The sequence below is a fragment of the Halopseudomonas sp. 4NH20-0008 genome (assembly GCF_057548395.1).
In genome coordinates, this window is the sequence record NZ_BAAJMD010000018.1 from 1 (window position 1) to 53451 (window position 53451).

A 53451-nucleotide genomic window follows, 5' to 3' on the forward strand; every position below is an offset into this window, starting at 1 on the left:
TGTAGTGGCCAAGATTATCGCCTGATAATCTGAAGCCATAGGCAAAAGCCCCCTTTTCAAGGGGGCTTTTGTATTTTGGTTGACACTGGGTTGGGGCATCAGTAGAATTGCGCCTCCCTTGGATGGGCCTACCCGATGTTCGGGTGTGCTCTGAAGAATTGAAGCTTGGAGTTTCTGGTCAAATGCAGAACCAACAGATTCGTATTCGGTTGAAGGCTTTTGATCACCGCCTGATAGATCAATCAACCCAGGAAATCGTGGATACCGCGAAACGTACTGGGGCTCAGGTCCGTGGTCCGATCCCTTTGCCGACACGCAAAGAGCGTTTTACTGTGCTGGTTTCCCCGCACGTCAATAAAGATGCCCGTGATCAGTATGAGATCCGTACCCATAAAAGGGTTCTGGATATCGTTCAGCCCACCGACAAGACTGTCGATGCGTTGATGAAGCTGGATCTGGCAGCAGGCGTTGAGGTTCAGATCAGCCTCGGCTGATAGCCCACACGACGGGGGCTATAAGTCGTGTAACGCCCTGAAATGGGCGGCCATAGCGGGTAATAGCCCCGTGCACTCATGAGGTTTACAAGATGACTATTGGTTTAGTCGGCCGGAAATGCGGTATGACCCGCGTTTTCACTGAAGATGGTGTTTCCATACCGGTTACGGTTGTAGAAGTTGAACCTAACCGCGTCACACAGGTTAAATCCCTGGATACCGATGGCTACCAAGCCGTGCAGGTAACTGTTGGTGAGCGTCGCGTTTCCCGCGTCAGCAAGCCGATGGCTGGGCATTTCGCCAAGGCCAATACCGCGGCTGGCCGTCGCGTCTGTGAATTCCGCTTTGAAGAAGGCGAGTTTGCTGCTGGCTCCGAAATTACCGTTAGCATTTTTGAAGCGGGTCAGATGGTTGATGTTACTGGTCAGTCCAAAGGTAAGGGCTTTGCCGGTACGATCAAGCGTTGGAACTTCCGCGGTCAGGATGCTACTCACGGTAACTCTGTTTCCCACCGCGTCCCTGGCTCTATTGGCCAGTGTCAGACTCCAGGTCGGGTTTTCAAGGGCAAGAAAATGGCTGGTCACATGGGTTCCGAGCAAGTGACTGTGCAGACTCTTGAAATCGTCCGCGTTGACGCTGAGCGCAATCTGCTGCTGATCAGGGGTCCTGTCCCTGGTGCACCGGGTAGCGACGTCATTGTCCGCCCGGCTGTCAAGGCCAAGGGTTAAGGGGGAGTAAGCATGAATCTGAATGTAGCAGGCGCAAGCGCGATCGAAGTTTCCGATCTGACCTTCGCCACCGAGTTTAATGAAACTCTGGTTCACCAGGCTGTTGTTGCCTACATGGCCGGTGGCCGTCAGGGCACCAAACAGCAGAAGACCCGTTCCGACGTATCCGGTGGCGGCAAGAAGCCATGGCGTCAGAAAGGTACTGGCCGTGCGCGTGCCGGTACCATCCGCAGCCCAATCTGGCGCGGGGGCGGAACCACTTTTGCAGCACGCCCACAGAACCATGAGCAGAAGCTGAACAGGAAGATGTACCGTGGCGCTCTGCGCTCGATCCTGTCCGAGCTGATTCGCCTGGATCGTCTGGTTGTTGTCGAGAGCTTCTCTGTCGACGCACCCAAGACCAAGGCGCTGATTGGCAAGCTGAATGAACTGAATCTGGATAACGTGTTGATCGTTACCGACAGCCTGGATAGCAATCTGTATCTGGCTGCACGCAACCTGCCGCACGTCGATGTACGTGACGTTCAGGGTTCGGACCCGGTCAGCCTGATCGCTTACGACAAGGTACTGATCACCGTACCTGCTGTTAAGAAGTTCGAGGAGATGCTGGGATGAACCAAGAGCGCATTTTCAAAGTACTGCTTGGCCCGCATGTGTCCGAGAAGGCTACCGTGTTGGCTGACAGCAAGAACCAGTTCGTGTTCAAGGTGGATACCACTGCGACCAAACTGGAAATCAAAAAGGCTGTCGAGCAACTGTTCAGCGTCAAGGTCAAGACTGTTGCGACCTTGAACGTTAAAGGCAAGACCAAGCGAACCGTTCGCGGCCTGGGCAAGCGTAATGACTGGAAGAAGGCGTACGTCAGCCTGCAGCCTGGTCAGGACATCGATTTTGCCAGCGCTGACAAGTAAGGGGTAAATCATGGCAATTGTTAAATGTAAACCTACTTCCCCTGGCCGCCGCTTCGTTGTCAAGGTCGTAAACTCTGACCTGCACAAGGGTGCTCCTTATGCGCCCCTGGTCGAGAAGCAAGGCAAAACTGGTGGACGTAACAATAATGGCCGCATCACCACACGTCATCGTGGGGGCGGACATAAGCAACACTACCGTCTGGTCGATTTTCGTCGCAACAAGGATGGCATTCCAGCCACCGTTGAGCGTATCGAATACGATCCGAACCGTACCGCGCACATCGCACTGCTGATGTATGCCGACGGTGAGCGCCGCTACATTATCGCTCCCAAGGGCGTATCAGCGGGTGACCAGGTTATTTCTGGTGCCGAGGCGCCGATCAAGCCAGGTAACTCACTGCCGCTGCGCAATATTCCGGTCGGTAGCACCATTCACGCGATTGAGCTGAAGCCCGGTAAAGGCGCTCAGGTTGCTCGCAGTGCCGGTGCAGCGGTTCAGCTGGTAGCGCGTGAAGGTGCCTATGTCACCGTCCGTCTGCGCTCCGGTGAAATGCGTAAAGTGCTCGGCGAGTGCCGTGCCACCCTGGGCGAAGTGTCCAACGGTGAGCACAGTCTGCGTTCCCTGGGTAAGGCTGGTGCCAAGCGCTGGCGCGGTGTGCGTCCGACTGTTCGTGGTGTTGCCATGAACCCGGTAGATCACCCGCACGGTGGTGGTGAAGGTCGTACCTCCGGTGGTCGTCACCCGGTATCGCCATGGGGCTTCCCGACCAAGGGTGCCAAGACTCGGTCCAACAAGCGCACAGACAAGATGATTGTCCGTCGCCGCAGCAAGTAAGGGGATACGACAGTGCCGCGTTCTCTCAAGAAAGGTCCTTTTATCGATCTTCACCTGTTGAAGAAGGTCGAAGTTGCAGCAGAAAAGAACGATCGCAAGCCAATCAAGACTTGGTCGCGCCGTTCCATGGTTCTGCCGCAGATGGTTGGTTTGACCATCGCAGTACACAACGGTCGTCAGCATGTACCGGTCATCATTTCCGAAGACATGGTCGGCCACAAGTTAGGCGAATTCTCTGCAACGCGTACCTACAAAGGTCACGCTGCAGACAAGAAAGCCAAGCGCTAAGGGGTTAGGAAGATGGAAGTTGCCGCTACACATAAAGGCGCCCGCCTCTCTGCCCAGAAAGCGCGTTTGGTTGCCGACCAGATCCGCGGGAAGAAAGTGGATGAGGCCCTGAACCTGCTGAAATTCAGCAACAAGAAGGCCGCTGAAGTCATCAAGAAAGTGCTCGAGTCGGCTATTGCCAACGCCGAACACAATGATGGCGCAGACGTGGATGACCTGAAGGTGTCCACCGTGTTTGTCAACGAGGGTCGCTCTCTGAAGCGCATCATGCCGCGTGCCAAAGGCCGCGCTGATCGCATCGTTAAGCGGTCTTGTCATATCACGGTCAAGGTTGCTGACAAGTAGGAGTCGATCACATGGGTCAGAAAGTACATCCGACAGGCATTCGCCTCGGTATTGTTAAACAACACACTTCGGTGTGGTACGCAGAAGGCCGCACCTATGCGGACTATCTGAATACAGATCTGAAAGTACGTGCGTACGTTCAGGACAAGTTGAAAGCTGCTTCGGTCAGCCGCGTTGATATTCAGCGCCCGGCACAAACCGCCAAGATCACCATTCACACTGCCCGTCCGGGTATCGTGATTGGCAAGAAGGGCGAGGATGTCGAGAAGCTGCGTCAGGAATTGACCAAGCAGATGGGCGTGCCTGTGCACATCAACATCGAAGAAATCCGCAAGCCGGAACTCGACGGTGCCCTGGTAGCACAAAGCGTTGCTCAGCAGCTCGAGCGTCGTGTGATGTTCCGTCGTGCCATGAAGCGCGCCGTACAGAACGCCATGCGGATTGGTGCCAAGGGTATCAAGATTCAGGTTAGCGGCCGTCTCGGCGGCGCCGAAATCGCCCGTACCGAATGGTACCGCGAAGGTCGTGTGCCACTGCACACCCTGCGCGCCGACATCGATTACGCAACGGCTGAAGCCCACACCACATACGGTGTGATTGGCGTCAAGGTTTGGATCTTCAAGGGCGAGATTATTGGTGGTATGCCCGAAGAAACCAAAACTGCCGCTCCCAAGAAAAAAGCTGCTAAGTAAGGGGTACGCACATGTTACAACCCAAGCGTACGAAGTTCCGCAAGCAGATGACCGGCCACAACCGTGGCCTGGCATTGCGCGGTAGTAAGGTGAGCTTTGGCGAATACGCACTGAAAGCTGTGGGTCGTGGTCGTCTGACCGCGCGTCAGATCGAGGCAGCACGTCGTGCCTTGACCCGTCACGTTAAACGTGGCGGTAAGATCTGGATCCGTGTTTTCCCTGACAAGCCAATCTCCAAGAAACCGTTGGAAGTTCGGATGGGTAAAGGTAAGGGTAATGTCGAGTACTGGGTTGCCCAGATCAAGCCTGGCAAAGTCCTGTATGAGATTGAAGGTGTTTCCGAAGAGCTGGCGCGCGAGGCATTTGCCCTGGCCGCTGCCAAGCTGCCTCTCGCTACCACCTTTGTTAAGCGGACGGTGATGTGATGAAAGCGACAGAACTTCGTGAAAAATCTGCCGAGCAGCTGAACGAGCAGCTGCTCACCCTGCTGCGCGACCAGTTCAATCTGCGCATGCAGAAGGCAACCGGTCAACTCGGTCAGAGCCACCTGCTGAAGCAGGCCAAGCGTGATATTGCTCGAGTCAAGACCGTGCTCAACCAGAAAGGTGGTAAGTGATCATGGCCGAGACCAAAACAGTTAGTAGCGTTACTGGCCGCGTGGTCAGTGACAAGATGGATAAAACCATCACCGTGCTCATCGAGCGTCAGGTTAAGCACCCACTGTACGGCAAGTACGTGAAGCGCTCGACCAAGTTGCACGCGCACGATGAGAACAACGAATGCCGCATCGGCGATACCGTCACCATTAAGGAAACCCGTCCCTTGGCCAAAACCAAGAGCTGGACCCTGGTGCAGATCGACGAGCGCGCGGCGCAAGTATAAGCCCCGCGCGTTTAGCGGAATTTTCAAGGGTCGGAGAAAGTTATGATTCAGACTCAATCCATGCTGGAAGTGGCTGATAACAGTGGTGCACGTCGCGTTATGTGTATCAAGGTTCTGGGCGGTTCTCACCGTCGCTACGCCGGCATTGGCGATATCATCAAAGTTACCGTCAAGGAAGCGATTCCACGCGGTAAGGTAAAGAAAGGCCAGGTGCTCAACGCGGTCATCGTGCGTACTCGTCACGGCGTACGCCGTACCGACGGTTCGCTGATCCGTTTCGATGGCAACGCCGCCGTTCTGCTCAATAACAAGAATGAGCCGATCGGTACCCGCATCTTTGGGCCAGTGACACGTGAACTGCGTAATGAGCAGTTCATGAAGATCGTATCCCTCGCGCCCGAAGTGCTGTAAGGAGCCCGGTCATGCAAAAGATTAAACGTGAAGACGACGTTATCGTCATCGCCGGCAAGGATAAAGGCAAGCGCGGCAAGGTCCTCAAGGTCCTGGCTGATCAGCGTCTGCTGATTTCCGGCGTCAACATTATCAAGCGGCACACCAAGCCAAATCCCATGGCTGGTTCGCAAGGCGGTATTGTTGAAAAGGAGGCGCCAATCCACGTCTCCAACGTGGCAATCTTCAACCCTGAGACCAGCAAGGCCGACCGCGTCGGCTTCAAGGTCGAAGACGGTAAGAAGGTTCGTATTTTCAAGTCGACCCAAAAAGCCGTCGACGCTTGAGAATCTAGGTGCTTACCATGGCAAGATTGAAAGAACACTACCGGACTACTCTCGTTCCACAGCTCAAGGAAGAATTGGGCCTGAAGAACGTGATGGAAGTACCGAAAATCACCAAAATCACCCTTAACATGGGTCTTGGTGAAGCTGTTGGCGACAAAAAGATCATCGAAAACGCACTGGCTGACCTGGAGAAGATTTCCGGTCGCAAGGGCATCGTCACTTACGCTCGCAAGTCGATTGCCGGCTTCAAGATTCGTGACGGTTGGCCGATTGGTGTCAAGGTGACTCTGCGTCGTGAGCAGATGTATGAATTCCTGGACCGTCTGCTGGCGATTTCCCTGCCACGCGTTCGTGACTTCCGTGGCCTGAATGCCAAGTCCTTTGATGGTCGTGGCAACTACAGCATGGGCGTCAAGGAACAGATCATTTTCCCGGAAATCGATTACGACAAGATCGATGCCCTGCGTGGTCTGGACATTACCTTGACCACAACTGCACGGACGGACGATGAAGGCCGCGCTCTGCTGCGTGCATTCAAATTCCCGTTCCGTAACTAGGAGTAGGTCATGGCTAAAGTCAGTATGAAGAATCGTGAAGCCAAGCGTAGCCGCCTGGTTGCCAAGTTCGCCGCCAAGCGCGCCGAGCTCAAGGCCACCATCGGTAACGTAAATGCTTCAGTCGAAGAGCGCTGGTCCGCCCAGGTCGCCCTTCAGAAACTGCCGCGCGATGCCAGCCCGGTTCGTCAGCGTAACCGCTGCCGCATCACTGGTCGTCCGCACGGTGTATATCGCAAGTTTGGCCTGAGCCGTATCAAGTTGCGTGAAGCAGCTATGCGCGGTGACGTCCCCGGTCTGGTTAAAGCCAGCTGGTAAACCAGACCTTAATTACTCAGTTTCAGGAGCACAAAGCCCATGAGTATGCAGGACCCGTTAGCAGATATGCTGACCCGCATCCGTAATGCCCAGATGGCTGAAAAGTCCAGTGTCAGCATGCCCTCGGCAAAGCTGAAGGTGGCTGTCGCCAAAGTATTGAAAGAAGAAGGTTACGTAGCCGGTTATGACGTACAGGGCGATGCAAAGCCTGTTCTGTCTATCGAGCTGAAGTACTTCGAGGGCAGGCCGGTAATTGAAGATATCAAGCGCTTAAGCCGTCCCGGTCTGCGCCAGTACAAGTCCGTTGACCAGATTCCTAAGGTCAAGGGTGGATTGGGCGTGTCGATTGTCTCCACCAACAAGGGTGTGATGACTGATCGTGCTGCTCGCGCTGCCGGTATCGGCGGTGAAGTGCTCTGTACCGTATTCTGATAGGGGGTTACGATGTCTCGCGTCGCTAAGAACCCTGTCAAATTACCACAGGGTGTAGAAGTTAAACTGAACGGTCAGGAACTCTCGATCAAAGGCGCCAAAGGCAGCCTGGATCTGAACCTGCACCCTCAGGTTGAGGTTGTCCAGGAAGATGGCGAGCTGCGCTTTGCCGCCCGTGCTGGCAGCGTCAACATGGCCATGGCCGGTACAACCCGCGCCCTGGTCAACAACATGGTTGTTGGTGTGTCTCAAGGTTTCGAGCGCAAGCTGCAACTCGTTGGTGTGGGTTACAAGGCACAAGCCAAAGGGCAGACTCTGTCCCTGGCGCTGGGCTACTCCCATCCCATCGAATACCAGCTGCCGGATGGCGTTACTGCCGAAACTCCGAGTCAGACTGACATCATCATCAAAGGTATCGACAAACAGCTGGTCGGCCAGGTAGCCGCGGAAATTCGTGATTTCCGTCGTCCCGAACCCTATAAGGGCAAGGGTGTTCGCTACGCCGATGAGATCGTGCGTCGTAAAGAAGCCAAGAAGAAGTAGGGCATAGCAAAATGAGCGATAAAAAAGTTATTCGTCTCCGTCGCGCTCGCCGTTCGCGTCTCAAGCAGCGCGAGCTGGAAGCCGTACGTCTGTGCGTGTACCGTTCTTCGCAGCACATGTACGCACAAGTGATCTCGGCTGATGGCGCCAAGGTTCTGGCCAGCGCTTCCACGCTGGACGCCAGTCTGCGCAGTGGTGGCAGCACGGGCAATATCGAAGCTGCCAAGAAAGTCGGTCTGCTGGTTGCAGAGCGCGCCAAGGCCGCCGGTGTAACTCAGGTCTCCTTCGACCGTTCCGGCTTCAAGTATCATGGCCGCGTGAAAGCGCTTGCCGACGCCGCTCGTGAAGGCGGGCTGGAATTCTAAGGGTAGAGCTATGGCTAATTTCGAGCAAAAGCGCGACGAAGGTTACATTGAGAAACTGGTTCAGGTAAACCGCGTTGCCAAGGTAGTAAAAGGCGGTCGTATCTTCGCTTTCACCGCACTGACTGTAGTCGGCGATGGCAAAGGTCGCGTGGGTTTTGGTCGTGGCAAGGCGCGTGAAGTGCCTGCTGCAATCCAGAAGGCCATGGAAGCTGCACGTCGTAACATGATCCAGGTGGACCTTAACGGGACCACTTTGCAGTACCCGGTCAAGGCTGCTCATGGTGCCTCCAAGGTATACATGCAGCCTGCTTCCGAGGGTACCGGTGTTATCGCCGGTGGTGCCATGCGTGCCGTCCTCGAAGCAGCTGGCGTACATAACGTACTGGCCAAATGTTACGGTTCCACTAATCCGGTCAACGTCGTTCAGGCCACATACAAGGGCCTGAAATCCATGCAGTCGCCCGAGTCTGTTGCGGCCAAGCGTGGCAAGACCGTCGAAGACATCGTGGGGTAAGCTGACATGGCTAACGCAACAATTAAAGTGACCCTGTTCAAGAGCGTCGTCGGACGTCTGCCGAACCACAAACTCTGTGTCAAGGGTCTGGGTCTGCGTCGCATCGGCCACACTGTCGAGGTCGAAGATACGCCAGCCGTTCGTGGGATGATCAACAAGGTCTCCTACATGGTTCGGGTAGAGGGTTAAGACATGAAACTGAATGATCTGCGTTCCGCACCGGGCGCCCGTCGCGAGAAGCATCGCGTCGGTCGCGGTATCGGTAGCGGCCTGGGTAAGACCGCTGGTCGCGGCCACAAGGGTTTGACTTCTCGTTCCGGTGGCACAGTAGCCCCTGGTTTCGAGGGTGGTCAGCAGCCTTTGCACCGCCGTCTGCCAAAGTTTGGTTTTACCTCCAAGATTGCCATGGTAACTGCCGAAATTCGTACCAGTGAGCTGAACAAGCTGGACGTTGACGTCATTGACCTGCAGGCGCTCAAGGATGCCAATATCATTGGCAACAAGTTTGTACGTGCCAAGATCGTCCTCTCTGGCGACGTGACCAAAGCGGTCAATGTCAAAGGGCTGATGGCCACCAAAGGTGCGCGTGCAGCAATTGAAGCAGCTGGCGGCAAGTACGAGGAATAAATGGCTAAGCAAGGCGCTCTCTCAGGAATCAAGCAAGGCGGCCTAACGGAATTGTGGGGGCGCTTGCGCTTTCTGTTCCTGGCGATCATCGTGTACCGGATCGGGGCGCATATCCCGGTCCCTGGTATCAACCCTGATCGTCTGGCTGATCTGTTCAGACAGAATGAGGGCACCATACTTAGCCTGTTCAACATGTTTTCGGGTGGTGCCCTGGAGCGGATGAGTATCTTCGCTCTGGGCATCATGCCGTACATTTCTGCATCGATTATCATGCAGCTGATGACGGCAGTGAATCCCACCCTGGAACAGCTGAAGAAGGAAGGTGAGTCTGGTCGACGCAAGATCAGCCAGTACACGCGTTACCTGACATTGGTTCTTGCCTTCATTCAGGCCATCGGCATGTCTGTGGGCCTGGCCAGTCAGGGCGTGGCTTTCAATACCGGGTTTGGTTTCTACTTTATTGCGGTTACCACCTTCGTATCGGGCGCCATGTTCATGATGTGGCTGGGTGAGCAGATTACCGAGCGCGGTATTGGTAACGGTATTTCGATGCTGATTTTTGCCGGTATTGTTGCAGGTCTGCCGAGTGCTGTTGGTCAGTCTTTCGAAGCGGCCCGTCAGGGTGATATCAACATCTTTGCCTTGATTACAATCGCCTTCCTGGCAGTCGCGTTGATTGCCTTTGTGGTCTTTGTCGAGCGTGGCCAGAGACGTATTACCGTCAACTATGCCAAGCGCCAACAGGGTCGCAAGGTGTTTGCCGCTCAAACCAGTCATTTGCCCCTCAAGGTCAATATGGCCGGTGTTATTCCGGCAATTTTCGCCAGCAGCATATTGCTGTTCCCAGCATCATTGGGTACCTGGTTTGGTCAAGGCGAGGGTTTGGGTTGGCTGCAAAGCATCTCCCAGTCTCTGGCTCCTGGTCAGCCTCTGAATATCATTCTGTTTAGTGCGGGGATCATTTTCTTCTGCTTCTTCTATACAGCCTTGATGTTCAACCCGAAGGATGTGGCCGAAAATCTCAAGAAGTCAGGTGCTTTCATTCCGGGTATTCGTCCGGGTGAGCAGTCAGCCCGATACATTGATGGTGTGTTGACACGCCTGACCATGTTCGGAGCCCTGTACATGACCGCGGTGTGTTTGTTGCCGCAGTTCCTGGTGGTATCGGCCAATGTGCCCTTCTATCTGGGTGGAACTTCACTGTTGATCGTTGTTGTGGTTGTGATGGACTTCATGTCACAAGTACAATCGCACCTCGTTTCTCAGCAGTACGAGTCTCTTTTGAAAAAGTCCAACCTCAAAGGCTATGGCGGCAGCAATATGCTGCGCTGAGCTGACAGGTTCTAGGAGTCAGTTATGAAAGTTGGAGCATCGGTCAAGAAGCTTTGCCGTAACTGCAAGATCATCCGTCGCAATGGTAGCGTTCGTGTGATTTGTGCAGCTGAGCCCCGTCACAAGCAGCGCCAGGGTTAATTCCCTAACCGCTCTGATTGTCGACTACGTCTCAGGATAACCGCCACCCGGCCAATTAATGGTCGGGTGGTTGATTTTTATATTTGTTAGCGCTACCCTACTGCACCCTTTTTCACACAACCTGTGAACTTTTGGTTGAGTCAGGTAGCTGTCAGACGGAGTAAATTTGGATGGCCCGTATTGCAGGCGTCAACATCCCGGATAACAAACATACTGTTATCTCTTTGACCTATATCTTTGGTATCGGTCAAACCAAGGCACAGCAAATCTGTGCCGCGACTGGCATTGCGCCAGAAGCAAAAATCAAGGATCTCAGCGAGGAGCAGGTTGATCTGCTGCGCACCGAAGTGGGCAAGTCGAACACTGAAGGTGACCTGCGTCGTGCGATCAACATGAACGTCAAGCGTCTCATGGATCTCGGTTGCTACCGTGGTCTGCGTCACCGTAAGGGCCTGCCGGTCCGCGGTCAGCGCACCAAGACCAATGCTCGTACCCGTAAGGGTCCGCGCAAGCCGATCCGTAAGTAATCGCGAAGGAATATACAGATATGGCTAAGCCTGCTGCTCGTGTACGTAAGAAAGTAAAAAAGACGGTGGTTGATGGGATCGCCCACATCCATGCATCTTTCAACAACACCATCATTACCATTACCGACCGTCAGGGCAACGCTCTGAGCTGGGCGACTTCTGGTGGTTCCGGTTTCCGTGGTTCGCGTAAAAGCACCCCCTTTGCTGCTCAGGTTGCAGCGGAGCGTGCTGGTCAGGCTGCTTTGGAATACGGCTTGAAAAACCTCGACGTTAATGTGAAGGGCCCAGGCCCGGGTCGTGAATCGGCTGTGCGTGCGCTGAACTCTTGTGGTTACAAGATCAGCGGCATCACCGATGTCACCCCCATCCCACATAACGGCTGTCGCCCGCCTAAAAAGCGCCGCGTGTAACCAGGAGACGGAAATGGCTAGATATATTGGTCCCAAGTGTAAACTGTCTCGTCGCGAAGGCACTGACCTGTTCCTCAAGAGCGGCGCCCGCGCCCTCGAGTCAAAGTGCAACCTGGAAACCCCTCCTGGTGTGCATGGTCAGCGTCGTGGTCGTCTCTCAGAGTACGGCACCCAGCTGCGCGAGAAACAAAAAGTACGTCGCATCTATGGCGTTCTTGAGCGTCAGTTCAGCAACTATTACAAGGAAGCTGCCCGTCTGAAGGGCGCAACCGGCGAGAACCTGCTGCAACTGCTCGAGCGTCGTCTTGATAACGTTGTATACCGTATGGGCTTTGGTGCAACCCGTTCCGAGTCGCGCCAGTTGGTGTCCCACAAGGCAATCAGCGTTAACGGCAAGACTGTGAACATTGCTTCTTACCTGGTTTCTCCCGGTGATGTTGTTGCCGTGCGTGAAAAGGCCAAGAACCAGTTGCGAATCAACAGCTCTCTGGAACTTGCTGCCCAGCGCGGTCAAGCCGAGTGGTTGGAAGTTGATTCAGCCAAGAAGGAAGGTGTCTTTAAAAGCCTGCCCTCACGGAGTGATCTGTATGCCGACATCAACGAAAACCTGATCGTCGAGCTCTACTCCAAGTAAGTGACAGACAGCAAAAGGTGCCCCCATGCAAAGTTCGGTTACCGAGTTTCTAACACCGCGTCATATTGACGTACAGGAAACCTCACCCACACGTGCCAAGATCACTCTTGAGCCTTTGGAGCGTGGTTTTGGTCATACCCTGGGCAATGCGTTGCGTCGCATCCTGCTCTCCTCCATGCCCGGTTGTGCTGTGGTAGAGGCGGAAATCGACGGCGTTTTGCATGAATACAGCGCCATTGAAGGTGTTCAGGAAGATGTCATCGAGATCCTGCTCAACCTGAAAGGGTTGGCGATCAAGATGCATGGCCGCGATCATGTGACCCTGACCCTGACCAAAAAAGGTCCGGGCCAGGTGACTGCAGCTGATATTCAGCTGGATCACGATGTCGAGATCATCAACCCTGATCACCTGATTGCAACCTTGTCTGACAACGGTTCGCTGAGCATGAAACTGACCGTGGCCCGTGGCCGTGGTTATGAGCCTGCTGATGCGCGTCAGTCCGATGACGATGAAAGTCGTTCGATTGGCCGTCTGCAGCTTGATGCGACTTATACCCCGGTTCGCCGCGTGGCCTATGTTGTTGAAAGCGCGCGTGTTGAGCAGCGTACCAACCTGGACAAGCTGGTTATCGATCTGGAAACCAACGGTACGCTGGATGCTGAAGAAGCTATCCGTCGTGCAGCGACCATTCTGCAACAGCAGCTGGCCGCCTTCGTTGACCTGAAAGGTGACAACGAGCCTGTTGTTGAGCAGCAGGAAGACGAAATTGATCCGATCCTGTTGCGTCCGGTAGATGACCTTGAGCTGACAGTACGTTCAGCCAACTGTCTGAAGGCCGAAAATATTTACTATATTGGCGATCTGATCCAGCGTACCGAAGTGGAGTTGCTGAAGACCCCGAACCTGGGCAAGAAGTCCCTGACAGAGATCAAGGATGTTCTGGCCTCACGTGGTCTGTCACTGGGTATGCGTCTGGACAACTGGCCGCCTGCAAGCTTGAAGAAGGACGACAAGGTTTCGGCCTAATCGTCTCGACACCGAGGAATTGAGAGATGCGTCATCGTAAAAGTGGTCGTCACCTGAGTCGGACCAGCTCACACCGTAAGGCCATGTTCCAGAACATGGCGGTGTCGCTGTTCGCGAACGAACTGATCAAAACCACTCTGCCCAAGGCCAAGGAATTGCGCCGTGTAGCCGAGCCTCTGATCACCCTGGCGAAGGAAGATACAGTCGCCAATCGCCGTCTGGCATTTGACCGCACCCGCAGCAAAGAAGCTGTTGGCAAGCTGTTCAATGACCTGGGCAAGCGTTATGCAGACCGTCCCGGCGGGTATGTGCGTATCCTCAAGTGCGGTTTCCGCGCTGGTGATGCTGCGCCCATGGCCTACGTCGAGCTGGTTGATCGCCCTGACCTGGCTGCTGCCAGCGAAGAGTGATAGCAACGCGTTAGAAAAAACCGGACCTTGTGTCCGGTTTTTTTGTGCCTTCAGCAGCGCTAGCGCTGAGCCTCAAGCTTCAAGCCTCAAGCTTAAATCCAAAGCCCAAAGCCCAAAGCCCAAAGCCCAAAGCCCAAAGCCCAGCCTATAATTGTGCTTGCAGCTTGCAGCTTGCAGCTTGCAGCTTATGGATTTAGTCGCGATCTCGCTCAAGCAAAGGCCCTAGGAACTTGCCGGTGTAGGATGCCTCGATAGTACAGACATGCTCCGGCGTTCCGGTCGCAATAATGTAGCCGCCCTTCGAGCCACCCTCGGGTCCGAGGTCAACCAGCCAGTCAGCAGTCTTGATCACATCGAGGTTGTGCTCGATAACCACCAGCGTATTACCGTGGTCGCGCAAGCGGTGCAGTACGTCGAGCAACTGTTGAATATCGGCAAAGTGCAGCCCGGTAGTGGGCTCATCGAGGATGTATAGCGTCTTGCCGGTATCGCGCTTGGACAACTCGCGGGCCAGCTTGACGCGTTGTGCTTCACCACCGGACAGGGTCGTGGCTGACTGGCCAAGGCGAATGTAGGACAGGCCCACATCAATCAGGGTCTGCAGCTTGCGCGCCAGCGCTGGGACAGCATCGAAGAACTCGCGGGCTTCCTCGATGGTGAACTCCAGAACCTCATGGATATTCTTGCCCTTGTATTTGATTTCCAGGGTTTCGCGATTGTAGCGCTTGCTTTTGCAGACATCGCAGGGCACATAGATGTCCGGCAGGAAGTGCATTTCGACCTTGATCAGGCCATCGCCCTGACAGGCTTCACAGCGTCCGCCCTTGACATTGAAAGAGAAGCGGCCCGCCTTGTAGCCACGCGAGCGGGCTTCCTGGGTGCCGGCAAAGAGCTCACGAATCGGGGTGAAGAGTCCGGTATAGGTAGCCGGGTTGGAGCGCGGTGTGCGGCCGATCGGGCTCTGGTCAATATCCACTACCTTGTCAATGTGCTGCATGCCGTCGAAGCTCTCATAGGGCGCGGCTTCGAGGGTCGTCGCACCATTCAGGGCTGTGGCGGTAATCGGGTACAGAGTGTTGTTGATCAGGGTTGATTTGCCCGAACCGGAGACCCCGGTGACGCAGGTCATCAGGCCAACCGGAATATCCAGATTGACCTTGTGCAGGTTGTTGCCACAGGCACCGTGCAGCTTCAGCCACTTGTCTTTTTTCGGCGCGTTGCGCTTGGCCGGGACGGGAATCTTGACCTTGCCGGACAGGTACTTGCCGGTCAGCGAGGCCGGGTTGTTCATGACCTCTTCAGCCGTGCCATGGGCGACAATCTGGCCGCCATGTACGCCAGCTCCGGGACCAATATCCACCACATAGTCGGCCAGGCGAATGGCATCTTCGTCATGCTCAACGACGATAACTGTATTGCCTAGGTCGCGCAGGTGAATCAGGGTCGATAACAGACGCTCGTTATCCCGTTGATGTAGACCAATCGAGGGCTCATCTAGGATGTACATGACGCCGACCAGACCCGCACCAATCTGGCTGGCCAGACGGATACGTTGGGCTTCACCGCCTGAAAGGGTATCTGCACTGCGATCCAGCGACAGGTAATCCAGCCCGACATTGACCAGGAACATCAGGCGCGCGCGGATTTCCTTGAGAATCTTTTCAGCAATATCACCGCGGCTGCCGTCCAGGTGCAGTTGACTGAAATACTCGGCGGCCTCACCGACCGGCAGCGTGGTGACGCCAGGCAGGTTACGACCATCGATAAACACGTGACGGGCTTCGCGGCGCAGGCGGCTGCCACTGCAAGATGGGCAGGGCTGCGTACTCAGATACTTGGCCAGCTCTTCACGCACGCTTTGTGACTCTGTCTCGCGATAACGGCGCTCAAGATTGGGCACAATGCCTTCGAAGGGGTGCTCACGCTTGACGATATCGCCGCGGTCATTCAGGTAACGAAAGCTGACCAGCTCGGTGCCGGTGCCGTGCAGTACCTTCTGCTGATGCTTGGGGTCAAGATCGGCAAAGGGAATGTCCAGTGACATACCATAGTGGTCGGCCAGTGAGCTGAGCATCTGGAAGTAGTAGACATTGCGTCGGTCCCAGCCGCGTATCGCACCCTCCGCCAGGGTCAGCTCGCTGTTGACCAGCCGTCGGGTATCAAAGAACTGTTTGACGCCCAGGCCGTCGCAGGTAGGGCAAGCGCCGGCGGGGTTGTTGAAGGAGAACAGCTTGGGTTCCAGCTCACTGATCGAATGGCCGCACTGCGGGCAGGCAAAGCGCGCGCTGAAGGTCAGTTCCTCGCCTTCTTGGCCATCCATGGGGGCAATGATGGCGATGCCGTCAGCCAGGTTCAGTGCGGTTTCAAAGGATTCCGCCAGCCGCTGTTGCAGGTCTTCACGTACCTTGAAGCGGTCAACCACCACTTCGATGGTGTGCTTGCGGTTTTTTTCCAGTGCCGGGGCTTCGTCCAGATCATGGATGCGGCCGTTGATGCGGGCACGCACGAAACCCTGAGCACGCAGCTCGTCAAACAGCGCCAGATGCTCACCCTTGCGTTCGCGCATCACAGGTGCCAGCAGCATCAGCTTGCTGCCCTCGGGCAAGGCCAGTGCCTGATCCACCATCTGGCTGACGGTTTGTGCCGCCAGCGGCAGGTCATGGTCCGGGCAGCGTGGAATACCGACCCGGGCAAATAGCAGGCGCAGGTAGTCGTAGATCTCGGTGATGGTGCCGACCGTGGAGCGTGGGTTGTGCGAAGTGGACTTCTGTTCGATGGAAATCGCTGGAGACAGGCCTTCGATATGATCGACATCGGGCTTTTCCATCATCGACAGGAACTGCCTGGCGTAAGCCGAGAGCGATTCCACATAGCGGCGCTGGCCTTCAGCGTAAAGCGTGTCAAAGGCCAGTGAGGACTTGCCGGACCCGGACAGCCCGGTAATCACAATCAGCTTGTCGCGCGGCAGATCGAGGTCAATGTTCTTCAGGTTGTGGGTGCGAGCCCCACGAATCAGGATGGTATCCACAGTACATTTACCCGGCAGCCAGCAAAGCCGCATAGTATACGTTGTCGACGCCAACACCGGCAAAAGCCACATGACCTCAATCCGGTTATTCGCGCGCCGCTTTGCAACCAGACGTGTCGGTAACCGCGGGTGGACAGCCACTGTCCGAGCGAATGAAGCGTGCTAGAATTCGCGCTTTTCCAGAATCAGGACCCATCATGCCTCAGGCCGACAGAATGACATCAGCCGAGCAGCGCGCCGCCAGCTCGCTGGCGGCCGTATTTGCCTTTCGCATGCTTGGGCTGTTCATGGTCCTGCCGGTACTGGCCACCTACAGTGATAGCTTGAGCGGCGCAACACCGCTGCTGATCGGTATCGCTATTGGTGCGTATGGCCTGACCCAGGCGTTTCTGCAAATTCCCTTTGGCATGCTGTCGGATCGCATTGGCCGCAAGCCGGTGATTATCGGCGGACTGGTTCTGTTTGCCCTGGGTGGTTTGCTGGCGGCGCAAGCCGACAGCATGGCCGGAGTAATTGCAGGTCGTATTCTGCAGGGTGCCGGTGCTATTGCGGCGGCGGTCATGGCCCTGGTCGCCGACCTGACCCGTGAGCAGCATCGGACCAAGGCCATGGCTTTGATCGGTATGAGTATCGGTCTGTCCTTTGCCGTGGCCATGGTGGCCGGACCGGTTATTGCTGGCATGGCCGGGCTGCAGGGGGTGTTTCTGGTCACAAGCCTGTTGGCTCTGATAGGTATCGTACTGGTGCTCTGGGTGGTGCCCAATCCGACCATGGCTTTTCCGCACCGTGAGGCTGGCGTGGCCAAGGGTGCCTTTATGGCTAGTCTGCATAATGCAGATCTGCTGCGACTCAATTACGGTATAGCGGTACTGCACGCCATTCTGATGGCCAGTTTTGTTGCCATCCCCCTGGCCTTGCAGGAACAGGCCGGGTTACCCCGCGAGGAACATTGGTGGGTATATCTGGCCGCCTTGTTATTGTCATTTTTTGCCATGGTGCCGTTCATTATTTACGCCGAACGCCAGCGTCAGGTGAAGCGTGTGGTCCTGGGTGCCATTCTGCTGTTGGCCCTGGTGCAACCGGTTCTGTGGCTTAGCACGTCGTCCTTGCCCTGGCTGGTGGCGGCGATTGTGCTGTTCTTTGTTGGCTTTAACCTGCTTGAGGCGACCATGCCCTCGCTGTTGAGCAAGATTGCACCGGCTGGCGCCAAGGGGACGGCCATGGGGATTTATTCCACCAGTCAGTTTGCAGGTGCCGCTCTGGGCGGCGTGCTCGGTGGTGCGGTGTTCGGGGTCTGGGGCGTGGGCGGGGTTTTCCTCTGCTGCATGCTGCTGGCGCTTTCATGGTGGGTGATTGGTGTTACCATGGGCGAACCGCCCTATGTGACAAGTTATCGTATGCCTTTGGCTGCCCATTTGCTTGGGGATCAGGCCTTGCCTCAGCGGATTCTGGCGGTGCCGGGGGTAGTGGAAGCGGTGGTGGTGGCCGAAGAGGTCGCCGTCTATTTAAAAGTCGATTCACAGGTGCTGGATGCTCAGGCCCTGGACCGGGTTGTCAATCCGGTCTGAGCCCGTCCCGCATATCAGGAGAAGAATAATGGCCAGAGGCGTCAACAAAGTAATTCTGATTGGTAACGTTGGGGGTGACCCCGAAGTCCGCTACCTGCCCAATGGTAATGCCGTTGCCAACGTCACCCTCGCCACCAGCGACAGCTGGAAGGACAAGCAGACCGGGCAGCAGCAGGAACGCACGGAATGGCATCGGATAGTGTTCTTTGGCCGCATTGCCGAGGTGGTTGGCGAGTACGTGCGCAAGGGCTCGAAAATGTATATTGAAGGTCGCCTGCAAACCCGCGAATGGGAAAAGGATGGCGTCAAGCGCTACACCACTGAGGTGGTGGTAGATATGGGCGGTCAGATGCAGCTGCTGGATGGCCGTCCTGGTGGCGGCGAACAGGCGGCAGGTCAAAGCCGTCCGCAGCAGCAGCGCCCGGCCCCGCAGTCGGCGCCGCAACCGGCTCAGCAGGCACCGCAACAGGCTGCTCCGGATTACGACAGCTTTGATGACGATATTCCGTTCTGAGATAACGCTGTTCGCTAAACCCGGTTTGGTCGAGGATGGTTCTTCATCCCGCCCGCCGGGTTTTATTTTGTCTACAGCAAGGACGATTATCTGATGTCCGAGATCTACTTTGTGCGCCATGGCCAAGCTTCCTTTGGCTCAAGCAATTATGACCAGCTTTCACCCCTCGGCCATCAGCAGGCGCGTCTGCTGGGGGAGTATTTCCAGCAGCGCAACATGCAGTTTGACCACATACTGACTGGCGACATGGTGCGCCACCGGGAAACCGCCGAAGGCATCTGTGCTGGCCTGGGCCTGGATGCTGTGCGCTTTGAGGTGTTTCGGGAACTCAACGAATTCGATTTTCACGCCATACTGCATGCCTATCTGGCGCAGTTCCCGGCTGAAGCCTTACCCGACAAGCCGGCCGTGGCAGACTTTTTCAAGCGCTTAAAGCGCGCCATCGTGCTGTGGTCGCGCGGCGAGCTGCAGGGTGACCTGCCGGAAACCTGGGAGCACTTTGAGCATCGGCTTGACTCGGTCCGCGCACATATACAACAGCAGTACAAAGGCAAGCGTCTGCTTGCGGTCAGTTCCGGCGGTGCGATTGCCATGCTGGTTCGGCAGCTGCTGCAGGCGCCCAGCGAAACCATGGTTGAGCTGAATCTGCAGACCCGTAACACGGCGCTGATTCACTGTGTCTTCAATAGCCACAACATGCGTCTGAGCAGCTTCAATACGGTGCCGCATCTGGATAGCAATGAGCGCCAGTCGATGATCAGTTACACCTGAGCATTCAGGGGGCGTGACGTCGGCGCGCAGTCACTGCACAATGTGTGTCTATCAACTAACACGTAATCAGGAAAACGGCATGCGGATGCGCATCATGCTGCTGGGTGCAGACAGCCTTCTGGGGCAGGCTGTCGTGCAACTGGCCGCCCAGGACGGGATAGCTGTTGCTGCACCGGAAACCCCGGTCGGCGGCTGGCAGTCGTCTGAGCTGGCCGCGCTCTTTGCTGCGCACAGGCCGGATTGCGTGGTTAATCTGACTTACTGCCATGAGCAGTTTCAGCTGGGCAGTTGCGACGATGCCACGCTGGCGTGCATCCGCGATTTCAATCTTGTGCTGATCAAGCAATGTGCCGAGCGACACACACTGCTATTGCAGCTGTCCAGTGCCCGTGTGTTTGACGGTCTGAAGCAAAGTCCCTATGTGGAAAAGGACGAGTTGGCACCGGGAGATGCCCTTGGCAAACTGCAAGGTGAGTTGGAGGGCCGGTTGCAGGCCAGCTGTGAGCGCCACCTGCTGTTGCGCCTGAGTTGGCTGCTGGACAGTTCTGCTGACGGGCAACTGGGCAAGTTGATCGGCCAATTGTGCAGCAAACAGCCGGTCTTGCTCGCGGAAGAATGGCGCGGCAACCCAACGCCCGTGGCCGATGCGGCGCGGGTTATCATGGCGCTGCTGAAGCAGCTGGATTGTGCCGCACCCTTGTATGGTGTCTATCACTACGGCAGCAGTGAAGTATCCAGCTGGATCAGCTTTGCCAAAAGTCTGGCCCAGGAGTTGATGGCCAGTAAGCGACTGGACCATGACCCGTTGATCCGATCAGTTCCCTTTGATCAGCAAACCGATACGGCCTGGGAGCCGCAAAACGCGGCATTGGCGTCCCGCCGAGTGCTGATGAGTTTCGGCATCAAGCCGCGGGCCTGGCGCAGCCAACTGTCCGAGCTACTCAGGCAGTTCGACTAATAATGTGTTGAAAGCGAAAACGGCCGCATAAGCGGCCGTTTCGGTTTGTGTGACAGACGCTCAGAACATGTAGCCAAGGCTGACCATGTAAACCATCGGATCAATCTCGACGTCGACCTTGCTCTTCACGCCGTTGAGCCTGAAGGTGGCCTCTGTCTCGATATCAACATACCAGACCGAGGCGTTAAGCAGCATTTTCTCGGACAACTTGTAATCCACGCCCGCTTCCAGCGCCAGCCCCCAGGAGTCGCTGAGTGACAAGCCACTGAAGCCACCGGCCTCGCTGGACGAGGTAAAGTCTTCGCTGAAGAAGGTGGTGTAGTTCAGACCAGCGCCAACATAGGGCTGCAGGACTGAGCCGGCAGCCATAGGGAAATATTGCAGGGTCACAGTCGGTGGCAGGTGCTTGATATCGGCCAGCTTGCCCACGCCATTCAGATTGATGCTGTGACTGAACGGGGTGGCGCCCAGGATGCCAATGCCCAGATTATCGCTCAGCATGTAAGTGCCGGTGATGCCCAGCTGTACATTGCTGTCGACGCCCACTTCCAGCCCGGTATTGGCGCCGCCGACAATGACGTTGCCACTGTTTTCCTGCGGGTCAACGGCAACCACGCCAACACGGACGATAGCGTCGCCAGTCTGGTGGGCCTGGACTACGGAGGCAGCCAGCAGGGCAGGGGCAAGCAGAAGGCCGGCGGCCAGTTGAGTAGTAAAGCGTGACATGGATGATGTCTCCTTGCGGTAGGTTGATGGGGCTATGGTAGTGACGGCAACGAAGTGGGTTATTGATCTGGAGCAAGGGAAGCGCTGGCGGACTGCGACAGGCTGTCACAGCTGCAGTCTTGGCTTGACCGCTGATAGCGCTACAAATGATAATGCTTCTCTTTTATTGTTTTTGAAGGCAAGCTTTTTGGAGACCCTATGAAAGCGGTCAGTGTGTTACTGCTGCTCTGTTTGCCGGCTATGGTGTTGGCACAGGAACCGATCAACCGCCCACTGACGGAGAGTCAGGCGTTGCAGCGCGAGGCGGAGGCCTCGCAGCGTCGTGTAGAAGCACTGGATGATGCTACGCGGGAAGCGGTGCAGCGTTACCGGCAGGCGCTGCTGCAGCGCGAGTTACTGGTTGATTACAACGCCAGGCTGGCCGAGATGGTCAGCAGTCAACAGACTGAGCTGCAGCGTCTGCAGAGCCAGCTGGACAGTATTGAAGGCACCCAGCAATCACTGTTGCCCTTGATGCAGCGCATGCTCGATACCCTGGAGCAGTTTATCGCTCTGGATTTGCCCTTTCAGATGCAGGAGCGGACGGCGCGGGTCGAGCAGTTGCGTGTTCTGATGCAGCGTGCCGATGCCAGTGTGGCGGAAAAGTTTCGGCGGTTGATTGAGGCCTATCAGATTGAAAGTGATTACGGCCGCACCGTGGAAGCCTGGCGCGGCACGCTGGATGAAGATCAACAGTCGCGCTTGGTGGATTTTCTTCGCGTCGGCCGCTTGATGCTGTTTTACCAGACGCTGGATGGCCGCGAGCAGGGGGTATGGGATCCGCAGTCTGGTGCCTGGATCGGCTTGCCGAGCAGCTACCGGCGCACCCTTGAACAGGGCTTGAACATTGCCCGTCAGCAACAGACCCCGGTCATGCTGCGTTTGCCCTTGCCGCCTGTCACTGAACTGCGAGGTGCAGAATGAAAACCTGGCTTGCTTTTATCGGTCTGGCAATGATGCCCCTGCTGGTCAGCGCACAGCCGCAGAGCATCGATCAGTTGCTGCGCGAGGTACGTGAGCTGCGCAGTAGCGAGCAGGCACTGATGCGCGAACGGGAGGCGCAATTTGTCGCTGAGCGCGATCAGCAGCAACAACGTCTGCGCGAAGCGGAACAGGCAATGGCCGGCGTCAAGGCTGAATCGGAGCGTTTGACCGCCGCTTTTGAGCAACAGGAGCAGGCTATTGCCGAGGCCCGCGCACAATTACAGCAGCGCAGTGGCAATCTGGGAGAATTGTTCGGCGTGGTGCGTCAGAGCGCCGGCGACACGCGCAGTCAGTGGCTGGACTCGCAGCTTAATGTGGCCTTCCCGCATCGACTGGAGCAGCTCGATGCGCTCAGTGAAAGCCGTGACATCCCGACCACCAGCAGCCTCGAGCAGTTCTGGCTGCACCTGCTGGAAGACATGAATGCCAGTGGTCGGGTCAGTCGACTGGAAACCACGGTAGTCGGTCGTGATGGTCAGCAGCAACAGTTGCCGGTCATACTGGTTGGCCCTTTTGTAGCATTGCAGGGTGAGGATTACTTGCTCTATCAGCCGGATCAGGGGCACTTGCAAGTGGCCGCCAGACAGCCAGCCGAACGTGGCTTGATCGACGATTTCAGTGCGCAGCGCAGCGGGCTGGCTGATCTGAATCTGGACCCGACCCGTGGCACCGTGCTGGCGCAAATGCAGCAGACTCCGAGTCTGCTCGAGCGCATTCACCAGGGTGGCGTGGTCGGTTATGTGATTCTGTTGTTGGGAGTCTTGGGCCTGTTGTTGGCGCTGGGGCGCCTGGCCTGGCTGCATCGGGTGCAGCGCCGGGTTGATCAGCAGATTGATGATCTGGACCAACTGCGTACGGATAACCCCCTGGGGCGGGTGTTGGGTGTCATTGGCAGCCGTCCGCGACTGGAGCAACTGGATACCCTCGAACTCAAACTGGACGAGGCCATTCTCAAGGAAACACCGGCACTGGAGCGCTGGCAGGGGTTGATCAAGCTGCTCGCCGCCGTGGCGCCGCTGTTGGGACTTCTGGGCACGGTAACCGGCATGATTGCGACCTTCCAGTCCATCACGCTGTTTGGTACCGGTGACCCTAAACTGATGGCCGGCGGGATATCCCAGGCCCTGGTAACCACGGTTCTGGGCTTGATAGTGGCGATTCCGTTGCTGTTCATGCACAGCCTGGTGGCGGCGCGTAGCAAGGCTCTGATCCAGCTGCTGGAGCAGCAAAGTGCCGGCCTGATTGCCTTGCACCTGGGTGGCGAGGACAAGCAGGATGCCTGAAGCGTTCTGGCAGCTCAGGGACTTTCTTGACAGTGGCGGTTGGGTGCTGTGGAGCATCCTGTTTGCCAGTGTGCTGCTGTGGACCCTTATGCTTGAGCGGCTGTGGTACCAGGCCCGGGTCTTCCCCCGTGAAGCCAAGGCCCTGCAGCAGCGCTGGCTGGCCCGGCAGGATCGAGACAGCCTGGTGGCGAAGCATATTCGTGCGGCCTGGTTGTCACGCGCGCAACTGCGCTTGCAGCAGGCCATGCCGATGGTACGGGTGCTGATTGCGCTATGTCCTTTGCTGGGGCTGTTGGGTACGGTCAGCGGCATGATTCAGGTCTTCGATGTCATGGCCTTGAGTGGCAATGGCAATCCGCGCGCCATGGCTGCAGGGGTCTCGCGGGCAACCGTCCCGACCATGGCCGGGATGGTGGTTGCCATCAGTGGCCTGTTCGTCCTGGCCCGGCTGGATCAGCAAGGCCGCCGGGTACTCCAGCGCCTGAACGACAAACTCAGATTTGAATAGGATGTAATCGATGCGCATGCGCAGGCACCACGCAGGCAGTGATGATGAGGCCGGTATCGACATGACACCGATGCTCGATATCGTGTTTATCATGTTGATCTTCTTTATTGTCACCAGCTCCTTTATCAAGGAGTCCGGCATCACCGTACAGAGCCCCTCGGCGGCCAGCAGCAGCGAACAGCCGAAGGGTAATATCCTGATTGCCGTGAGCGCCGAGGGTGAGGTCTGGATTGATCGTCAGCGGGTTGATGTGCGCCTAGTGCGGGCAGCCGTTGAACGTATGCGTGTGGATCTGCCGGAGAGCAGTGTGGTGGTGCAGGCTGATCGTGATTCGCGCAGTGGCTTGGTCGTGCAGGTGATGGATCAGGTACGGCTGGCGGGCGTGCAGGATGTGGCCCTGGCCGCCACCATCGAGTCGCGCTGATGCGTTTGTTGCTCAGTTTTTGCTCGGCTCTGCTGATCGCCTTGTTGCTGTTCGCCTTGATGCGTCTGCTGGTCATGCCGCCTGAGCAGAACAACCTGGATGACCAGGAACTGGTCAAGATCAGCTTTGTTCGCAGTGTCAGTGATACGCCCAGCCCCAGCAATGATCCGAGCCGTGAACTGCCGCCCCCACCCGAGCCGCCGACTATGCCGACGGTGCCGCAACCACCCAGCCCGGTGATGCCGGCCTTGACGGCGCAGCCGCTGTCCATCGCCGTGCCGGCCATCCCCACGTCAATCGCAATAAGTCCGGCAGCAATGCCTCTGCAGGCGTTGACCGCCTCGGCCGAGCAGGCGTCGCTGGGGCAGCCAGGCGATAGTAGCCAAGGTTTGGATAAGGAAGTCACACCGCTGGTAGACATTCCACCAACTTATCCGTCGAATGCCCGGCGTGCCGGTCAGGAGGGGCAGGTGACCCTGGCTTTTACCATTAGTGCTGAGGGCCGGGTTGAAAATCTGCGGGTAATAGCCGCTGACCCGCCTGGGGTATTCGATCGTGAAGCCCGCCGAGCCGCCACCCGATGGCGCTTTACGCCGCGCCAAGAGAATGGTCAGGCGGTGCCTCGTGAAGCAACGCGGACCTTGCGTTTCACACTGGAGAATAGTCGCTGATGCGCATGCTGGTGCTGGTGTTGATGTTAATGGCGTCCAGTCTGCCCGTGCTGGCGCAGCAGGTTGCCCCGGCTGTTTACCAGGCCCTCACCCAGGCCGATCAGGCACAGCAACGGGGGGATCTGAGCACGGCAGAACAGCTGTTGCGCGCGCAACTGGGGCAGGCTCAGGAGGGTAGTCTGGAACTGGCGCTCTTGCAGCAACGACTGGGCTATCTGGCCATCGCCCGGGAGCGTAATGCCGAGGCGATCGACTGGTTGCAACAGGCGCTGGCACAGGCGCAGCTGTCAGCGGAAGCGCAACGTCAGGATCGGCTTAATCTGGCTCAACTGCTGGTACTCACTGATCAGCCCCGGAGCGCCGCACAACTGCTCTCGGGCCTGCATGCCGAGCAGCCGCTGGCTGACGCGCATTTGCGCTTGCTGGTTCAGCTCTACAACCAGCTCGGTGATTACGGGCGTGCCATTCCCTTGGCAGAACAGGTCGTGCGCAGTTCAGCCAGCGTCGATCCGGTCTGGTATCAGTTGCTGGCCGGCATGAACCTGGAACTGGAACGCTATGCCAGCGCCGAGCAATGGCTGCGCCTGATGCTCAACAATGACCCGGGCAGCATCGAACTCTGGCGTCAGTTGGCCAGCGTGCAAAGCCTTGATCGGCGTCAGGTTGATGCGGCGGCTACCCTGAGGCTGGCCTATGAAGCCGGCTTGCGTTTCAGCGATAGCGAACTCGGCTCACTGGTCGGACTGCAGCTGGCAGCCGGAGCCCCCTGGCAGGCCGCACGTTTGCAGGAAGCTCTGTTGCAGCAAGGTTTGCTGGCGAGCAACCGGCAACATCAGCAGCGTCTGGCGCAAATGTGGCAGATGGCCCGTGATCATGAGCGCGCCGAGCAGGCCTGGCGTGCCCTGGCACAACAGTCCGGACGCAGTGACGACTGGATGCGTCTGGCTGCGTTGCAACTACAGCAGGGTCGCTGGGATGCCTTGGCTGAATCCATTGCGCAAGCGCGCAAAGGGGCTGATGCGGGTCAGCGCCAACAACTCGACCGTTGGCAGGATTACGCCCGGCAGGTGCAAGGCAACTGAGGTAGCCCGGGCTCAGTAGGTATAGGGCTCGATCTGCGCTTGCGCAATCCGATAGCCGGCATTGGCCAGTTCACTTTCGATCGGCTCGACCTGCATGGCGCCGGTAATCCAGAAGGGCTGGTAGAGGTCCTGCAAACGAATGCCGGCCTCACTTTGTACGTAGACGATCTGGTTCGAGGGCGGTGGCGGGACATGGATGCAGGCGCCGAAGTAGGGTACCAGCAGAAACTCGTTGACCATGCCTTGCTCGCTGATGCCCAAGGGTACGATATAGCCGGGAAGCTTGATCTGGCGGCCGTTCAGCGCGGTTACCACCGGTGCATCCGGGACCAGTTGCACGGCTGGGTCGCCAAACTCCTCATCGCTCAGGGCATCGGCCAGGCCGGACAGGTCGTGCACAGGCTGTGGCATGCCCATCAGATCACGCGCCTCGGGCGGCACCAGGTCACCCCAGGTCAGCTCCTCAACGGCGCCGACATTCAGGCTGCACAACAGCAAAGCGGCTGCGCCAAGTGTGTTGATCAAATGCATGGACGTCCTCATCAGAGTCAGGTGCGGATCGACAGGCCGTCGACCAGAGACTGGCGATAGGCGCGCCAGGCCGGAACGCTGCCGATCAGTATGCTGGTAATCAGGATAGCGCCAAGCAGCGTCCATTCATACAACCCCGGTGGGCTCAGGGGGATAAACAGACCGTACTGGGTCAGAATCCAGGGCTGCCCCAGCCACAAAACAAGGTACATCAGTGCCAGGCCCAATAAGATGCCGGCCAAAGCCAGGCTGCCGGCTTCGAACAGCAACAGCGTGAAAATATGTCGTGGTTTGGCACCCACCGACCGCAGGATGGCCATTTCCCGGCGGCGTTCATTCAGGCTGCTGAGAATGGCTGTCAGCATGCCGACCAGGCCGGTCAAGACGACAAAAACCGATACGATAAATAACGCCTTTTCGGCGATCCCCAGCAGACTCCATAGCTCCTGCAGGGCAACGCCGGGCAAAATGGCCTGGAGCGGCTCGTCGGGGAACTGATTGATGTCACGCTGCACGTTAAATGTGCTGATCCGGCTTTGCAGTCCCAGCAGCATGGCGGTAATGGCCTTGGGTGTCAGATCCATCTCGCGGGCCTGTTCGGCACCAACACGGGCCGCACCCCGCGCCGGCATGCCTTGCTGCCAATCGATATGCAGTGCCTCCATGCCTTCCAGGCTGATATGCACGGTACGGTCCACGGGTGTGCCGGTTTTGCCAAGGATACCGCTGACCCGGAAAGGTTTGTCGCTGTGCTCGACAAAACTCACGGCGCCAGCGCCATGCGCCAGTACCAGATCAGTGTCTAGCTGATAGCCGAGTTCACGGGCCACGTCAGCCCCAATGACCGCGTCATACAGGTCGTCAAAGGGCTGGCCTGCGGTAAAGCTCAGCGCCTGGTTGCGACCGTAACGAAAGTGTTCAAAGTAGGCCTGACTGGTGCCCATGACCTTGAAACCACGGTGCGAATCGCCGAGGGAGATGGGTATCGCCCAGGCCACGCGTGGATGGTTGCTGATGCGCTGGAAGCTGTCCCAGCGCATATTGTTGGTGGCGTTGCCGATGCGGAACACCGAATACAGCAGCAACTGTACCGAGCCCGAGCGGGCGCCCACAATCAGATCGGTGCCCGCAATGGTATTGGCAAAGCTGGCGCGACTCTCGATACGGACTCTTTCCACCGCCAGTAACAGCGTCACACTCAGGCCAATGGCCAGAACCGTGAGCAAGGCGGAGAAACGGCGGTTGGCCAGGCTCTTGACGGCTAGTTGCAAGAGGTACATCAGAGCGCCTCCGTGATGGTCGGCACCCGGTTCAGGTCGGCCAGCGACAGGCTGCGATCGAACAAGGGTTCGAGTGAGGCATCATGGCTGACGAACAACAGGCTGCTGCTGGAGCCGGCACACTCACTGAACAGCAGGCGCAGAAAGGCTTCGCGGCTGTCGGCATCCAGTGCCGAGGTGGGTTCGTCGGCAATCACCAATTCAGGGCTGCCGATCAAGGCCCTGGCGGCGGCTACCCGTTGCTGCTGGCCGATTGACAGGGTGTTGACCGGGCGCTGGAACAGCGCAGGGTCGCGCAGACCAAGACTGTGCAGCAAGTCCAATGCCGCAGCCTGCAGGCTGGAGTGTCGGGCCAGGGCACGGTCGCGTCGCAGTCTGGAAAAGCGGCACGGCAGGATCACGTTATCGACCAGCGACAGATAAGGCAGCAAATTGAACATCTGGAATATGTAGCCGATATGATCGGCGCGAAAGCGGTCACGGCGGGTCGCTGACATGCTGGCCATGTTCTGCCCTAACAGGGTTATCTGACCGGAAGCCGGCAGATATACGCCGCCGAGCAGGCCGAGCAGGGTGGTCTTGCCACTGCCGGAGGGCCCCCTGAGAAACACTCGCTCGCTCGGCTGCAAAGCGAAGTCGGCAATATCCAGCAGCGGCGGCTGGCTGGGCCAGGCGTAGGTGACATGGTCGAGCTGGATAATGGCTGGGGTCATGATGATCGACACGCTGGTAATGGACAATGAGCCTATCAGGGACTGGCGTCTGCGCCTACCCGGGTGCACCCGGGCAGGACAGGAAGGAGGCGGTCAGACTCAGAAGCGGATGATGTTCTGTGCGGCGCTCAGTTCGCCACCCTGCTGGCCACTTGGGGTTATGGCTTGCAAAAGCAGTTTTTGCGTACCCGGGAAAGCCTCGAACAAAGTCACTTCGATCTGATTGAGGGCCGCTGGCTGGGCACACAGGAAGTGGAACTGTGCTGAGATATCGGCATGGGCGTCGGCCTGCTTATGCTCGTGGTGCTCATGCTCATGCTCATGCTCATGGCTGGCCTGGTGATGGGCATCATCTGCGTTATTGGTTTGCTTGGCGACATCGAACTGCGCACTCTCGAGCTCGACCTTGTCCAATTGGCAACCGGCTGCGGTCGGGAACGCAAACAGGCCGTCAGCCTGCTCGAGGCGGGTCATGACCTCGCGGGTCTTGGCCAGGTCGGCATCAGAGGTCGGTATGTACTCGAAACCCAGAAGATTATCCGCCGGGCTATCCAGTTCAATGGCCAACACATGGCCATCAATGACCAGATTCAGGCTGCCTACGCCGTGTTCGTGAGCGCCAAGGCTGGCACTGTGCTCATGTCCGTGATCATGGGCGTCATGCTCGTCATGTGCTGATGCATGACCATGAGTATGCTCCTCGGCCTGAAGATTAAGCGTCAGGGCGGTCAGCAATCCGGTGAGTAATAGGGGTGTTGTGCGCATGCTAAAAAGCCTCGTGCAAGGGCGAATGGGGTGACGTGTTCGTTATCTTATAACGTAATGCCATCAATGGCCATCGCCCGCCGTCTATCAGTACAGAGCCTGGTATAGCTTGCGCCGGTAGGTAATCGTCAGTGGATGCTCGCTACCAAGTAGCTCAAATACCTGTAGCAGTGTGCGATGCGCCGCGCCCTCGGCATGCTGTCGATCCGTTATGAACAACTGCAGCAGCAACTGCAGGGCGGCTTCATGGTTGTTATCAGCCAGATCGTGCAGGGCCAGTTGATAGCGCGCGTCGCTGTCGTTGGCGTCAGTGTGCAGTCGTGGCAGAAGGTCTGCGCGAGGCGTCAGGTCCAGTGCTTGGCGCAGAAAGGTCAGCTGTGCCTTGGCCGCACCCAGCGCGGCCTTGTGCTGATCCTGGTTGCTGACTGCACTGAGAACCTGCTCGGCGGCCTCAAACTGGTGATCCTGTGCCAGTGCACGGCCAAGCAGGATCAGCATAGCCGGATCGGGTTGTTCGCCAATCAGGGGTTGCAGCAGGGCAATCACGCCCTTGGCATCGCCGGCGTCCAGCAGAGCCGTGGCCTCGTCCAATGGATTACTGGTCGCCTCCGGGGCTGCCTGAGGAACACTGGCGTGGGGCTCGATCATGGCAAGAATGGCGCTTTCCGGTTGAATGCCGGCAAAGCCGTCCACCGGTTGGCCATCCTTGAACAACACCACGGTAGGCAGGCTACGAATACCAAAGCGGGTGGTCAGCTCGGCCTGCGCATCACAATCCACTTTGGCCATCAGCAACTCGCCGGCGTAACGCTCGGTAATGCTGGCCAGTACCGGCATCAGTGCCTTGCAGGGCGCGCACCACTCGGCCCAGAAATCCACCAGGACTGGCTTGTGAAAGGAGTTTTCTAGCACATAGCGGTCAAAAGTCTCGGTAGTGACGTCGAAGATATAGGCTGACTGGCTCATGAAGTGTCCATCGAAGAAAGGATCAGGCGATAGTGGGGCGGGGTAAGACTGAAATCAAGAGGGACCAGGCCAGAGCGCTGAAGACAGTTCAAGGTCAGTTGGCATTGCCATATAAGGCTACCTCACGGAATGCCAGGGGCTCGCCCAGGTCCGGCCAGGTCTGGCCCTGTAATGTATCCAGTCGCCGATAGCCGGGATGTTGCAGATCGCGGACCCGTGAGTCGGCCAGAATGACGGCGGTTGCGCGCTGACGAAAATGCTCAAGGAACACGCGGTTACTGCTGTCATACAGCACGTCGGCAGCCATGATCAGGTCGACTTCGCCGGTTACGGCAAAATAATCCTCGGCCATAATCAGCTCTACGCCGTTCAGTTGCGCATTCAGGCTGCTGGCCAATTGCGCCGGCGCATCAATGTCGCAGGCAATGCTCTGCTGCGCACCGGCCATGGCGCAGGCAATCGCGACAACCCCCGACCCGCTGCCAAAGTCCAGTACCCGTTTGCCGCGGACCCGCTCTGGGTGCGCGAGTACCCAGCGCGCCAGCGCCAATCCGCTGCCCCAGCAAAAGCTCCAGTAGGGCGGCTGATCCAGCAGGCGCCGGGTTTCCTCGCTGCTGAAGGCGCGATCCAGGTTGGCCGGATCGAGCAGCCAGAGTTGCAGTGCTTCCAGACCGGGCAGGCGGGTAGCGATTAACTGTGCATCGGCCAGAACCTGATGCAGTTCGGTGTTCAGGGCAGCTAAGCTCATGCGAAGATCCGTGGTGGTAGTCTGGCTATTCTAGCCTTGCAGCCGGCGTGCGCGCAGCCGGGTCAGGCCGGCAGTATCGCCTGCAGGCGGCTGTGCAGAAACTCGATCAGCGTGCGCGTAGCCAAGGTGGGGTAGAGATTGGGTGCGGTCAGCAGATACAGCTGATCACCCCAGGCACTGACGCGTATACGCTGCTCGGGCAGCAGACGGAGCAACGCACCACTGTCCAGCTCCTGCTGCACGCTATACAGCGGCAGCAACGCGCAGCCAATCCCGGCCAGCGCTGCACGCTTGAGAAACAGCATATCTTCAGTCTGCAGGCGTGGCCGCAGTATCAAGGTGCGGCTTTCGCGGCCATCGAACAATTCCAGCGGCAAGCGCTGATCTGGCAAGCTGACGCTGACCATGTCGAGCTGCAGCAGATCATCCGCCTGCTGCGGTGTGCCATGTGCTTGCAGATAAGCCGGGCTGGCGCACAGTGCCCAGTCAACCGGGCCCAGATCGCGTGCCACCAGGGTGTCAGGCGGGGTGGAGGTAACGCGGATGGCGACGTCGATTTCGGCCGCGACCAGATCAAAAATGCGATTGCTGAAGGTTAATTGCAGGCTAACCTCAGGGTAGAGGTTGGCAAACTCCAGCAGAAGCGGGCCGACCACCTGCTGTCCCAGTGCGACCGGTACGCTGAGGCGGATATGCCCGCGCAGGTTCTTGCCCAGGTCGTCAACCGTAGCCTGCAGGGCGTTCAGCTCCTGGCTTATGCGCGCCGCATGCTCGTAAAGGGCCCAGCCTATCTGTGTCGGTTCCACTCGGCGCGTGGTGCGCCGGAATAGCTGAACCTGGATGCTCTGCTCAAGCGCCTTGAGTCTGCGGCTGACGTGCGAGCGAGAGGTGCCAAGTCGCCGTGCCGCGCCGCTCATGCTGCCCGCTTCGACCACGGCACTGAGAAATTGCAGGGTTTTGATATCCATCCATTGTTGCCTATTTGTAAACAGTTTGGGCTGGTTGGCGGATATTGTAGATCAAACGGTCAGCTTCTATAGTCTTGGCAACTGACAATTCTGATGTCTTACCGATTAATGTGCCCCCAGGAGAACAACAATGAGTCTTCCCGCCGTTCTGCAGAACTCGCTGACACTACCGGTAATCTGCTCGCCGCTGTTTATCATTTCCAACCCGGATCTGGTCATTGCCCAGTGCAAAGCCGGCGTGGTCGGTTCCTTCCCGGCGCTGAATGCGCGCCCTGCCGAAGAGCTGGAAGTCTGGCTCAAACGCATTACCAGCGAGCTGGCCGAGTACCAGGCGGCCAACCCGGATGCGATCGTTGCGCCCTTTGCCGTCAACCAGATTGTGCATAGCAGCAACGACCGCTTGCAGCATGATGTCGAGATGTGTGTGAAGTACAAGGTGCCGATTATCATCACCAGTCTGCGTGCGCCCAACGAGGTGGTCGGTCCGATCCACAGCTACGGCGGCCTGGTGTTCCACGATGTGATCAACGTCAAGCATGCGAAGAAAGCCATCGAGGCTGGCGTTGACGGCCTGATTCTGGTTTGTGCTGGCGCCGGTGGCCATGCGGGTCAGCTCAGTCCCTTTGCGCTGGTATCCGAAATTCGTGCCTTCTACGACGGCCCGATTATCCTGTCAGGTTCTATTTCCAAGGGCGAACAGATCCTTGCAGCGCAGGCCATGGGTGCTGACCTGGCTTACATGGGGACGCGTTTTATTGCGACCCATGAAGCCAATGCTGATGCCGCCTACAAGCAGATGCTGGTGGATACCAGTGCGGACGATATCGTCTACAGCAACCTCTTTACCGGGGTCCACGGCAACTACCTCAAACCCAGTATCCAGAACGCTGGCATGGATCCGGACAATCTGCCCGAAGGTGACAAGAGCACAATGAAGTTCGGTTCGGGTGGCAGCAGCAAAAGCAAGGCTTGGCGTGATATCTGGGGCGCTGGCCAGGGCGTGGGTAGCATTGGCGCCATTACCTCCACGGCCGAGGCCGTCAGTCAATTGGAGCGGGAGTACGCCGATGCCCGTGCGCGGCTGCAGCAGATCACCCGTCCCTATGGTGACAAGGCATGACCGCACGGCTGATCTGCGCTGAACTGGATCGCCCCGGTGAGCAGGTCGCCCAGCGCGCCCTGCAACTGGCCGGCGGCCTGGCCCGGCTGGGTGTTGAAGACGGTGATGTGATTGCCGTGATGCTGCGCAATGGCCCGGTGTTTATCGATGCGATCCAGAGCTGCCAGACCGCGGGCTGTTTTTATTGCCCGATCAATTGGCACTTCAAGGCCGATGAAGTGGCTTTTTTGTTGCAGGACTCGGCGGCCAAGGTGTTTCTGGTTGAAGCTGACCTGCTGGCCGAGGTGGCGAGTGTTATTCCACAGGGCGTGGTGGTGCTGGTCGTTGGCGGCAATGGCGATTTGACCGCAGGGCAGCTGGCCTATGAACGATGGCTGGCCGACCAGGTACCCTACGTCGGCGAACCGCGGACGCCGCGGGCGCATATGGCTTACACCTCCGGCACCACCGGGCGGCCCAAGGGGGTAAAGCGCCTGGCGCCGCCAGCCGAGGAGCGTGAAGCGATGGCCGCCGCCATGCGAGAGCTGTCGCGTGCCGCCTGGGGTATCGAGCCTGGGGTGCGCACCCTGGTGTCGGCACCGCTGTATCACAGCGCCCCCAGCTCCTTTGCCCAGCAGTCGATCCTGCAGGCCGAGCTGATGGTGGTTATGCCGCGCTTTGATGCTGAGCAGACCCTGGCGCTGATTGAGCAATACCGAATCGATACGGTGTTTCTGGTGCCGATCATGTATGTGCGACTGTTGCGCCTGCCGGCGGAGGTCAAGGCCAGGTATGACCTGTCGTCAGTCCGCTTTGTCGCCTCCACCGGCGCGCCCTGTGCGCCTGATGTGAAGCTGGCAATGCTCGACTGGTGGGGCCCGGTCATCTACGAAACCTACGCCTCCAGCGAAACCGGCATGATCACTATCCAGGATCCAGTCTCGGCGCGCCGCAAACCGGGTAGCGTCGGCTTGCCGATCGGTCAGACACGTATCCGCATCGTCGACGAGCAAGGCCATGATTGCCCGTTAGGCGAGCCTGGCGTGATCTATGTGCGTCAGCCGGCGGTGCCCGACTTCACCTATGTGAATAACCAAGACGCCCGGACGAAGGCCGGACTCGGTGATCTGGCGACCGTGGGCGATATTGGTTACCTGGACGAGGAGGGCTACCTGTTTATCTGTGACCGACAATCGGACATGGTGATCTCCGGTGGGGTGAATATCTACCCGGCGGAAATCGAACACGTGATCATCACCCTGCCCGGTGTGGCGGATTGCGCGGTGCTGGGTATGGCCGATGCCGAATACGGTGAATCACTGCTGGCGGTGGTTGCTGCGCCGGCCGGGCAGCTCAACGCGGAACAGGTACAACAATATGTGCGCGAGCGACTGGCGGGTTACAAGGTGCCGCGTCGTGTCGAGCTGGTCGACAGTCTGCCACGCGATGACAACGGCAAAGTGGCCAAGCGCCGTCTGCGCGAGCAGTTTGCGCCATCCTGAGGTCTGAAAAGTGCCCGCTTGAGCGCTCTGAGGTTTTTCTGCAGGGAGGTCAGCGGGCTTTTTCGATGGCTACTTTCGATAGCTACAAAAGGATACATTTTTAACGCGGCTTACAAGAGAGTAAGATGATTGCCGCTTTTATCCTTCTTGGAAAACTCACATGCATTGTCCCTTCTGTGGTGCCCATGACACCAAGGTCATCGACTCGCGTCTGGTCGCGGAGGGTGATCAGGTGCGTCGTCGGCGTGAATGCCTGGCCTGTCAGGAGCGTTTCACTACCTTTGAAACGGCCGAACTGGTGTTACCCCGTGTGATCAAGGGCGATGGCCGCCGTCAGCCATTCGATGAGGAAAAGCTGCGTGCCGGCATGCAACGGGCCCTGGAAAAACGCCCGGTCAGTGTTGAGCAGATCGAAGCTGCGATTGGTCATATCAAGCACCGGTTGCGCGCCACCGGTGAGCGTGAAGTCAAGGCCATGGTGGTGGGTGAGATGGTCATGAACGAACTCAAGCAGTTGGATGAAGTGGCCTATATCCGTTTTGCCTCGGTGTACCGGCGCTTCCAGGATCTGAATCAGTTCCGCGAGGAAATTGAACGCCTGTCCCGTCGTGATGAGGATGAGCCGGATGCCTGATCAGGCGGCCCTTGACCGGCAGATGATGGCCCGTGCGCTGCAGTTGGCGCAGCGCGGCCTCTACAGCACCGAGCCGAATCCGCGAGTGGGCTGCGTGCTGACCCGCGCCGATCGTATTGTCGGGGAAGGTTGGCATGTGCGTGCCGGTGAAGGGCATGCCGAGGTCAATGCGCTGGCCATGGCCGGTGAGGAAGCCCGTGGCGCGACCGCCTATGTGACGCTGGAGCCGTGCAGTCATACCGGCCGCACACCGCCCTGTGCCGATGCCCTGGTCAAGGCTGGGGTCAGTCGGGTTGTGGTAGCCATGCAGGATCCCAATCCACAGGTATCCGGGCAAGGGCTGGCGCGTCTGCACGCCGCCGGAATTGCCGTTGAGGTTGGCGTGCTGGAGAGCGAAGCGCGGGCGCTGAACCCGGGTTTTATCAAGCGCATGCAACGCGGCATGCCGTTCGTGCGGGTCAAGCTGGCCATGAGTCTGGACGGCCGTACCGCCATGGCCAGTGGTGAAAGCCAGTGGATTACGGGTCCTGATGCCCGTGCCGACGTGCAGCGCCTGCGCGCGCGCAGCGGCGCAGTGATCAGCGGTGCTGATGCGGTCCTGCAGGATCAATCGGCCCTGACTGTGCGCGCCGATGAACTTGGTCTGCCATCCGAGCAAGCCGCTACGGCGACATTGCGCCAGCCCCTGCGGGTGCTGGTCGATGGCCGTTTGCGCGTGCCACTGGAAAATCGTTTTTTCCAGCAGAGTTGCCCGGCCCTGGTGGTGTGCAAGCAGCTGCGTGGGCGCGTACAGGATTATGGTTTTGCCGGTGCCGATCTGCTGACGCTGCCGAATGCCGATCAGACCCAAGTTGATCTGGCTGCGCTGTTGCGTGAGCTGGCCGAGCGTGGTTGCAACGAAGTGCTTGTGGAGTCCGGCGCTGGACTGGCGGGCGCGTTCATTCAGGCTGGCCTGGTTGATGAGCTGGTGGTGTATATGGCGCCCAAGCTGCTCGGCAGTTCGGCGCGACCCTTGCTGGACCTGCCCCTTGCGTTAATGGCCGAGGCCGTGCAACTCGAGATCATAGATATGCGCGCCATCGGCGCAGACTGGCGGCTGACGGCCAGAACGATTTCCCCTTCCTGAGAGTGTTGAATCATGCAGACTGCAGTGCAGTGGTTGCTGGTATTGATGGCCGTGGCAGCGTTTTTAGGTGTGGTGCTGGAGGAGTTGATTCACGTCAACAAGGCCAAGGTCGTGCTGTTTTTTGGTGCCTTGTCCTGGATGGTGATGTTTATCGCGGCGCCCGATGAGGCCATGCGTGCACGGGTCAATTCCGCGCTTAACCACAACATCACCGATATCGCCAGCCTGTGGCTGTTCCTGCTGGCGACCATGACCTTTGTTGCCTACCTGAACAAGAAAGGTCTGATTGAAAATATCATTTACTCTGTCATGCCCGGTCGGGTGACCGAGCGCAAGCTGCTGTTCCTCACCGGGCTTTTCTGCTTTGTGTTTTCCTCGATTGCCGACAATATCACCGCTACGCTGGTGTCTGTGGCGTTGATTCTTAGTTTGAATCTGGAGATTAAAAAGACTCTGCGCTTTGCAACGCTGGTGGTGTTTGCCGTGAACTCCGGTGGTGTGGCGATGATCACCGGGGATGTCACCACGCTGATGATCTTTCTCGCCGACAAGGTGGAAATTACCCATCTGCTGATGCTGAGTCTGCCCGCACTGGCGGCCGTCATGCTGCTCGCCGGCTTGCTGTCCGTCGGCCTGAGTGGTGAGGTGGTCATCGAAAAGAACGCACTGCGGCCGATACGTGGCGTCGACAAAGTGATTGGCCTGATTTTTCTGCTGACCATTCTCGGCACCATTCTCGGCAGCCTGTTGTATGCCATTCCCCCGGTGTTGAGTTTCCTCACCGGGCTGGCGCTGATGTTTCTTGTTGCACGGTTTTTCAATGAAGACATCGATAACGACCCGATTCTTGAGTACATCCGTGCTATCGAGTTCGAGACGCTGCTGTTCTTCCTCGGCGTGTTGTTGATCGTCGGTATGCTGCAGTTTATCGGCGTGCTACAGGGTTTGACGGCGCTTTATGATGTGCTGCCGGTGATGCTGGCGAACTTCCTGATGGGGCTGCTTTCGGCCTTGATCGACAACGTGCCACTGACCGCCGCGCTGCTGAAATCCGACCTGCAAATGAACACGGCGGAGTGGATGGGGCTGACTTATGCTGTCGGAGTAGGGGGTTCCTTGCTTATAATCGGCTCCGCCGCCGGGATAGTGGCCATGAGCAAGCTGCCCGGTCTGACCTTTCTGACCTATCTGCGCAGCTTTGGATTCCTGCTGATGGCCTTTGCCTTCGGCTTTGTCGCGGTATACGGTTTGGGTTTGCTGGTCAGTTGACAGCGCCCCTGAAGATTAAAGAGGCTAGCGATGTTCACAGGCATTATTGAAGCAGTCGGTCAGATCCAGAGTCTGCAGCCACGTGGTGGTGACGTGCGGTTGTATGTGAAGACCGGCAAGCTGGATCTGGCTGACGTCAAGCTGGGCGACAGCATTGCCGTGAACGGCGTGTGTCTGACTGCCGTCGAGCTGCCCGGTGATGGTTTCTGGGCGGATGTCAGCCAGGAAACCATCCGTCGCACTGCGCTGTCCGCGCTCACCTCGGGCAGCCGGGTCAATCTGGAAAAGGCTCTGACGCCTTCCTCCCGGCTCGGCGGTCACCTGGTCAGCGGCCACGTTGACGGCGTCGGCAAGGTGTTGTCGATGCAAGAAGATGCCCGGTCCTGGCATTTTCGCATTGAGGCGCCGGCCAATCTGGCGCGCTATATTGCCGAAAAGGGTTCGATTACCGTGGATGGCACCAGCCTGACCGTCAATGCGGTCTCGGGCGCGGTGTTTGACCTGAATATTGTCCCGCACACCATGCAGGAAACAGTTATGGGTCAGTATCAGCCCGGTTCCGTAGTCAACCTTGAAGTTGACCTGATTGCCCGCTATCTCGAGCGCCTGCTGCTCGGTGACAAGGCCGCTGAACCCGCGGCCGACAGCGCGCTGAGCATGGCATTCCTGGCCGAGAACGGCTACCTGAAGTCCTGATCAACGAGCCCGGGAGGGCCGTATGAAACTGAATAGTATTGAAGAACTGATTGAAGACATTCGCGCCGGCAAGATGGTCATCCTGATGGATGATGAGGACCGCGAAAATGAAGGTGATCTGCTCATGGCGGCCGAGGCCTGCCAGGCAGAACATATCAACTTCATGGCCCGTTACGGCCGTGGCCTGATCTGCATGCCGATGAGCCTGGAACACTGCGAGCGCCTCAAGCTGCCACTGATGGTGCAGCGCAACGGCTCGGGTTTCGGTACCAAGTTTACTGTGTCGATCGAAGCCGCCGAGGGCGTCAGTACCGGCATCTCCGCAGCCGACCGCGCGCGGACCGTGCAGGCCGCAGCGGCGCCCAGCGCCGTAGCTGAAGATATCGTCAGTCCCGGCCATATTTTCCCCTTGATGGCCCAGCCCGGTGGCGTGCTGGCCCGTGCCGGGCATACCGAAGCGGCCTGTGATCTGTCGCGCATGGGCGGATTTGGTGAGGCCGGCGTCATTTGCGAGATCATGAACGACGATGGCAGCATGTCACGGCGTCCGCAGCTGGAAGCCTTTGCCAAGGAACACAATCTGAAGATCGGCACCATCGCTGATCTGATCCATTATCGACTGCTCAACGAGCGCACGGTCAAGCGGGTGTCCGAGCAACCCTTGGAGACCGAGCTGGGCACCTTCAAGCTGGTGACCTATCGCGACAGCCTGGAAGGCGCCGTGCATCTGGCCTTGACCCTGGGCCAACTGCAACCCGAAGAGCCGACGCTGGTGCGGGTACACAACATGGATCCGCTGCGTGATCTGTTCATGGTCAGCCAGCCGGGTCGCTGGAGCCTGCGTGCGGCCATGGCTAAACTGGCCGAAGAGGGGCATGGTGTGGTCTTGCTGCTGGGCAATCAGATGGGCTCGGACGAACTGCTGCACCACGTCAACCAGTTGGCTGGCACCGATACCCCTGTGCGTCAGCCTGCGACCTATAACACTGTGGGTGCGGGATCGCAGATCCTGCGTGATCTGGGCGTACGTAAGATGCGCCTGATGTCCAAGCCGATGAAGTTCAATGCCATATCCGGTTTTGATCTGGAAGTAGTAGAATACCTGCCCTGCGAATAAACGCACCCGATCCACGACTGTGCCCGGTGCACAGTCGGTTCTTTTAAAGAGAGAGTAGACATGACAGCTATCCGTACCATCGAAGGCGATTTCGTTGCAGTCCAGGGCCGCTACGCACTGGTCGTTGGCCGCTTCAACAGCTTTGTGGTGGAGAGCCTGTTGTCCGGCGCCATCGACGCGCTGAAACGCCACGGTGTCAAGGAATCGGATATCACCATCATCCGCGCACCGGGTGCTTTCGAGATCCCGCTGGTGGTCAAAAAAGTCGCCGAGACCAAGCAGTACGATGCCATCGTTACTCTGGGCGCGGTGATTCGCGGTGGTACGCCACACTTTGAATACGTAGCCGGTGAGTGCGTCAAGGGCATTGGCCAGTTGTCACTGGAGTACGGTATTCCGGTTGCCTTCGGTGTGCTGACGGTTGACAGCATTGAGCAGGCGATAGAGCGTTCGGGCACCAAGGCCGGCAACAAGGGCGCTGAAGCGGCCATGTCGGCAGTCGAAATGGTCAGCCTGTTCCGGGCGATGGAGGCCAAGTGAGCGACTCTGATAGCGCCGCCGGTCTGCCTGGCCGGCCCAAGGCGTCGGCTCGTCGCAAGGCGCGCAGTCTGGCTTTGCAGGCTCTCTACGGTTGGCATGTAACCGGTCTGCCAATGTCTGATCTTGAAGCCCAGTACCGTGCCGACAACGACTTTGCCAAGGTCGATGGTGAGTACTTTCACGCCCTGCTGACCGGCGTTGGCATGCACCTGACCGAGCTGGACGAGAGTCTGGCCACGGTGCTGGATCGCCCGGTCAAGGAGCTGGATCCGATTGAGCTCGCAGCCTTGCGCATTGGTGTCTTCGAGTTGACCCACCGTATTGATGTGCCGTACAAGGTGGTGATCAATGAAGGCATCGAGCTGGCCAAGACCTTCGGTGCCACTGACGGTCACAAGTACGTAAACGGTATTCTCGACAAGCTGGCACCGCGTCTGCGCAGTGTTGAAGTCAATGCGGCCCGTCGCGGCCGCTGAGTAGCGTTGACGGGAGGCAGTTGCCATGCCCATGGGTGAGTTCGATATTATCCGCCGATTTTTTCGCACGCCAGCACTGGAGGCGGCGGGGGATGAAGGTCGGGTCACCCTGGGCATCGGCGATGATGCCGCCCTGCTCAGCCCCGACCCGGAAAAACAGTGGGTCATCTCCACCGACAGCCTGATTCAAGGCGTGCACTTCCCCGATCAATACCTGCCTGCCGATATTGCTTACCGTGCGCTTGCCGTTGCCGTCAGCGATCTGGCTGCCATGGGCGCACGACCGATAGCCTTTACCCTTGCCTTGACCCTGCCGGGTGTCGATGAAGCGTGGTTGGAGGGTTTCGCTGCCGGCCTGACCGAGGCGGCGGGTGATCACCGCATCAGTCTGGTTGGCGGGGATACCACCCGAGGGCCATTGAATATCGGTGTCACTGTGTTTGGAGAGGTCAACGCCTTCAAGGTGGTGCGCCGGCGTGATGCCCAGCCGGGTGATCTGCTGTGTGTGGGTGGCAGCCTTGGAGATGCGGGTGCCGGGTTGGCACTGGTGCAGGGTCAGACCGCCCCTGCGGGTCTGGATGAGAGTAGCCGAACCTTTCTTTTGCACCGCTACTGGCGCCCAGAGGCGCAATCCGAACTGGGTCTGGAGCTGGCCGGGGTGGCCAGTGCCGGGCTGGATATTTCCGATGGTCTGCTGGCCGATGCTGGTCATCTGGCCCGCGCCAGTGAGGTCGCGCTGCATATCAACAGTGCGCAGCTGCCTTGTTCGGCGGCGTTGATGCATTGGCCTGCGGCCCAGCGCCGCGAGTGGATGCTCGGCGCGGGTGATGATTACCGTTTGCTCTTTACTCTGCCGGTGGCCAGTGAGCGTTGCCTGAGTGTCTGGGCCACGCAAGGCTTTGATGTCAGCGTGATCGGCGAGGTTGTGGCAGGCGAGGGGGTGTGGCTGGATGACGGTGACGGCCCCAAGGCTGTCACCGACGTGGGTGGATACCAACATTTCAAGGACGCCAGCAATGACTGAGCAGCAACCCCACGCCCCGGCATCGGTCTGGCGTAACCCGGTGCATTTTCTGGCCTTTGGTCTTGGCAGTGGTGCTATCCCCAAGGCCCCCGGTACCTGGGGTACGCTGGCTGCGGTGCCCTTTGTGCTGCTTTGGCAGCAATTGCCGCTGGCGGGCTATATTGCCGTACTGCTGGTCAGTACGCTGCTGGGTATCTGGTTGTGTGGTCGCACCGCGCGGGACCTCGGCGTACATGATCACGGCGGCATTGTCTGGGACGAGTTTGTCGGCCTGTGGCTGACCATGCTGCTGGCGCCGCCGGGCTGGCTCTGGCTGCTGGCCGGGTTTGGGCTGTTTCGGCTGTTTGATATCTGGAAGCCCTGGCCTATAGGTTGGGTAGACAAACAGGTTGAAGGCGGCCTGGGTATCATGCTTGATGACTTGATTGCTGGCCTTATGGCGCTGCTGGTGCTGTTGGCTATGCAATGGCTGCTGCTCTGAATCATGCCTGGGAGGGATGTTCATGGATGGAAAACCGCGTTTAGCCTGGTTGGCTCTGATGGCACTGATTGTCTCACCCTGGATTCAGGCCGATCCCCAGGTCAGGGTGGTCGGACTGTTCCCGAATGCGGCCGTGGTCAATATCGATGGCCAGCGGCATATGTTACGCGTCGGTCGTCCGGGGCCTGCGGGTGTCGAGCTGGTTGCGGCTGACAGTAATACGGCGACCCTGCGGATAAACGGTCAGGTTCGTCAGCTTGGCTTGCAGCGTGAATACACGGAAGGCTTTACTGCGCCAGAGCGTCAGCAGGTAGTGATTGCTCGAGGTCAGGGTGGGCACTACCGAACGGCGGGCAGCATCAATGGTCGCGTGGTGCAGTTCATGGTCGATACTGGCGCCACCAGCATTGCCATGAGCTCGGTAGAGGCGCAGCGCATTGGCGTGGATTATCGGCTGCAAGGCACGCAGACTATGGTGAATACCGCCAATGCCCAGGTGCCGGCCTATCGAGTTCGACTGGACCGGGTCAAGGTCGGCGATATCGAACTGACCGGCGTGGAAGCGCTGGTTCTCGAGGGTCGGTTTCCACAGGAAATTCTGCTGGGCAACAGCTACCTGAGTCGGGTCAGCATGCGTGACGAGAACGGCACGTTGCTGCTGGAACGGCGTTTCTGAGCGAAGCAGTAAATCCAGACATATTCAGCCGCTTGCTTGGCGTCGCTCTGCGGCTGATCTCCTGCTAAGATACCAGCCCTTTTCATGCAGCGGCTCTACAGGAGACAGGTGTGTCAGTCACCTTTGTTGCGTCATCCAAATTGCCTACCCGATGGGGTACTTTCACCATGCACGGTTTCCTCGAAGAGGAAACGGGAAAGGAGCATGTGGTTCTGACCCTGGGCGATGTCGCCGATGGCCAACCCGTTCTTGGTCGCCTGCATTCCGAATGCTTGACCGGTGATGCGCTGTTCAGTTTGCGCTGCGATTGCGGTTTTCAGCTTGAGGCGGCACTGCAGGCGATTGCCGACGAAGGTCGCGGCGCACTGCTGTATTTGCGCCAGGAAGGTCGCGGTATCGGCCTGATGAACAAGATCCGCGCCTACCACCTGCAGGACGGTGGCGCCGACACCGTGGAGGCCAATGAACAATTGGGCTTTGGCGCCGACCAGCGGGACTATGCGATTTGCCAGCCGATGCTGGCGCATCTGGGTATTTCCAGCCTGAAATTGCTGACCAATAATCCACGCAAGGTCAAGGCGCTGGAGGGTTTTGGTGTGCGTGTCGCGCAGCGTCTGCCACTGGAGTTTGGGCTTAATCCGCATAACAGCAAGTATCTGGCAACCAAGGCCGGCAAGCTCGGTCACATGCTTGGTGAGATCCATCAGGCGGAGAATGATGATGTTTGATGCAACACCGCATTGGCGCGCGTTGCTGCGCAACTGGCGCATGCAGACCGGTGTTACGCTAGGCCTGCCAATTGCCCTGGTCTGGTTTCTCAGTCAGCAGCAGCCGGCCTGGGAGGCCGGTGCTATCCCGCTGTTTATCCTTGGCCTCGCCACCTTGTTTCTGTCGCTTTGGCGTTTTCGTTTTTACAAGCATGCGCTGATTAAAGCAGAAGGACTGGCTGAGGCGCCCGAAGCAGCTGATGCCTGGGTTGATCTGCATCGACAGCAAATGCTCGGTCTACTTAATGCCAAACTGCCGGCCTGGATGGGCATGCTGCACTATGTAGCGGTCGGTGAAATCATTCCGCTGATACTCCTGGTGCTGGCGAGCATGGGCCTGATGTTTCTCTACAAGCCCCCGAGCGCCTGGGTGAAGTAATGCGCCGCGCCTGGCTGGCGGCCAGCCTGTTGCTCTTGAGTCTGCCGCTGTTCGCCAGTCCACGGGTCATCAGCCTGGCGCCTTTCCTCACTGATATGGTTGTACAGTTGCACGCCGAGCATCGGCTGGTTGGGGTGCTTGACGATGGTCTTTTGCCTGTGGCTCTGGACGAGATTCCGAGGGTCGGTGGTTATCAGACCCTGTCGCGTGAACGTCTGCTGTCACTCAATCCCGACCTGGTACTGGCCTGGACCTCGGGTAACCCGCCGGAACTGCTCAATCAGCTTGAAGCCTGGGGCATTCAGGTAGAACGGTTCGATCCGCAACGACTTGAGGATATAGGTGAGCTGACCAAGCGATTGGGTCAGTTGCTGCACGCTGAAGCGCGCGCCGATGAGTTGGCCGCGCACTATCAGGCCCGCCTTGCAGCGTCGCAGCGACCCTTGACCGATTCGGCACCGAGGGTGTTTATCCAGCTCTGGGACGATCCGATTTACACCATCAGCGATCAACAAATGCTTGGGGATGTGCTGCGTCACTGTGGCGCCCGCAATGTGTTTGCCGATCTGGGCATACTGGCGCCACAGATAGGCCGCGAACATGTGATTGCGGCTGATCCGGATCTGATTATTGTCTTTGATGATAGTACGGCGCAGCCGCACCCTTGGCTGGAGGCCTGGCGGCAGTTTCCACAGTTGCGTGCGGTCCAGCATAACCAGCTCAAGGTAGTGGATGGCGATAGCCTGGTCAGGCCGTCACCCCGGATGCTGGATGCCGTCGAGGCGTTATGTGATCTGGTTTGGATGGCCGTGGAGCAGAAGTAAAAAGGAGGGATGTCCAGCGGACATCCCCCAAGCCCAAACCAATGACTGCTCAGTTGCGTCAGCGCACGCCTGAGGCGCGCAGTGCCGCCGGGGTGAACTGATTGATGCTGGGAACGAAGTCGTACTGCGGAGCGGAGACTTCCTCGGTATACATGCCCAGCGCGATATAGCGTCCGGCCAGCAGGTCGTACAGGGTTTCGATCGAATAGCCCGGCAGTTGCTGCACGTAATTGAAGCCGATATGGCCTTCACCTACCCGCCACAGCGTACCGCGACCGTCATAATGATCCGCCAGGCTGATGGTCCAGCTGTCTTCATCGACGAAGAAGTTGCGCTGGGCATAGATATGCCGTTGACCGGCCTTCACGTTGCCTTGTACTTCCCAGACCCGGTGCAGCTCAAAGCGCGTGTGATCGGGGTTGATATGGCCGGTCTTGAGCACGTCGGCGTACTGCAAACCTGGCTCGGTCAACTGATAGCTGTTGTAGGGTATGAACACCTCACGCTTGCCCACCAGCGTCCAGTCATAGCGATCCGGCGCGCCGTTGTACATGGCAAAGTTGTCCGAGGTACGCATGCCGTCAGAGGCGGTGCCGGGGCCGTCGTAGGCTACCTGCGGGGCGCGTCGTACGCGACGCTGGCCGGCATTGTAGACCCAGGCCATGCGCGGCTCCTTCAGCTGATCGAGGGTGTCATGTACCAGCAGCACGTTACCGGCCAGGCGCGCTGGTGCGTTCACACGTTGTTTGAAATACAGCAGGGTATTGGGCACCGTGCTTTCATCCACATCCGGCATCAATGCGGGATAGCCCACCTCTTCCTCGAGCTTGATCAGGGTATAACTGCCGTTGGTCTGCGGCATGGCCTGCATGTACCAGCGCTTCAGGTTGACCCGGTAGCGCGTGTTGTGATTCCAGATAACCTCGGCCCCAACCTTGGGTATCGGGAAGGCAAAGGTACCGTGGGAGAAGTTCTCGATACCGTCACCGCCGTTTACCAGCCGCGCCTGACCGGCGGTTTGACGCACCTGGTCATACACGCTTTGCGGGAAACCAATGCTGCGATGCGAGGTGTAAATCGGCATGCGAAAGGTTTCCGGATAGCGCTCGAACAGGGCGATTTGACCGGGAGTAAGGTTGTCGCGGTATTGCTGATAGTTTTGCGCTGTGATGACAAATTGCGGCTGTTCGCCGGCGTAAGGGTTGGATTGGAAGTTGTCATCCAGCGTTTGTCCCGCCTCTGCGCCCAGGCCGCCGTCCCATTCGGGAATGGTACCTGCGGCGTTACCAGCGCGCTCCGCGCCAACCGGGGTCAGCACCGGACCGCCCAGGGCGTCGATTTCTGCCGGCGTCAGGCCTTGGGCCAGCACGCTGGAGGCCAGCAGACTCAGACTCAGTCCGCCGGCACCCAGCAGTTTTTTTTGCATATGCATCATATGGTGTTCTCCAGTAACCGTTATCAGAAGCTGACGCCAAAGCTGAGCGAGACATAGTCGCGATCAACCAGGGTGTTGTATTTGCCGTCAAAGTAGTTGGTGTAGTTGAGACTGGCGTTGTAACGGTTGGCGTAGTCGGCGTTCAGCCCAAGGCTGATGGATTTTGCATTCTCGCTGAAGTTGGGGCTGTAGCCTTCCACATCATGGGACCAAGCAAGCGTCGGGCTGAGATTGATGCCGGCGAACACATTGCTGTAGTCGAGGCTGGCGCGGATTCTGTAACCCCAGGCATGGCTGGTCATGTAACCGTCGTTTTCACACCAGCTGAAACGCCGTGGTGATGTGCCGGTTTCCGATTCACAGCTGCCTGCTGCCCGCCCGGGCACACCCTCGCCGTAGGGGCTTTGACCGAACAGCGAATCGCGTCCGAATTTGGTATCGCCGTTACCACTGCCAATCCCGCCTAGATGGTTGTAGGCGACTTCACCGGCAATCACCATACGGCTGGAGCCAAAGATGCGGTCGATGGTCTTGATCGCGGAGAGCTGTGCCTGGAAGAACTCCTTGCGCTCATAGCCACGGATTTCCGTGCCGGTTGGAAGTCCGGTCAGTCCTCGGTGGGTGTTGTCCTGCCCTAGTTGCAGGGTGGTGCGGCTGACATCGCTGGTGGCAATACCCAGCGGCAGGTTGGGCCGATAGCTGATCTCACCGGCCACTGGCATACCGGCAATATTGGTTTGAAAGCTGACGCCATACAGCCGGATATCTTCCGGGTACTTGAAGAAGTAGCCACTGGCACCGACGGTGCCATTGATACCTGAAACCAGTTCAGTGGGATCAAAGCCCGCGAGGAAGTTACCGGCGACACCGTTAAAGGTTGGCGTGCGACTGTGGTAGTTCATGGCATACACGCCAAACTCGGTATCATTCAGCTCAGGTACAAACCAGCGCATGGCCGCACCAAACTGACCGCTATCACGGGCCTCTTCATCCTTGCGAGCGCGCACGATGGTGATGTTACCGGGGATATCCAATACCTCGCCCTGTGGCCTATCGATGCCGGAAACGATCAAACGGTCGATACAGCCCTTGCCTACGGTGTCTGCGCCAAAGAAGGTGCCGCAATTGTCGGTGACCGTTGGCGCCCATTTCAGCTGATAGAAGGCCTCCATGGTCAGGTTGTCGGTCAAGGCCTGGGACAGGTAGAGCATTTCAACCGGAATCAGGGCTTCCTTGACTTCTGAGCCGGGGCGCCGGAAGGCTGATACGTCCAGCGGGTTGATGGCGTTGATCGAGTTGCCGATGAACAGGCCTTCACCCCAGCTGACAACCTGGCGGCCAAGACGCACGTTGCCCGGCAGTCTGCCAATGCTGTAGTTGTGATACACGAAGGCATCCAGAAGCGCCATCCCGGAGCCTTTCTGCAGGGGCGCGCTACCGTCATCGCTGATGTCGTAGAAGCGTTGGCTGCCATCTTTTATCTCAAAGTCGTACCAATATTTGCCGCGGAAAAAGGCCCCCGAGTTGTCGTAACGCAACTCCAGGTCGTGGCTGCCTTTGAAGCTCTTTGAGAAGGCATCGCCCTGCTCGAAATTCAAACGCCCGTCGTCCGACGTTCTGGCCAGCGCCTGGCCGCCCATGGGCTGACCATCAACCAGGGTATCGGTGTGAATAAAGCGTTTGTCTGGATCGGCGGTAGACCAGCTGGCGCCGACACTGAGTTGTGAGTCGAATTGGGCTTGGACCTCACCGATCGAGAAGTTGGCTGCGCCGGCCTGTCCGCCGATGCTGGCCAGGCCGATTGCCAAGGGCAAGGCTTTCCATGCCCAGACAGGGGTTTTTCTTGTCATTGTGCTGCTCCTGTATTGTCACCTGTGATGCCCGCTTGGGCAGCGGGCTGGCCGGAATGCTATTGGGCAACTCCGGCCAGCCAAGTCTGCCTTCAGATGCTCATACAAACCCGGCCCGGAAGGACATGAATTACGGTCCTGTGCGGTCTGAAACCCAAGGAATGCGCGAACTTGCCGGATAACCCGGGTTAATCTACTCTGCATAACAGAGTTCTCTGGAATTGCTCTCTGCAGACTCGGCCGGTGGCCGGATAATCCGCATGTACAGGGATGGCGTATGAACACAATAAAAAATCCTTTCAGCGCAGGAATGCCCCGTGAACGGGCGTCCTGGATAGGCATCATTGACCAGGGTCTGGCGCTCTATGGACATCAACTGTCTGATTCAGATATGGCGACGCGCTTGATCGACCACTGGCAGGGCAGCGAAAGCATTGATCAGGCTGGTTGCACGGTACTGTGGGATGAAGCGCTCAGCCTCAGTGGTGATGCGCTGTTTGCCCTGCACTGCTGTAGCCGGCGGACTGATTTGCCTTTGCCACTGCAAATGCTCGAGTTGACCGCCGCAGCGAGCACGGACCTGGGTGCCGCGCTGGCTCAGGTTGTACGCTTTTTCAGCCTGATCAGTACCCAGGCAGAGATCGACATGCAGCACAGCAGCAGCCGTGTGATCCTGTTGCTCAAGCCAGTGGGGCAGCCGCATCCACAGCAGCTTGATGCCTTGCTCGGATTACTGGCCGGACAGATCGAGCGATTTGTTGGCGTAATTGGACAGGCATCGGGTGGGCTGGCCTTGCAATCACCGCGCGCAAACGAGATTGAGCGAGCCGGAATCCCATGGTGTGATGCCGTGCGCAGCAGTCCGCAGTATGCGCTCAGCTTGCCGTCAAGCTGGTTGCGCTTGCCACTGCCAAGCGCGACACCCGGCATGCTGGGCGGTATGACCGGGGTTTTGCGCAGCTTGCAGGCCAGTATGTCGGCTGGCGATGTGGTGTCACAGGTCAGGCAGGACATCCAGCATCGCCTGGGCACCGGCCCGGTTAATGAGGAGCAGATTGCCGAGCCGCTCAAGGTCAGTACCCGCCATCTGCGTCGCTTGCTGCGGCAGCACAATACCTCTTATGAACAATTGCTTGATCAGGCCCGGCGCGAGGAGGCCCTGCGGTTGCTGGCTGACCCAGAGAAATCCTTGACGGGTATTTCCTATGAGGTTGGCTTTCTGGACCCGAGCAGCTTTACCCGGGCGTTTCGGCGCTGGACCGGGTTGAGTCCACGTGATTACCGTCGGCGCATAAGCCGGGATGAGGGTAGGTGCTTTGGCGTTCCTGCTGGCAATCAGCAGGGCCTGCGTTATCAGGCCTGAGGTACGTTGGCCGGATAACGCAGGTAGTTTGATTCAGAACAGTGGGGTCCAGTGTGCCGAGAGCATGAACATTCTGCCGCCTTCCCGGTAGCGGAAGGGTACCGGGTCGAAGGTGATGGCATCAAAGGCACTGCCCCGGGCCTGGTAATAGTCCCGGTCCAGCAGGTTGTCGACAACCAGATTGAGGCGCAGTTCGTCGCTCGCCTGCCAACTGCTGCGCAGACCCAGCAGGGCATAGCCGGGGATTCGATTGTTGTTGTTCAGATCATCATAGCTGTGACTTTTCGCCAGCCAACTGGCACCCACGCTGATGCTATCAAAGCGCCGATCAATATCCACCGACAGGTTGTTCATGGGTCTACGCGCCAACCGGTTGCCATCATTGCCGCCACCACTCTGGTTGCGCGCATCAACCAGGGCATAGCTGGTATTGAGACTCCAGCCGAGCAGTTGCGTGAACAGGCTAACTTCGGCGCCATGGATACGTGCCTTGTCTATATTGTCCGGGCGGAAGGGGTCGGGGTTACCGGCCTGGTTGCCATCCAGGGCATTGTTGGTGACGATCGCATCACGCAGATTGATACGGTAAATCGAGGTTTCCAAGCGGGTCGCCGGCGACAGCTGGGCACGCCATTGCAGCTCATAACTGCGGGCCGTTTCCGGCTTCAGATCGGGGTTGGCGAAGATGGTGCACGAGCCCATGAAACAGCTATCGGGAAAATACAGGTCGTTAAAGGTCGGCGCGCGGAAGGCCTGACTGTAGGACAGAACCAGCTCCTGCTCCAGACTCATATGCCAGGTGCCGGCGGCATTCCAGGTGTTCTCACTGCCAAACTGCTGGTTGCGGTCATGTCGTAAGCCGACTTCGGTCGAGAACCGGGTGCCGCTGAAGCGATGCTGGATTAAACCGGCGCGGTTGCTGCGTGCCGTTCGGGTAAACTCATTGGAGCTGTTGAGTCGATCTTCATACCACTCTGCGCCAAGCAGCAGGCTGTGATAGGCGTTCAGGTCCAGCGTGTTAAGCCAGTTCGCCTGGTCGCGGTAGCTGTTGAACACCGAGCCACCAAAGGGATCGGTGGTCATCCGTCGCTCTTCACTGTGTCCCAACTCCAGGCGGCTGGCCCAGCGTTCAGTCAGTTGCAGGTCAGCAAAGCTGTTGACGCTGGACAGGCCAAACTCGGCTTCGGCAAAGGCGGCAGGCGACAGGGTGAAATCATACTCACTGTCACCACTTTGGTGCAGGCCGGTCACACCCACTCTCAAGCGCTCGCTGAAACGGTGGGAGAAGCTCAGATTGGCCGCCTTGTTACGGTATTGGCTGTCGTTACTGCCGGGCAGGGTGGTGCGCTTGAAGCCGTCGTGCTCATCCAGTGACAGGCCAAGATCCAGCCTTGTTTCAGTGTTGCCGCCGGACAGACCCAGGCTACGCTCAACCCGGCCATGGGTGCCCAGGCCGACGGTCAGGCGCGGCTGCCAGCCTTGGTTATCGCCCTGGCGGGTAAAGATCTGAATTACGCCACCAATGGCATCTGAACCATAGATTGCCGAGCGACCGCCGCGGACAACTTCAACCCGTTCAATATGTTCAATATTTAGAAATTCCAGGCTGGCGACACCGCTGGAACTGCCGGAAATGCGTTGGCCGTCGACCAGTACCAGGGTTTGCGCGCTGCTGGTGCCGCGCAGGAAAACCCCGGTCAATGAGCCCGCGCCACCGTTGCGGGCGATGTGCAAACCAGGGACGCGTTCAAGCAGCGCCGGTACATCCTGGGGCTGCAGGCGCTCAATATCATCGCGGGTAAACACGCTGTTGGCCGACTGAACCTGGCTGCGGGGTTGTTCAACCCGAGACGCGGTGATCACCGTGTCAGCCAGCTCCAGGGTGTTCGCCTGGGCCATGCCGGTAGCCAGTAAGGCTGGAATCAGAAAAGACTGCCTGTTCATCATGAATCCTCAAAAGTCATTCTTTTGAGGAGGGCGAGAAGCCAGCGAAATCTGTCGGATGGAGGGACAGCCATGCACTGGCCGGGTGACGCCCTCCGCGACACCTCAGCTACGGTATCTGCCATGGCAGATACCTCGCACAGGGCCGGTCTCCGGGCTCAGGATACAAATAATGTGGCCTTCCCATGCCGAGGCACAGTGGCTGATGCACATTACCGACAGGTCCCTATCACCGGACCTGTGATCCTTTACCGTTGCGGGGGCAGCGTCGGGGTTGCACCGACTTCCCGTTTAACCCTGTGGCCGGATAGCCAGGCAGGGCACCCAGTGCGACTGGAAGCGGGATGGACTGTAGAAGCTTGACCCCGAAGGGTCAAGTGCTTGATGACATCTTTAGTTACTTTTTGCCCGGCGCTGACGAATGGCCCGTTCAATGCCGTTGGCATCCAGACCACATTCGGCGAGCATCTGCGCCGGTTTGGCATGTTCGACATAGCTGTCTGGCAAGCCGAGGTTGAGAACTGGGCAGGCTATGCCATTGGCCAGCAACCATTCATTTACGCCGCTGCCGGCGCCACCCATCAGGCTGTTTTCTTCCAGTGTTACCAGCAGGCTGTGACTGTCGGCCATCTGCTGCAGCAGGGCGGTATCCAGTGGTTTGATAAAGCGCATATTGACCACAGTGGCATCCAGTGCTTCGGCCGCAATCAGGGCCTGGGCGTGCAGGGTGCCAAAACACAGGATGGCCGTATCACGACCCTGACGGGTAATCAGGCCCTTGCCGATCGGCAAGGCCTCCAATGCGGGATCAATCGGCGTGCCGGGGCCGGTACCGCGCGGGTAGCGCACGGCCGCAGGGCCATTGTGCAGAAAGCCGGTAGTAAGCATTTGCCGGGTTTCGTTTTCGTCAGCCGGGGCCATGATCAACATGTTCGGCAGGCAGCGCAGGTAGGTCAGATCGAAGCTGCCGGCATGGGTTGGCCCATCTTCGCCGACCAGTCCGGCCCGGTCGATGGCAAACAGGACGTCGAGGTTCTGCACGTCAACATCGTGAATCAACTGGTCATAGGCCCGTTGCAGGAAGGTCGAGTAAATCGCGACCACCGGCTTGGCGCCTTCGCAGGCCATGCCAGCAGCCAGCGTCACAGCATGTTGTTCGGCAATGGCGACGTCAAAGTAGCGTCCGGGATAGCGCTCACTGAAGGCAATCAGATCCGAGCCTTCCTTCATCGCCGGGGTAATGCCGATCAGGCGCGGGTCCTCGGCGGCCATATCGCACAGCCATTGGCCAAAGACGTTGGAGAATTTGGGTTTACTGATGCCGTTGCTGGCTGGCTTGGGTTCCAGTTTGGTAATGGCGTGGTAGCCAATCGGGTCGGCCTCGGCGGGCGAGAAGCCCTTGCCTTTCTGGGTGACGACATGCAGGAACTGCGGACCCTTGAGTTCGCGCATATTACGCAGCGTCGTCACCAGCGTTGGCAGGTCATGACCGTCAATCGGGCCAATGTAGTTCCAGCCCAGCTCCTCGAACAGGGTGCCTGGCACCAGCATGCCTTTGGCGTGCTCCTCGGTCTTGCGCGCCAGCTCCCAGGCAGAGGGCAGTTTGGACAAGACTTTCTTGCTGCCTTCACGCATGTGCGAGTAAGTGCGGCTGGAGAGGATTTTTGCCAGGTAATTGGACATGCCACCGACGTTGCGCGAGATCGACATGTCGTTGTCGTTCAGCACCACCAGCATATCGGCCTCGACATCGGAGGCATGGTTGAGCGCTTCGAAGGCCATACCAGCTGTCAGTGCGCCATCACCGATAACCGCCACGGTACGGCGGTTCAGACCTTGCAAGCGAGCGGCGATGGCCATGCCCAGGCCGGCACTGATCGAGGTGCTGGAGTGGCCAACGCCAAAGGTATCGTAGGGGCTTTCACTGCGCCGGGGAAAGGCAGCCAGACCGTCTTTCTGGCGCAGGCTGGCCATGC

General features: G+C 58.2%; 67 protein-coding genes and 1 riboswitch (1 of these 68 only partly in view). Of the genes, 54 read left to right on the forward strand and 13 right to left on the reverse strand.

Translation table 11 applies throughout. The features are described 5' to 3' along the window. The first annotated feature begins 182 nt into the window (after window positions 1–182). The 28 genes from rpsJ to rplQ all read left to right on the forward strand — a co-directional run bounded on the left by rpsJ (window position 183) and on the right by rplQ (window position 13746). The gene (gene rpsJ, locus AC27HQ_RS15235) at window positions 183–494 is read left to right on the forward strand and encodes a 30S ribosomal protein S10 (RefSeq protein ID WP_028614853.1); all 312 of its coding nucleotides are present in this window, start codon (window positions 183–185) and stop codon (window positions 492–494) included. Window positions 495–586: 92 nt separating this feature from the next. Then, window positions 587–1222: a 50S ribosomal protein L3 gene (rplC, locus tag AC27HQ_RS15240; RefSeq protein ID WP_487157057.1), complete on the forward strand. Its 636-nt coding sequence runs from the start codon at window positions 587–589 to the stop codon at window positions 1220–1222. 12 nt (window positions 1223–1234) lie between these two features. Then, a complete protein-coding gene (rplD, locus tag AC27HQ_RS15245; RefSeq protein WP_487157058.1) occupies window positions 1235–1837 on the forward strand; it encodes a 50S ribosomal protein L4 in 603 nt (200 codons plus the stop codon). Beyond that, window positions 1834–2133 carry a 50S ribosomal protein L23 gene (gene rplW, locus AC27HQ_RS15250; protein WP_022962873.1) on the forward strand — a complete coding sequence of 100 codons (300 nt, stop codon included), beginning with the start codon at window positions 1834–1836 and terminating at the stop codon, window positions 2131–2133. Before rplD ends, rplW begins: the two co-directional genes overlap by 4 nt. 10 nt (window positions 2134–2143) lie before the next feature. After that, on the forward strand, window positions 2144–2968 hold the full coding sequence (gene rplB / locus AC27HQ_RS15255) for a 50S ribosomal protein L2 (RefSeq protein ID WP_487157059.1): 825 nt from the start codon (window positions 2144–2146) through the stop codon (window positions 2966–2968). A gap of 12 nt (window positions 2969–2980) precedes the next feature. Then, complete coding sequence (gene rpsS, locus AC27HQ_RS15260; protein ID WP_487157060.1) at window positions 2981–3256, forward strand: 30S ribosomal protein S19; 276 nt, start codon at window positions 2981–2983, stop codon at window positions 3254–3256. A gap of 12 nt (window positions 3257–3268) precedes the next feature. After that, on the forward strand, window positions 3269–3601 hold the full coding sequence (rplV, locus tag AC27HQ_RS15265) for a 50S ribosomal protein L22 (RefSeq protein ID WP_022962876.1): 333 nt from the start codon (window positions 3269–3271) through the stop codon (window positions 3599–3601). Window positions 3602–3612: 11 nt separating this feature from the next. Continuing rightward, on the forward strand, window positions 3613–4293 hold the full coding sequence (gene rpsC / locus AC27HQ_RS15270) for a 30S ribosomal protein S3 (protein WP_487157062.1): 681 nt from the start codon (window positions 3613–3615) through the stop codon (window positions 4291–4293). Window positions 4294–4304: 11 nt separating this feature from the next. Then, window positions 4305–4718 carry a 50S ribosomal protein L16 gene (gene rplP, locus AC27HQ_RS15275; protein WP_096348041.1) on the forward strand — a complete coding sequence of 138 codons (414 nt, stop codon included), beginning with the start codon at window positions 4305–4307 and terminating at the stop codon, window positions 4716–4718. After that, the gene (gene rpmC, locus AC27HQ_RS15280) at window positions 4718–4909 is read left to right on the forward strand and encodes a 50S ribosomal protein L29 (RefSeq protein ID WP_150302319.1); all 192 of its coding nucleotides are present in this window, start codon (window positions 4718–4720) and stop codon (window positions 4907–4909) included. The genes rplP and rpmC overlap by 1 nt, the downstream gene beginning before the upstream one ends. Window positions 4910–4911: 2 nt before the next feature. After that, window positions 4912–5175: a 30S ribosomal protein S17 gene (gene rpsQ, locus AC27HQ_RS15285; RefSeq protein ID WP_487157063.1), complete on the forward strand. Its 264-nt coding sequence runs from the start codon at window positions 4912–4914 to the stop codon at window positions 5173–5175. Between the two features lie 42 nt (window positions 5176–5217). Then, the gene (gene rplN, locus AC27HQ_RS15290; protein ID WP_096348042.1) at window positions 5218–5586 is read left to right on the forward strand and encodes a 50S ribosomal protein L14; all 369 of its coding nucleotides are present in this window, start codon (window positions 5218–5220) and stop codon (window positions 5584–5586) included. An 11-nt stretch (window positions 5587–5597) separates the two neighbouring features. Continuing rightward, window positions 5598–5912, forward strand: coding sequence for a 50S ribosomal protein L24 (gene rplX / locus AC27HQ_RS15295; protein WP_487157064.1), 315 nt, complete (start codon window positions 5598–5600; stop codon window positions 5910–5912). 17 nt (window positions 5913–5929) lie between these two features. After that, window positions 5930–6469 carry a 50S ribosomal protein L5 gene (gene rplE, locus AC27HQ_RS15300; RefSeq protein WP_487157065.1) on the forward strand — a complete coding sequence of 180 codons (540 nt, stop codon included), beginning with the start codon at window positions 5930–5932 and terminating at the stop codon, window positions 6467–6469. Between the two features lie 9 nt (window positions 6470–6478). Next, window positions 6479–6784 carry a 30S ribosomal protein S14 gene (gene rpsN, locus AC27HQ_RS15305; RefSeq protein WP_487157066.1) on the forward strand — a complete coding sequence of 102 codons (306 nt, stop codon included), beginning with the start codon at window positions 6479–6481 and terminating at the stop codon, window positions 6782–6784. A gap of 39 nt (window positions 6785–6823) precedes the next feature. After that, complete coding sequence (gene rpsH / locus AC27HQ_RS15310; protein ID WP_487157067.1) at window positions 6824–7216, forward strand: 30S ribosomal protein S8; 393 nt, start codon at window positions 6824–6826, stop codon at window positions 7214–7216. Window positions 7217–7228: 12 nt separating this feature from the next. Continuing rightward, window positions 7229–7759 carry a 50S ribosomal protein L6 gene (rplF, locus tag AC27HQ_RS15315; RefSeq protein WP_487157068.1) on the forward strand — a complete coding sequence of 177 codons (531 nt, stop codon included), beginning with the start codon at window positions 7229–7231 and terminating at the stop codon, window positions 7757–7759. Between the two features lie 11 nt (window positions 7760–7770). After that, complete coding sequence (gene rplR / locus AC27HQ_RS15320) at window positions 7771–8124, forward strand: 50S ribosomal protein L18 (RefSeq protein WP_487157069.1); 354 nt, start codon at window positions 7771–7773, stop codon at window positions 8122–8124. A 10-nt stretch (window positions 8125–8134) separates the two neighbouring features. Continuing rightward, window positions 8135–8638: a 30S ribosomal protein S5 gene (gene rpsE / locus AC27HQ_RS15325; RefSeq protein WP_487157070.1), complete on the forward strand. Its 504-nt coding sequence runs from the start codon at window positions 8135–8137 to the stop codon at window positions 8636–8638. 6 nt (window positions 8639–8644) lie between these two features. Next, window positions 8645–8827, forward strand: a complete 183-nt coding sequence (rpmD, locus tag AC27HQ_RS15330; RefSeq protein WP_487157071.1) for a 50S ribosomal protein L30 — start codon at window positions 8645–8647, stop codon at window positions 8825–8827. 3 nt (window positions 8828–8830) lie between these two features. Then, window positions 8831–9265, forward strand: coding sequence for a 50S ribosomal protein L15 (gene rplO / locus AC27HQ_RS15335; protein WP_487157072.1), 435 nt, complete (start codon window positions 8831–8833; stop codon window positions 9263–9265). Further along, a complete protein-coding gene (secY, locus tag AC27HQ_RS15340; protein ID WP_487157073.1) occupies window positions 9266–10597 on the forward strand; it encodes a preprotein translocase subunit SecY in 1332 nt (443 codons plus the stop codon). A gap of 24 nt (window positions 10598–10621) precedes the next feature. Further along, window positions 10622–10738, forward strand: coding sequence for a 50S ribosomal protein L36 (rpmJ, locus tag AC27HQ_RS15345; protein ID WP_150279295.1), 117 nt, complete (start codon window positions 10622–10624; stop codon window positions 10736–10738). A 170-nt stretch (window positions 10739–10908) separates the two neighbouring features. Further along, window positions 10909–11265 (forward strand): 30S ribosomal protein S13, encoded by a 357-nt coding sequence (gene rpsM / locus AC27HQ_RS15350; protein WP_487157074.1) that lies wholly within the window; start codon window positions 10909–10911, stop codon window positions 11263–11265. Between the two features lie 20 nt (window positions 11266–11285). Further along, complete coding sequence (rpsK, locus tag AC27HQ_RS15355; protein WP_022962893.1) at window positions 11286–11675, forward strand: 30S ribosomal protein S11; 390 nt, start codon at window positions 11286–11288, stop codon at window positions 11673–11675. 13 nt (window positions 11676–11688) lie between these two features. Beyond that, a complete protein-coding gene (gene rpsD, locus AC27HQ_RS15360) occupies window positions 11689–12309 on the forward strand; it encodes a 30S ribosomal protein S4 (RefSeq protein WP_487157075.1) in 621 nt (206 codons plus the stop codon). Window positions 12310–12334: 25 nt separating this feature from the next. Then, on the forward strand, window positions 12335–13336 hold the full coding sequence (locus tag AC27HQ_RS15365; protein ID WP_487157076.1) for a DNA-directed RNA polymerase subunit alpha: 1002 nt from the start codon (window positions 12335–12337) through the stop codon (window positions 13334–13336). Between the two features lie 26 nt (window positions 13337–13362). After that, complete coding sequence (gene rplQ, locus AC27HQ_RS15370; protein ID WP_487157077.1) at window positions 13363–13746, forward strand: 50S ribosomal protein L17; 384 nt, start codon at window positions 13363–13365, stop codon at window positions 13744–13746. A 193-nt stretch (window positions 13747–13939) separates the two neighbouring features. On the opposite strand, the gene uvrA is transcribed toward rplQ, so the two are convergent. Beyond that, window positions 13940–16774: an excinuclease ABC subunit UvrA gene (gene uvrA, locus AC27HQ_RS15375; RefSeq protein ID WP_487157078.1), complete on the reverse strand. Its 2835-nt coding sequence runs from the start codon at window positions 16772–16774 to the stop codon at window positions 13940–13942. Between the two features lie 197 nt (window positions 16775–16971). Between uvrA and AC27HQ_RS15380 the strand changes: the two genes are divergently transcribed. The 4 genes from AC27HQ_RS15380 to AC27HQ_RS15395 all read left to right on the forward strand — a co-directional run bounded on the left by AC27HQ_RS15380 (window position 16972) and on the right by AC27HQ_RS15395 (window position 20585). After that, complete coding sequence (locus tag AC27HQ_RS15380) at window positions 16972–18342, forward strand: MFS transporter (protein WP_487157079.1); 1371 nt, start codon at window positions 16972–16974, stop codon at window positions 18340–18342. A 28-nt stretch (window positions 18343–18370) separates the two neighbouring features. Further along, a complete protein-coding gene (gene ssb / locus AC27HQ_RS15385) occupies window positions 18371–18856 on the forward strand; it encodes a single-stranded DNA-binding protein (protein ID WP_487157080.1) in 486 nt (161 codons plus the stop codon). A 93-nt stretch (window positions 18857–18949) separates the two neighbouring features. Beyond that, window positions 18950–19627 carry a histidine phosphatase family protein gene (locus tag AC27HQ_RS15390; protein ID WP_487157081.1) on the forward strand — a complete coding sequence of 226 codons (678 nt, stop codon included), beginning with the start codon at window positions 18950–18952 and terminating at the stop codon, window positions 19625–19627. 79 nt (window positions 19628–19706) lie between these two features. Next, complete coding sequence (locus tag AC27HQ_RS15395; protein ID WP_487157082.1) at window positions 19707–20585, forward strand: sugar nucleotide-binding protein; 879 nt, start codon at window positions 19707–19709, stop codon at window positions 20583–20585. Between the two features lie 60 nt (window positions 20586–20645). On the opposite strand, the gene AC27HQ_RS15400 is transcribed toward AC27HQ_RS15395, so the two are convergent. Beyond that, window positions 20646–21311 (reverse strand): OmpW family outer membrane protein, encoded by a 666-nt coding sequence (locus tag AC27HQ_RS15400; protein WP_487157083.1) that lies wholly within the window; start codon window positions 21309–21311, stop codon window positions 20646–20648. Window positions 21312–21509: 198 nt separating this feature from the next. On the opposite strand from AC27HQ_RS15400, the gene AC27HQ_RS15405 reads away from it, so the two are divergent. Genes AC27HQ_RS15405 through AC27HQ_RS15430 form a run of 6 tightly spaced genes read left to right on the forward strand, consistent with a single transcriptional unit; the run spans window position 21510 to window position 26302 of the window. Continuing rightward, window positions 21510–22274: a DUF3450 domain-containing protein gene (locus tag AC27HQ_RS15405; protein WP_487157084.1), complete on the forward strand. Its 765-nt coding sequence runs from the start codon at window positions 21510–21512 to the stop codon at window positions 22272–22274. Beyond that, complete coding sequence (locus AC27HQ_RS15410; RefSeq protein ID WP_487157086.1) at window positions 22271–23617, forward strand: MotA/TolQ/ExbB proton channel family protein; 1347 nt, start codon at window positions 22271–22273, stop codon at window positions 23615–23617. The genes AC27HQ_RS15405 and AC27HQ_RS15410 overlap by 4 nt, the downstream gene beginning before the upstream one ends. Beyond that, complete coding sequence (locus tag AC27HQ_RS15415; protein ID WP_487157087.1) at window positions 23610–24125, forward strand: MotA/TolQ/ExbB proton channel family protein; 516 nt, start codon at window positions 23610–23612, stop codon at window positions 24123–24125. Before AC27HQ_RS15410 ends, AC27HQ_RS15415 begins: the two co-directional genes overlap by 8 nt. Before the next feature lie 10 nt (window positions 24126–24135). After that, a complete protein-coding gene (locus AC27HQ_RS15420) occupies window positions 24136–24549 on the forward strand; it encodes an ExbD/TolR family protein (protein WP_487157088.1) in 414 nt (137 codons plus the stop codon). Next, entirely contained in the window at window positions 24549–25220 is a 672-nt protein-coding gene (locus AC27HQ_RS15425) for an energy transducer TonB (RefSeq protein WP_487157090.1), read from the forward strand. The genes AC27HQ_RS15420 and AC27HQ_RS15425 overlap by 1 nt, the downstream gene beginning before the upstream one ends. Beyond that, window positions 25220–26302: a tetratricopeptide repeat protein gene (locus tag AC27HQ_RS15430; RefSeq protein WP_487157091.1), complete on the forward strand. Its 1083-nt coding sequence runs from the start codon at window positions 25220–25222 to the stop codon at window positions 26300–26302. Before AC27HQ_RS15425 ends, AC27HQ_RS15430 begins: the two co-directional genes overlap by 1 nt. 12 nt (window positions 26303–26314) lie before the next feature. Here the strand turns inward: AC27HQ_RS15430 and AC27HQ_RS15435 are convergent, their stop codons facing one another. From AC27HQ_RS15435 to AC27HQ_RS15465, 7 genes are all read right to left on the reverse strand, one after another. Continuing rightward, window positions 26315–26833 carry a DUF3299 domain-containing protein gene (locus tag AC27HQ_RS15435; protein WP_487157092.1) on the reverse strand — a complete coding sequence of 173 codons (519 nt, stop codon included), beginning with the start codon at window positions 26831–26833 and terminating at the stop codon, window positions 26315–26317. Window positions 26834–26850: 17 nt separating this feature from the next. After that, entirely contained in the window at window positions 26851–28113 is a 1263-nt protein-coding gene (locus AC27HQ_RS15440) for an ABC transporter permease (RefSeq protein WP_487157093.1), read from the reverse strand. Next, window positions 28113–28826 carry an ATP-binding cassette domain-containing protein gene (locus AC27HQ_RS15445; protein WP_487157137.1) on the reverse strand — a complete coding sequence of 238 codons (714 nt, stop codon included), beginning with the start codon at window positions 28824–28826 and terminating at the stop codon, window positions 28113–28115. Before AC27HQ_RS15445 ends, AC27HQ_RS15440 begins: the two co-directional genes overlap by 1 nt. Before the next feature lie 99 nt (window positions 28827–28925). Continuing rightward, entirely contained in the window at window positions 28926–29591 is a 666-nt protein-coding gene (locus AC27HQ_RS15450) for a DUF2796 domain-containing protein (RefSeq protein ID WP_487157094.1), read from the reverse strand. 87 nt (window positions 29592–29678) lie between these two features. Continuing rightward, window positions 29679–30557, reverse strand: coding sequence for a thioredoxin (gene trxA, locus AC27HQ_RS15455; RefSeq protein WP_487157095.1), 879 nt, complete (start codon window positions 30555–30557; stop codon window positions 29679–29681). A gap of 94 nt (window positions 30558–30651) precedes the next feature. Next, a complete protein-coding gene (locus tag AC27HQ_RS15460) occupies window positions 30652–31305 on the reverse strand; it encodes a class I SAM-dependent methyltransferase (protein ID WP_487157096.1) in 654 nt (217 codons plus the stop codon). 62 nt (window positions 31306–31367) lie between these two features. Further along, window positions 31368–32273: a LysR family transcriptional regulator gene (locus tag AC27HQ_RS15465; RefSeq protein ID WP_487157097.1), complete on the reverse strand. Its 906-nt coding sequence runs from the start codon at window positions 32271–32273 to the stop codon at window positions 31368–31370. Between the two features lie 130 nt (window positions 32274–32403). Here AC27HQ_RS15465 and AC27HQ_RS15470 point away from each other — a divergent pair, with 130 nt between their 5' ends. From AC27HQ_RS15470 to AC27HQ_RS15540, 15 genes are all read left to right on the forward strand, one after another. Beyond that, entirely contained in the window at window positions 32404–33393 is a 990-nt protein-coding gene (locus AC27HQ_RS15470) for an NAD(P)H-dependent flavin oxidoreductase (RefSeq protein WP_487157098.1), read from the forward strand. Continuing rightward, on the forward strand, window positions 33390–34874 hold the full coding sequence (locus AC27HQ_RS15475) for an AMP-binding protein (RefSeq protein WP_487157099.1): 1485 nt from the start codon (window positions 33390–33392) through the stop codon (window positions 34872–34874). Before AC27HQ_RS15470 ends, AC27HQ_RS15475 begins: the two co-directional genes overlap by 4 nt. A 160-nt stretch (window positions 34875–35034) precedes the next feature. Continuing rightward, entirely contained in the window at window positions 35035–35508 is a 474-nt protein-coding gene (gene nrdR, locus AC27HQ_RS15480; protein ID WP_487157100.1) for a transcriptional regulator NrdR, read from the forward strand. After that, window positions 35501–36634, forward strand: coding sequence for a bifunctional diaminohydroxyphosphoribosylaminopyrimidine deaminase/5-amino-6-(5-phosphoribosylamino)uracil reductase RibD (gene ribD / locus AC27HQ_RS15485; RefSeq protein ID WP_487157101.1), 1134 nt, complete (start codon window positions 35501–35503; stop codon window positions 36632–36634). The genes nrdR and ribD overlap by 8 nt, the downstream gene beginning before the upstream one ends. Window positions 36635–36646: 12 nt before the next feature. Next, complete coding sequence (nhaD, locus tag AC27HQ_RS15490; protein WP_487157102.1) at window positions 36647–37903, forward strand: sodium:proton antiporter NhaD; 1257 nt, start codon at window positions 36647–36649, stop codon at window positions 37901–37903. Between the two features lie 30 nt (window positions 37904–37933). Then, a complete protein-coding gene (locus tag AC27HQ_RS15495; protein ID WP_487157103.1) occupies window positions 37934–38599 on the forward strand; it encodes a riboflavin synthase in 666 nt (221 codons plus the stop codon). A 22-nt stretch (window positions 38600–38621) separates the two neighbouring features. Next, complete coding sequence (gene ribBA, locus AC27HQ_RS15500) at window positions 38622–39716, forward strand: bifunctional 3,4-dihydroxy-2-butanone-4-phosphate synthase/GTP cyclohydrolase II (RefSeq protein WP_487157104.1); 1095 nt, start codon at window positions 38622–38624, stop codon at window positions 39714–39716. Between the two features lie 60 nt (window positions 39717–39776). After that, window positions 39777–40256, forward strand: a complete 480-nt coding sequence (gene ribH / locus AC27HQ_RS15505; RefSeq protein ID WP_487157105.1) for a 6,7-dimethyl-8-ribityllumazine synthase — start codon at window positions 39777–39779, stop codon at window positions 40254–40256. Continuing rightward, entirely contained in the window at window positions 40253–40732 is a 480-nt protein-coding gene (gene nusB / locus AC27HQ_RS15510) for a transcription antitermination factor NusB (RefSeq protein ID WP_487157106.1), read from the forward strand. Before ribH ends, nusB begins: the two co-directional genes overlap by 4 nt. Window positions 40733–40763: 31 nt before the next feature. Beyond that, window positions 40764–41756, forward strand: a complete 993-nt coding sequence (gene thiL, locus AC27HQ_RS15515) for a thiamine-phosphate kinase (RefSeq protein WP_487157138.1) — start codon at window positions 40764–40766, stop codon at window positions 41754–41756. Further along, a complete protein-coding gene (locus AC27HQ_RS15520) occupies window positions 41749–42237 on the forward strand; it encodes a phosphatidylglycerophosphatase A family protein (RefSeq protein ID WP_487157107.1) in 489 nt (162 codons plus the stop codon). Before thiL ends, AC27HQ_RS15520 begins: the two co-directional genes overlap by 8 nt. Window positions 42238–42259: 22 nt before the next feature. After that, a complete protein-coding gene (locus AC27HQ_RS15525) occupies window positions 42260–42913 on the forward strand; it encodes a retropepsin-like aspartic protease family protein (RefSeq protein ID WP_487157108.1) in 654 nt (217 codons plus the stop codon). Between the two features lie 110 nt (window positions 42914–43023). Next, window positions 43024–43641 (forward strand): GTP cyclohydrolase II, encoded by a 618-nt coding sequence (gene ribA, locus AC27HQ_RS15530; protein ID WP_487157109.1) that lies wholly within the window; start codon window positions 43024–43026, stop codon window positions 43639–43641. Further along, window positions 43634–44059, forward strand: a complete 426-nt coding sequence (locus tag AC27HQ_RS15535) for a hypothetical protein (RefSeq protein ID WP_487157110.1) — start codon at window positions 43634–43636, stop codon at window positions 44057–44059. Before ribA ends, AC27HQ_RS15535 begins: the two co-directional genes overlap by 8 nt. Next, window positions 44059–44883: a cobalamin-binding protein gene (locus tag AC27HQ_RS15540; RefSeq protein ID WP_487157111.1), complete on the forward strand. Its 825-nt coding sequence runs from the start codon at window positions 44059–44061 to the stop codon at window positions 44881–44883. The genes AC27HQ_RS15535 and AC27HQ_RS15540 overlap by 1 nt, the downstream gene beginning before the upstream one ends. Before the next feature lie 58 nt (window positions 44884–44941). On the opposite strand, the gene AC27HQ_RS15545 is transcribed toward AC27HQ_RS15540, so the two are convergent. Together AC27HQ_RS15545 and AC27HQ_RS15550 are read right to left on the reverse strand one after the other, a co-directional pair. Further along, on the reverse strand, window positions 44942–46315 hold the full coding sequence (locus tag AC27HQ_RS15545) for a DUF1329 domain-containing protein (protein WP_487157139.1): 1374 nt from the start codon (window positions 46313–46315) through the stop codon (window positions 44942–44944). A 26-nt stretch (window positions 46316–46341) separates the two neighbouring features. Then, entirely contained in the window at window positions 46342–48168 is a 1827-nt protein-coding gene (locus AC27HQ_RS15550; protein ID WP_487157112.1) for a DUF1302 domain-containing protein, read from the reverse strand. Between the two features lie 277 nt (window positions 48169–48445). Between AC27HQ_RS15550 and AC27HQ_RS15555 the strand changes: the two genes are divergently transcribed. Continuing rightward, window positions 48446–49531, forward strand: coding sequence for a helix-turn-helix transcriptional regulator (locus tag AC27HQ_RS15555; RefSeq protein WP_487157113.1), 1086 nt, complete (start codon window positions 48446–48448; stop codon window positions 49529–49531). Window positions 49532–49564: 33 nt separating this feature from the next. Here the strand turns inward: AC27HQ_RS15555 and AC27HQ_RS15560 are convergent, their stop codons facing one another. Continuing rightward, window positions 49565–51475 carry a TonB-dependent receptor domain-containing protein gene (locus AC27HQ_RS15560; RefSeq protein ID WP_487157114.1) on the reverse strand — a complete coding sequence of 637 codons (1911 nt, stop codon included), beginning with the start codon at window positions 51473–51475 and terminating at the stop codon, window positions 49565–49567. 126 nt (window positions 51476–51601) lie between these two features. Next, a riboswitch (cobalamin riboswitch) is annotated at window positions 51602–51818 on the reverse strand. Window positions 51819–51868: 50 nt separating this feature from the next. After that, window positions 51869–53451, reverse strand: partial view of a 1-deoxy-D-xylulose-5-phosphate synthase gene (gene dxs / locus AC27HQ_RS15565; protein ID WP_487157115.1) — the 3' portion only. 301 nt of this gene lie beyond the right edge of the window; 1583 of the gene's 1884 nt are visible here — the last part of the coding sequence; its start codon lies off the right edge, out of view; the stop codon is at window positions 51869–51871.

Coding starts and splice junctions, on each gene's coding strand:
- AC27HQ_RS15550 (WP_487157112.1), bottom strand. CDS start 48,168: ATGACAAGAAAAACCCCTGTCTGGGCATGGAAAGCCTTGCCCTTGGCA.
- rplO (WP_487157072.1), top strand. CDS start 8,831: ATGAAACTGAATGATCTGCGTTCCGCACCGGGCGCCCGTCGCGAGAAG.
- rplW (WP_022962873.1), top strand. CDS start 1,834: ATGAACCAAGAGCGCATTTTCAAAGTACTGCTTGGCCCGCATGTGTCC.
- rplP (WP_096348041.1), top strand. CDS start 4,305: ATGTTACAACCCAAGCGTACGAAGTTCCGCAAGCAGATGACCGGCCAC.
- ribD (WP_487157101.1), top strand. CDS start 35,501: ATGCCTGATCAGGCGGCCCTTGACCGGCAGATGATGGCCCGTGCGCTG.
- rpsH (WP_487157067.1), top strand. CDS start 6,824: ATGAGTATGCAGGACCCGTTAGCAGATATGCTGACCCGCATCCGTAAT.
- rplR (WP_487157069.1), top strand. CDS start 7,771: ATGAGCGATAAAAAAGTTATTCGTCTCCGTCGCGCTCGCCGTTCGCGT.
- AC27HQ_RS15410 (WP_487157086.1), top strand. CDS start 22,271: ATGAAAACCTGGCTTGCTTTTATCGGTCTGGCAATGATGCCCCTGCTG.
- AC27HQ_RS15395 (WP_487157082.1), top strand. CDS start 19,707: ATGCGGATGCGCATCATGCTGCTGGGTGCAGACAGCCTTCTGGGGCAG.
- AC27HQ_RS15545 (WP_487157139.1), bottom strand. CDS start 46,315: ATGCATATGCAAAAAAAACTGCTGGGTGCCGGCGGACTGAGTCTGAGT.
- AC27HQ_RS15405 (WP_487157084.1), top strand. CDS start 21,510: ATGAAAGCGGTCAGTGTGTTACTGCTGCTCTGTTTGCCGGCTATGGTG.
- AC27HQ_RS15520 (WP_487157107.1), top strand. CDS start 41,749: ATGACTGAGCAGCAACCCCACGCCCCGGCATCGGTCTGGCGTAACCCG.
- rplV (WP_022962876.1), top strand. CDS start 3,269: ATGGAAGTTGCCGCTACACATAAAGGCGCCCGCCTCTCTGCCCAGAAA.
- rplQ (WP_487157077.1), top strand. CDS start 13,363: ATGCGTCATCGTAAAAGTGGTCGTCACCTGAGTCGGACCAGCTCACAC.
- AC27HQ_RS15540 (WP_487157111.1), top strand. CDS start 44,059: ATGCGCCGCGCCTGGCTGGCGGCCAGCCTGTTGCTCTTGAGTCTGCCG.
- rplF (WP_487157068.1), top strand. CDS start 7,229: ATGTCTCGCGTCGCTAAGAACCCTGTCAAATTACCACAGGGTGTAGAA.
- AC27HQ_RS15495 (WP_487157103.1), top strand. CDS start 37,934: ATGTTCACAGGCATTATTGAAGCAGTCGGTCAGATCCAGAGTCTGCAG.
- thiL (WP_487157138.1), top strand. CDS start 40,764: ATGGGTGAGTTCGATATTATCCGCCGATTTTTTCGCACGCCAGCACTG.
- rpmD (WP_487157071.1), top strand. CDS start 8,645: ATGGCTAACGCAACAATTAAAGTGACCCTGTTCAAGAGCGTCGTCGGA.
- AC27HQ_RS15445 (WP_487157137.1), bottom strand. CDS start 28,826: ATGACCCCAGCCATTATCCAGCTCGACCATGTCACCTACGCCTGGCCC.
- rpmC (WP_150302319.1), top strand. CDS start 4,718: ATGAAAGCGACAGAACTTCGTGAAAAATCTGCCGAGCAGCTGAACGAG.
- nhaD (WP_487157102.1), top strand. CDS start 36,647: ATGCAGACTGCAGTGCAGTGGTTGCTGGTATTGATGGCCGTGGCAGCG.
- AC27HQ_RS15560 (WP_487157114.1), bottom strand. CDS start 51,475: ATGAACAGGCAGTCTTTTCTGATTCCAGCCTTACTGGCTACCGGCATG.
- rpsK (WP_022962893.1), top strand. CDS start 11,286: ATGGCTAAGCCTGCTGCTCGTGTACGTAAGAAAGTAAAAAAGACGGTG.
- nrdR (WP_487157100.1), top strand. CDS start 35,035: ATGCATTGTCCCTTCTGTGGTGCCCATGACACCAAGGTCATCGACTCG.
- AC27HQ_RS15400 (WP_487157083.1), bottom strand. CDS start 21,311: ATGTCACGCTTTACTACTCAACTGGCCGCCGGCCTTCTGCTTGCCCCT.
- rplE (WP_487157065.1), top strand. CDS start 5,930: ATGGCAAGATTGAAAGAACACTACCGGACTACTCTCGTTCCACAGCTC.
- rpsQ (WP_487157063.1), top strand. CDS start 4,912: ATGGCCGAGACCAAAACAGTTAGTAGCGTTACTGGCCGCGTGGTCAGT.
- rpsM (WP_487157074.1), top strand. CDS start 10,909: ATGGCCCGTATTGCAGGCGTCAACATCCCGGATAACAAACATACTGTT.
- AC27HQ_RS15435 (WP_487157092.1), bottom strand. CDS start 26,833: ATGCATTTGATCAACACACTTGGCGCAGCCGCTTTGCTGTTGTGCAGC.
- trxA (WP_487157095.1), bottom strand. CDS start 30,557: ATGAGCCAGTCAGCCTATATCTTCGACGTCACTACCGAGACTTTTGAC.
- rpmJ (WP_150279295.1), top strand. CDS start 10,622: ATGAAAGTTGGAGCATCGGTCAAGAAGCTTTGCCGTAACTGCAAGATC.
- AC27HQ_RS15415 (WP_487157087.1), top strand. CDS start 23,610: ATGCCTGAAGCGTTCTGGCAGCTCAGGGACTTTCTTGACAGTGGCGGT.
- AC27HQ_RS15365 (WP_487157076.1), top strand. CDS start 12,335: ATGCAAAGTTCGGTTACCGAGTTTCTAACACCGCGTCATATTGACGTA.
- ribBA (WP_487157104.1), top strand. CDS start 38,622: ATGAAACTGAATAGTATTGAAGAACTGATTGAAGACATTCGCGCCGGC.
- rpsN (WP_487157066.1), top strand. CDS start 6,479: ATGGCTAAAGTCAGTATGAAGAATCGTGAAGCCAAGCGTAGCCGCCTG.
- AC27HQ_RS15450 (WP_487157094.1), bottom strand. CDS start 29,591: ATGCGCACAACACCCCTATTACTCACCGGATTGCTGACCGCCCTGACG.
- AC27HQ_RS15380 (WP_487157079.1), top strand. CDS start 16,972: ATGCCTCAGGCCGACAGAATGACATCAGCCGAGCAGCGCGCCGCCAGC.
- AC27HQ_RS15460 (WP_487157096.1), bottom strand. CDS start 31,305: ATGAGCTTAGCTGCCCTGAACACCGAACTGCATCAGGTTCTGGCCGAT.
- AC27HQ_RS15425 (WP_487157090.1), top strand. CDS start 24,549: ATGCGTTTGTTGCTCAGTTTTTGCTCGGCTCTGCTGATCGCCTTGTTG.
- AC27HQ_RS15430 (WP_487157091.1), top strand. CDS start 25,220: ATGCGCATGCTGGTGCTGGTGTTGATGTTAATGGCGTCCAGTCTGCCC.
- AC27HQ_RS15525 (WP_487157108.1), top strand. CDS start 42,260: ATGGATGGAAAACCGCGTTTAGCCTGGTTGGCTCTGATGGCACTGATT.
- ribH (WP_487157105.1), top strand. CDS start 39,777: ATGACAGCTATCCGTACCATCGAAGGCGATTTCGTTGCAGTCCAGGGC.
- rpsC (WP_487157062.1), top strand. CDS start 3,613: ATGGGTCAGAAAGTACATCCGACAGGCATTCGCCTCGGTATTGTTAAA.
- AC27HQ_RS15420 (WP_487157088.1), top strand. CDS start 24,136: ATGCGCATGCGCAGGCACCACGCAGGCAGTGATGATGAGGCCGGTATC.
- AC27HQ_RS15555 (WP_487157113.1), top strand. CDS start 48,446: ATGAACACAATAAAAAATCCTTTCAGCGCAGGAATGCCCCGTGAACGG.
- AC27HQ_RS15390 (WP_487157081.1), top strand. CDS start 18,950: ATGTCCGAGATCTACTTTGTGCGCCATGGCCAAGCTTCCTTTGGCTCA.
- secY (WP_487157073.1), top strand. CDS start 9,266: ATGGCTAAGCAAGGCGCTCTCTCAGGAATCAAGCAAGGCGGCCTAACG.
- AC27HQ_RS15535 (WP_487157110.1), top strand. CDS start 43,634: ATGTTTGATGCAACACCGCATTGGCGCGCGTTGCTGCGCAACTGGCGC.
- rpsD (WP_487157075.1), top strand. CDS start 11,689: ATGGCTAGATATATTGGTCCCAAGTGTAAACTGTCTCGTCGCGAAGGC.
- AC27HQ_RS15475 (WP_487157099.1), top strand. CDS start 33,390: ATGACCGCACGGCTGATCTGCGCTGAACTGGATCGCCCCGGTGAGCAG.
- rplD (WP_487157058.1), top strand. CDS start 1,235: ATGAATCTGAATGTAGCAGGCGCAAGCGCGATCGAAGTTTCCGATCTG.
- rpsE (WP_487157070.1), top strand. CDS start 8,135: ATGGCTAATTTCGAGCAAAAGCGCGACGAAGGTTACATTGAGAAACTG.
- rpsJ (WP_028614853.1), top strand. CDS start 183: ATGCAGAACCAACAGATTCGTATTCGGTTGAAGGCTTTTGATCACCGC.
- rplB (WP_487157059.1), top strand. CDS start 2,144: ATGGCAATTGTTAAATGTAAACCTACTTCCCCTGGCCGCCGCTTCGTT.
- ssb (WP_487157080.1), top strand. CDS start 18,371: ATGGCCAGAGGCGTCAACAAAGTAATTCTGATTGGTAACGTTGGGGGT.
- rplN (WP_096348042.1), top strand. CDS start 5,218: ATGATTCAGACTCAATCCATGCTGGAAGTGGCTGATAACAGTGGTGCA.
- rplX (WP_487157064.1), top strand. CDS start 5,598: ATGCAAAAGATTAAACGTGAAGACGACGTTATCGTCATCGCCGGCAAG.
- rplC (WP_487157057.1), top strand. CDS start 587: ATGACTATTGGTTTAGTCGGCCGGAAATGCGGTATGACCCGCGTTTTC.
- AC27HQ_RS15470 (WP_487157098.1), top strand. CDS start 32,404: ATGAGTCTTCCCGCCGTTCTGCAGAACTCGCTGACACTACCGGTAATC.
- AC27HQ_RS15440 (WP_487157093.1), bottom strand. CDS start 28,113: ATGTACCTCTTGCAACTAGCCGTCAAGAGCCTGGCCAACCGCCGTTTC.
- AC27HQ_RS15465 (WP_487157097.1), bottom strand. CDS start 32,273: ATGGATATCAAAACCCTGCAATTTCTCAGTGCCGTGGTCGAAGCGGGC.